This window comes from Rhodobacteraceae bacterium LMO-JJ12, assembly GCA_021555075.1.
Taxonomy (GTDB): domain Bacteria; phylum Pseudomonadota; class Alphaproteobacteria; order Rhodobacterales; family Rhodobacteraceae; genus JAKGBX01.
On record JAKGBX010000002.1, the window covers coordinates 224,987 to 281,030 of the forward strand.

The 56,044-nt window shown below is 59.8% G+C and carries 54 protein-coding genes (2 of these 54 cut by a window edge); 29 read left to right on the forward strand and 25 right to left on the reverse strand.

What is annotated here, in order from left to right:
* A protein-coding gene (locus LZG00_13110) for an ABC transporter ATP-binding protein (GenBank protein MCF3594939.1) crosses the window boundary here: on the forward strand, positions 1 to 1,024 show its 3' portion. The gene continues 569 nt to the left of window position 1, outside the view; the window shows 1,024 of its 1,593 coding nt (coding positions 570-1,593); its start codon lies off the left edge, out of view; the stop codon is at positions 1,022 to 1,024.
* A 40-nt stretch (positions 1,025 to 1,064) separates the two neighbouring features.
* Here LZG00_13110 and hemN read toward each other — a convergent pair whose 3' ends face one another.
* Positions 1,065 to 2,420, reverse strand: coding sequence for an oxygen-independent coproporphyrinogen III oxidase (gene hemN / locus LZG00_13115; protein MCF3594940.1), 1,356 nt, complete (start codon positions 2,418 to 2,420; stop codon positions 1,065 to 1,067).
* Between the two features lie 65 nt (positions 2,421 to 2,485).
* Here hemN and LZG00_13120 point away from each other — a divergent pair, with 65 nt between their 5' ends.
* On the forward strand, positions 2,486 to 3,232 hold the full coding sequence (locus LZG00_13120; protein MCF3594941.1) for a Crp/Fnr family transcriptional regulator: 747 nt from the start codon (positions 2,486 to 2,488) through the stop codon (positions 3,230 to 3,232).
* Positions 3,233 to 3,291: 59 nt separating this feature from the next.
* Here LZG00_13120 and LZG00_13125 read toward each other — a convergent pair whose 3' ends face one another.
* On the reverse strand, positions 3,292 to 4,131 hold the full coding sequence (locus LZG00_13125; protein ID MCF3594942.1) for a universal stress protein: 840 nt from the start codon (positions 4,129 to 4,131) through the stop codon (positions 3,292 to 3,294).
* Positions 4,132 to 4,332: 201 nt separating this feature from the next.
* Between LZG00_13125 and ccoN the strand changes: the two genes are divergently transcribed.
* The 9 genes from ccoN to ccoS all read left to right on the forward strand — a co-directional run bounded on the left by ccoN (position 4,333) and on the right by ccoS (position 13,514).
* Entirely contained in the window at positions 4,333 to 5,937 is a 1,605-nt protein-coding gene (gene ccoN, locus LZG00_13130) for a cytochrome-c oxidase, cbb3-type subunit I (GenBank protein ID MCF3594943.1), read from the forward strand.
* Between the two features lie 14 nt (positions 5,938 to 5,951).
* Positions 5,952 to 6,680 carry a cytochrome-c oxidase, cbb3-type subunit II gene (gene ccoO, locus LZG00_13135; protein ID MCF3594944.1) on the forward strand — a complete coding sequence of 243 codons (729 nt, stop codon included), beginning with the start codon at positions 5,952 to 5,954 and terminating at the stop codon, positions 6,678 to 6,680.
* Between the two features lie 13 nt (positions 6,681 to 6,693).
* On the forward strand, positions 6,694 to 6,912 hold the full coding sequence (locus LZG00_13140; GenBank protein ID MCF3594945.1) for a cbb3-type cytochrome c oxidase subunit 3: 219 nt from the start codon (positions 6,694 to 6,696) through the stop codon (positions 6,910 to 6,912).
* 3 nt (positions 6,913 to 6,915) lie between these two features.
* Positions 6,916 to 7,785: a cytochrome-c oxidase, cbb3-type subunit III gene (gene ccoP, locus LZG00_13145; protein MCF3594946.1), complete on the forward strand. Its 870-nt coding sequence runs from the start codon at positions 6,916 to 6,918 to the stop codon at positions 7,783 to 7,785.
* 460 nt (positions 7,786 to 8,245) lie between these two features.
* On the forward strand, positions 8,246 to 9,130 hold the full coding sequence (locus tag LZG00_13150; GenBank protein ID MCF3594947.1) for a LysR substrate-binding domain-containing protein: 885 nt from the start codon (positions 8,246 to 8,248) through the stop codon (positions 9,128 to 9,130).
* A gap of 52 nt (positions 9,131 to 9,182) precedes the next feature.
* Positions 9,183 to 10,688: a cytochrome c oxidase accessory protein CcoG gene (ccoG, locus tag LZG00_13155; GenBank protein MCF3594948.1), complete on the forward strand. Its 1,506-nt coding sequence runs from the start codon at positions 9,183 to 9,185 to the stop codon at positions 10,686 to 10,688.
* Positions 10,688 to 11,158: a FixH family protein gene (locus tag LZG00_13160; protein ID MCF3594949.1), complete on the forward strand. Its 471-nt coding sequence runs from the start codon at positions 10,688 to 10,690 to the stop codon at positions 11,156 to 11,158. The genes ccoG and LZG00_13160 overlap by 1 nt, the downstream gene beginning before the upstream one ends.
* 3 nt (positions 11,159 to 11,161) lie before the next feature.
* Positions 11,162 to 13,351: a cadmium-translocating P-type ATPase gene (gene cadA, locus LZG00_13165; GenBank protein ID MCF3594950.1), complete on the forward strand. Its 2,190-nt coding sequence runs from the start codon at positions 11,162 to 11,164 to the stop codon at positions 13,349 to 13,351.
* Positions 13,352 to 13,355: 4 nt separating this feature from the next.
* The gene (ccoS, locus tag LZG00_13170; GenBank protein ID MCF3594951.1) at positions 13,356 to 13,514 is read left to right on the forward strand and encodes a cbb3-type cytochrome oxidase assembly protein CcoS; all 159 of its coding nucleotides are present in this window, start codon (positions 13,356 to 13,358) and stop codon (positions 13,512 to 13,514) included.
* Between the two features lie 27 nt (positions 13,515 to 13,541).
* Here the strand turns inward: ccoS and LZG00_13175 are convergent, their stop codons facing one another.
* The 5 genes from LZG00_13175 to LZG00_13195 all read right to left on the reverse strand — a co-directional run bounded on the left by LZG00_13175 (position 13,542) and on the right by LZG00_13195 (position 18,118).
* Positions 13,542 to 13,724: a hypothetical protein gene (locus LZG00_13175; GenBank protein ID MCF3594952.1), complete on the reverse strand. Its 183-nt coding sequence runs from the start codon at positions 13,722 to 13,724 to the stop codon at positions 13,542 to 13,544.
* Positions 13,725 to 13,813: 89 nt separating this feature from the next.
* The gene (locus tag LZG00_13180) at positions 13,814 to 14,851 is read right to left on the reverse strand and encodes an ACP S-malonyltransferase (GenBank protein MCF3594953.1); all 1,038 of its coding nucleotides are present in this window, start codon (positions 14,849 to 14,851) and stop codon (positions 13,814 to 13,816) included.
* The gene (locus LZG00_13185) at positions 14,848 to 17,031 is read right to left on the reverse strand and encodes a thiamine pyrophosphate-dependent enzyme (protein MCF3594954.1); all 2,184 of its coding nucleotides are present in this window, start codon (positions 17,029 to 17,031) and stop codon (positions 14,848 to 14,850) included. The genes LZG00_13180 and LZG00_13185 overlap by 4 nt, the downstream gene beginning before the upstream one ends.
* A 246-nt stretch (positions 17,032 to 17,277) precedes the next feature.
* A complete protein-coding gene (locus tag LZG00_13190; protein ID MCF3594955.1) occupies positions 17,278 to 17,619 on the reverse strand; it encodes a DUF2794 domain-containing protein in 342 nt (113 codons plus the stop codon).
* 223 nt (positions 17,620 to 17,842) lie between these two features.
* Positions 17,843 to 18,118, reverse strand: coding sequence for a hypothetical protein (locus LZG00_13195; GenBank protein ID MCF3594956.1), 276 nt, complete (start codon positions 18,116 to 18,118; stop codon positions 17,843 to 17,845).
* A 233-nt stretch (positions 18,119 to 18,351) separates the two neighbouring features.
* On the opposite strand from LZG00_13195, the gene LZG00_13200 reads away from it, so the two are divergent.
* The 4 genes from LZG00_13200 (at position 18,352) to LZG00_13215 (ending at position 22,797) form a co-directional block, all read left to right on the forward strand.
* Complete coding sequence (locus LZG00_13200; GenBank protein MCF3594957.1) at positions 18,352 to 19,464, forward strand: S-(hydroxymethyl)glutathione dehydrogenase/class III alcohol dehydrogenase; 1,113 nt, start codon at positions 18,352 to 18,354, stop codon at positions 19,462 to 19,464.
* A 281-nt stretch (positions 19,465 to 19,745) separates the two neighbouring features.
* Positions 19,746 to 20,240 (forward strand): GNAT family N-acetyltransferase, encoded by a 495-nt coding sequence (locus tag LZG00_13205; GenBank protein MCF3594958.1) that lies wholly within the window; start codon positions 19,746 to 19,748, stop codon positions 20,238 to 20,240.
* Positions 20,241 to 20,363: 123 nt separating this feature from the next.
* Positions 20,364 to 22,010, forward strand: a complete 1,647-nt coding sequence (locus LZG00_13210) for a tetratricopeptide repeat protein (protein MCF3594959.1) — start codon at positions 20,364 to 20,366, stop codon at positions 22,008 to 22,010.
* Positions 22,011 to 22,080: 70 nt separating this feature from the next.
* Positions 22,081 to 22,797, forward strand: a complete 717-nt coding sequence (locus tag LZG00_13215) for an NYN domain-containing protein (protein ID MCF3594960.1) — start codon at positions 22,081 to 22,083, stop codon at positions 22,795 to 22,797.
* 9 nt (positions 22,798 to 22,806) lie between these two features.
* On the opposite strand, the gene LZG00_13220 is transcribed toward LZG00_13215, so the two are convergent.
* The gene (locus tag LZG00_13220; GenBank protein ID MCF3594961.1) at positions 22,807 to 23,427 is read right to left on the reverse strand and encodes a TetR/AcrR family transcriptional regulator; all 621 of its coding nucleotides are present in this window, start codon (positions 23,425 to 23,427) and stop codon (positions 22,807 to 22,809) included.
* A 146-nt stretch (positions 23,428 to 23,573) separates the two neighbouring features.
* On the opposite strand from LZG00_13220, the gene LZG00_13225 reads away from it, so the two are divergent.
* On the forward strand, positions 23,574 to 24,548 hold the full coding sequence (locus LZG00_13225; GenBank protein MCF3594962.1) for a VIT1/CCC1 transporter family protein: 975 nt from the start codon (positions 23,574 to 23,576) through the stop codon (positions 24,546 to 24,548).
* A gap of 301 nt (positions 24,549 to 24,849) precedes the next feature.
* On the opposite strand, the gene LZG00_13230 is transcribed toward LZG00_13225, so the two are convergent.
* The 13 genes from LZG00_13230 to LZG00_13290 all read right to left on the reverse strand — a co-directional run bounded on the left by LZG00_13230 (position 24,850) and on the right by LZG00_13290 (position 38,548).
* Positions 24,850 to 26,277, reverse strand: coding sequence for a D-alanyl-D-alanine carboxypeptidase (locus LZG00_13230; GenBank protein ID MCF3594963.1), 1,428 nt, complete (start codon positions 26,275 to 26,277; stop codon positions 24,850 to 24,852).
* 257 nt (positions 26,278 to 26,534) lie between these two features.
* On the reverse strand, positions 26,535 to 27,560 hold the full coding sequence (locus LZG00_13235) for an NADP-dependent oxidoreductase (GenBank protein MCF3594964.1): 1,026 nt from the start codon (positions 27,558 to 27,560) through the stop codon (positions 26,535 to 26,537).
* Positions 27,557 to 27,967: a PaaI family thioesterase gene (locus tag LZG00_13240; protein MCF3594965.1), complete on the reverse strand. Its 411-nt coding sequence runs from the start codon at positions 27,965 to 27,967 to the stop codon at positions 27,557 to 27,559. The genes LZG00_13235 and LZG00_13240 overlap by 4 nt, the downstream gene beginning before the upstream one ends.
* Before the next feature lie 21 nt (positions 27,968 to 27,988).
* A complete protein-coding gene (locus LZG00_13245; GenBank protein MCF3594966.1) occupies positions 27,989 to 29,023 on the reverse strand; it encodes a phosphotransferase in 1,035 nt (344 codons plus the stop codon).
* A gap of 122 nt (positions 29,024 to 29,145) precedes the next feature.
* Entirely contained in the window at positions 29,146 to 29,811 is a 666-nt protein-coding gene (locus tag LZG00_13250) for a histidine phosphatase family protein (GenBank protein MCF3594967.1), read from the reverse strand.
* Positions 29,804 to 30,775, reverse strand: a complete 972-nt coding sequence (locus LZG00_13255) for a nitronate monooxygenase family protein (GenBank protein MCF3594968.1) — start codon at positions 30,773 to 30,775, stop codon at positions 29,804 to 29,806. The genes LZG00_13250 and LZG00_13255 overlap by 8 nt, the downstream gene beginning before the upstream one ends.
* 91 nt (positions 30,776 to 30,866) lie before the next feature.
* Positions 30,867 to 32,069, reverse strand: coding sequence for an acetyl-CoA C-acyltransferase (locus LZG00_13260; GenBank protein MCF3594969.1), 1,203 nt, complete (start codon positions 32,067 to 32,069; stop codon positions 30,867 to 30,869).
* Positions 32,070 to 32,074: 5 nt separating this feature from the next.
* The gene (locus LZG00_13265; GenBank protein ID MCF3594970.1) at positions 32,075 to 33,004 is read right to left on the reverse strand and encodes an SDR family NAD(P)-dependent oxidoreductase; all 930 of its coding nucleotides are present in this window, start codon (positions 33,002 to 33,004) and stop codon (positions 32,075 to 32,077) included.
* Positions 33,001 to 33,468 (reverse strand): MaoC family dehydratase, encoded by a 468-nt coding sequence (locus LZG00_13270; protein ID MCF3594971.1) that lies wholly within the window; start codon positions 33,466 to 33,468, stop codon positions 33,001 to 33,003. The genes LZG00_13265 and LZG00_13270 overlap by 4 nt, the downstream gene beginning before the upstream one ends.
* Position 33,469: 1 nt before the next feature.
* Complete coding sequence (locus LZG00_13275; protein ID MCF3594972.1) at positions 33,470 to 34,288, reverse strand: SDR family NAD(P)-dependent oxidoreductase; 819 nt, start codon at positions 34,286 to 34,288, stop codon at positions 33,470 to 33,472.
* A gap of 133 nt (positions 34,289 to 34,421) precedes the next feature.
* The gene (locus tag LZG00_13280) at positions 34,422 to 35,543 is read right to left on the reverse strand and encodes an acyl-CoA/acyl-ACP dehydrogenase (protein MCF3594973.1); all 1,122 of its coding nucleotides are present in this window, start codon (positions 35,541 to 35,543) and stop codon (positions 34,422 to 34,424) included.
* A 12-nt stretch (positions 35,544 to 35,555) separates the two neighbouring features.
* Complete coding sequence (locus LZG00_13285; GenBank protein ID MCF3594974.1) at positions 35,556 to 36,719, reverse strand: acyl-CoA dehydrogenase family protein; 1,164 nt, start codon at positions 36,717 to 36,719, stop codon at positions 35,556 to 35,558.
* 197 nt (positions 36,720 to 36,916) lie between these two features.
* Positions 36,917 to 38,548 (reverse strand): long-chain fatty acid--CoA ligase, encoded by a 1,632-nt coding sequence (locus LZG00_13290; GenBank protein MCF3594975.1) that lies wholly within the window; start codon positions 38,546 to 38,548, stop codon positions 36,917 to 36,919.
* A gap of 183 nt (positions 38,549 to 38,731) precedes the next feature.
* On the opposite strand from LZG00_13290, the gene LZG00_13295 reads away from it, so the two are divergent.
* The 5 genes from LZG00_13295 (at position 38,732) to gph (ending at position 43,779) form a co-directional block, all read left to right on the forward strand.
* Positions 38,732 to 39,700, forward strand: a complete 969-nt coding sequence (locus tag LZG00_13295; GenBank protein ID MCF3594976.1) for an NADPH:quinone oxidoreductase family protein — start codon at positions 38,732 to 38,734, stop codon at positions 39,698 to 39,700.
* Between the two features lie 368 nt (positions 39,701 to 40,068).
* The gene (locus tag LZG00_13300; GenBank protein ID MCF3594977.1) at positions 40,069 to 41,070 is read left to right on the forward strand and encodes a class 1 fructose-bisphosphatase; all 1,002 of its coding nucleotides are present in this window, start codon (positions 40,069 to 40,071) and stop codon (positions 41,068 to 41,070) included.
* A 194-nt stretch (positions 41,071 to 41,264) separates the two neighbouring features.
* On the forward strand, positions 41,265 to 42,320 hold the full coding sequence (fba, locus tag LZG00_13305) for a fructose-bisphosphate aldolase class II (protein MCF3594978.1): 1,056 nt from the start codon (positions 41,265 to 41,267) through the stop codon (positions 42,318 to 42,320).
* Positions 42,321 to 42,365: 45 nt separating this feature from the next.
* Positions 42,366 to 43,061 (forward strand): ribulose-phosphate 3-epimerase, encoded by a 696-nt coding sequence (rpe, locus tag LZG00_13310; protein MCF3594979.1) that lies wholly within the window; start codon positions 42,366 to 42,368, stop codon positions 43,059 to 43,061.
* 61 nt (positions 43,062 to 43,122) lie between these two features.
* The gene (gene gph / locus LZG00_13315) at positions 43,123 to 43,779 is read left to right on the forward strand and encodes a phosphoglycolate phosphatase (GenBank protein MCF3594980.1); all 657 of its coding nucleotides are present in this window, start codon (positions 43,123 to 43,125) and stop codon (positions 43,777 to 43,779) included.
* A gap of 8 nt (positions 43,780 to 43,787) precedes the next feature.
* Here the strand turns inward: gph and LZG00_13320 are convergent, their stop codons facing one another.
* A complete protein-coding gene (locus LZG00_13320; GenBank protein ID MCF3594981.1) occupies positions 43,788 to 44,333 on the reverse strand; it encodes a PAS and helix-turn-helix domain-containing protein in 546 nt (181 codons plus the stop codon).
* An 86-nt stretch (positions 44,334 to 44,419) separates the two neighbouring features.
* Here LZG00_13320 and LZG00_13325 point away from each other — a divergent pair, with 86 nt between their 5' ends.
* The 5 genes from LZG00_13325 to LZG00_13345 all read left to right on the forward strand — a co-directional run bounded on the left by LZG00_13325 (position 44,420) and on the right by LZG00_13345 (position 50,997).
* On the forward strand, positions 44,420 to 45,703 hold the full coding sequence (locus LZG00_13325; protein ID MCF3594982.1) for an acetylornithine deacetylase/succinyl-diaminopimelate desuccinylase family protein: 1,284 nt from the start codon (positions 44,420 to 44,422) through the stop codon (positions 45,701 to 45,703).
* Between the two features lie 320 nt (positions 45,704 to 46,023).
* Positions 46,024 to 47,499 (forward strand): ABC transporter substrate-binding protein, encoded by a 1,476-nt coding sequence (locus tag LZG00_13330; protein MCF3594983.1) that lies wholly within the window; start codon positions 46,024 to 46,026, stop codon positions 47,497 to 47,499.
* A 116-nt stretch (positions 47,500 to 47,615) separates the two neighbouring features.
* A complete protein-coding gene (locus tag LZG00_13335; GenBank protein ID MCF3594984.1) occupies positions 47,616 to 48,563 on the forward strand; it encodes an ABC transporter permease in 948 nt (315 codons plus the stop codon).
* 17 nt (positions 48,564 to 48,580) lie between these two features.
* Positions 48,581 to 49,414: an ABC transporter permease gene (locus LZG00_13340; GenBank protein MCF3594985.1), complete on the forward strand. Its 834-nt coding sequence runs from the start codon at positions 48,581 to 48,583 to the stop codon at positions 49,412 to 49,414.
* Positions 49,411 to 50,997: a dipeptide ABC transporter ATP-binding protein gene (locus tag LZG00_13345; GenBank protein ID MCF3594986.1), complete on the forward strand. Its 1,587-nt coding sequence runs from the start codon at positions 49,411 to 49,413 to the stop codon at positions 50,995 to 50,997. Before LZG00_13340 ends, LZG00_13345 begins: the two co-directional genes overlap by 4 nt.
* 176 nt (positions 50,998 to 51,173) lie before the next feature.
* Here LZG00_13345 and LZG00_13350 read toward each other — a convergent pair whose 3' ends face one another.
* Entirely contained in the window at positions 51,174 to 51,845 is a 672-nt protein-coding gene (locus tag LZG00_13350; protein ID MCF3594987.1) for a hypothetical protein, read from the reverse strand.
* 413 nt (positions 51,846 to 52,258) lie between these two features.
* Between LZG00_13350 and LZG00_13355 the strand changes: the two genes are divergently transcribed.
* The 3 genes from LZG00_13355 to LZG00_13365 are packed head-to-tail and all read left to right on the forward strand — an operon-like array spanning position 52,259 to position 54,989.
* Positions 52,259 to 53,710 (forward strand): aldehyde dehydrogenase family protein, encoded by a 1,452-nt coding sequence (locus LZG00_13355; protein ID MCF3594988.1) that lies wholly within the window; start codon positions 52,259 to 52,261, stop codon positions 53,708 to 53,710.
* Entirely contained in the window at positions 53,707 to 54,246 is a 540-nt protein-coding gene (locus LZG00_13360; GenBank protein MCF3594989.1) for a hypothetical protein, read from the forward strand. Before LZG00_13355 ends, LZG00_13360 begins: the two co-directional genes overlap by 4 nt.
* The gene (locus LZG00_13365; GenBank protein ID MCF3594990.1) at positions 54,243 to 54,989 is read left to right on the forward strand and encodes an SDR family oxidoreductase; all 747 of its coding nucleotides are present in this window, start codon (positions 54,243 to 54,245) and stop codon (positions 54,987 to 54,989) included. The genes LZG00_13360 and LZG00_13365 overlap by 4 nt, the downstream gene beginning before the upstream one ends.
* 10 nt (positions 54,990 to 54,999) lie before the next feature.
* Here LZG00_13365 and LZG00_13370 read toward each other — a convergent pair whose 3' ends face one another.
* Together LZG00_13370 and LZG00_13375 are read right to left on the reverse strand one after the other, a co-directional pair.
* Positions 55,000 to 55,344, reverse strand: coding sequence for a hypothetical protein (locus LZG00_13370; protein ID MCF3594991.1), 345 nt, complete (start codon positions 55,342 to 55,344; stop codon positions 55,000 to 55,002).
* On the reverse strand, positions 55,341 to 56,044 hold the 3' portion of the coding sequence (locus tag LZG00_13375; GenBank protein ID MCF3594992.1) for a DnaJ domain-containing protein. Its footprint extends 253 nt past the window's final position; 704 of the gene's 957 nt are visible here — the last part of the coding sequence; its start codon lies off the right edge, out of view — the gene reads right to left on this strand; it ends in the stop codon at positions 55,341 to 55,343. The genes LZG00_13370 and LZG00_13375 overlap by 4 nt, the downstream gene beginning before the upstream one ends.

The following is a 56,044-nucleotide window of genomic DNA, read 5'->3' on the forward strand; positions in this document are numbered from 1 at the left end:
GATTCTTGAGCTTTTGGCGGAGTTGAAGCGGTCTGAGAATATGGGGCTGTTGTTTATCACCCATGATCTGGGGGTGGTGAAACGCTTTGCCGACCGCGTTTGCGTGATGAAGGACGGTGAGATTGTTGAGAGCGGCGAGACGGCAGCGCTGTTTGCCGACCCGCAGCATCCCTATACCCAGAAGCTGTTGGGTGCGCATGCGGTGGGGCAGCCGGGGCCGGTGCCGGACGATGCCAAGGTGTTGGTGCAAACCGATCGTCTGAAGGTTTGGTTTCCGATCCAGACGGGTTTTTTCAAGCGCACAACCGGGCATGTGAAAGCAGTAAACGATGCCAGCATTTCGGTGCGGGCGGGAGAAACCCTTGGCATTGTGGGCGAGAGCGGGTCGGGTAAGACCACGCTGGCGCTGGCGATCATGCGGCTGATTTCCTCGGAAGGGGGGATCACCTATCAGGGCGAGGATGTGCGCAAATGGAGCACGCGCAAGCTGCGCGATTTGCGGCGCGAAATGCAGATTGTGTTTCAAGACCCTTATGGATCGCTTTCGCCGCGCATGAGTTGCGAACAGATCATCGCCGAGGGGTTGGGTGTGCATGGCAAACCCGATGGGCGCGTAGAGCGCGAGTTGGTGGCCGAAGTGATGGCGGAAGTCGGGCTGGATCCGGCGATGATGGATCGCTATCCACACGAATTTTCCGGCGGCCAACGGCAGCGGATCGCGATTGCACGCGCGATGATTTTGCGGCCCAAGCTGGTGGTTCTGGATGAGCCGACAAGCGCGCTGGACATGACCGTGCAGGTGCAGATTGTCGACCTGCTGCGCGATTTGCAGCAGAAATACGGGCTGGCATATCTGTTCATTTCACACGATCTGAACGTGGTGCGGGCGATGAGCCACAAGATGGTGGTGATGAAACAGGGCGATATCGTTGAGGCGGGATCGGCGCGGGATCTGTTCGAGAATCCACAAACAGAATATGCGCGCACCCTGCTGGCAGCGGCACTGGATTTGAAGACAGGCTAGAGCGCGGGAAGGTGGGCAGAATGCCCACCCAGCGCACGTTTCAGATCGCTGAGCTGTGGCCTGCTTTGGACAGGTCGTAGGCATCAAAGGCGCGCGCAACCATCCGGGTCAGCGGGCGGGCGGCAAGCGGGATGACCAGCCCGTCATCGGTTACTTCGAGCAGACCGTCGAACTGAGAAACAACCCGGGCGAGCATCGAGGACAGCTCGGTGCGGGAGATTTCGTGATCGCGCAGGATCTCGGCCGAATCGATGCGGAAATCACACATCAGCATTTCGATCATCCGCGAGCGCATTTTGTCGTCCGCCGTGAAGACGTGGCCGCGCGAGGTCGAGAAACGGCCATCGCGGATTTTGCCGGTATGGGCTGATGTAGCCGGGGCGTTTTGCGCGAACCCTTGGGGGAAGCGCGAGATTGACGAGGCGCCGAGGCCGATCAACGCTTCGGCAGGATCATCGGTATAGCCCTGGAAATTGCGCCGTAATGTGCCGTTGTTCTGGGCCACAGCCAATCCATCGCTCTTGAGCGCGAAGTGGTCGATGCCGATCTCAGCATAGTCGTCCCACAGGAAGAGCTTGCGCGCGGTCTCAAACAGGTCGAGCCGTTGTTGTGGTGTCGGTAGCTTGTCGGAGGGGATCAGCTGCTGTCGTTTGGCCATCCAAGGAACGTGAGCGTAGCCGTAAAGCGCCACGCGATCAGGGGCGAGCGCGAGCAGCTTTTGCACACTTTCGGTGATTCGTTCGTTCGATTGATCCGGCAGGCCGAAAAGGATGTCGGCGTTGAGTGAATGTACGCCACGTGCCCGAATTTCAGTCACGGCGTCGCGCGTTAGCTCAAAACTCTGCATTCGTCCGATTGTTTTCTGAATTTCTTCATCGAAGTCCTGCACCCCGATCGAGGCACGATTCATGCCCGCAGCAGCCAGCGCATCGAGACGCGGACCGTCGATCTCATTGGGGTCGATTTCGACCGAGAATTCATAATTCTCGGCGAATGGTGCGACATCCGCGATGGCGCCTGCGAGTTCGGTCATCATCGGTGGAGTCAGAAGCGTCGGCGTGCCACCACCCCAATGCAGACGGGATAATCTTACGCCAGCGGGCAGTTTTGCCTTGAGCAATTCGATCTCGGCCAGCAGGGTTTTGAGGTAGGCGAGTACTGGTGCGTCGCTCTGTGTGCCCTGGGTGCGGCAGGCGCAAAACCAGCAGAGACGCCGACAAAACGGCACATGCACATAGAGCGAAACCTCACCGCCGGGCGCGATTGCGCTGATCCAGGAGGTGAATTCTTCGGGGCCGACCGAAGGGGTGAACTGCGGTGCCGTTGGATAGCTGGTATAACGCGGTACTTTCGCGTCAAATAGACCAAGATCGGCGAGTTGTGTTTTCGTTATCATGCGTCTACCTTAATGGTTCATGACAAGCATCCTCCTTGATGCATATCAAGCGCGCGAACCGTAAAATGCTTAAAGATAAAACTGCAACCACTCAACACGCTTGCGTGGACTGTCCGATCCGGTATCGGGCGGTTTGTTCACGTTGTGATGCGGATGAGATCGAAGAGCTGGAAACGTTCAAATATTACCGCTCGTTCGAGGCGGGACAGACTGTTGTCTGGTCGGGTGACCGGATGGACTTTGTCGGCTCGGTAGTGTCGGGGATCGGGACGTTGACCCAGACGATGGAGGATGGGCGCACGCAAATGGTTGGCCTGCTTCTGCCCAGCGATTTTGTTGGCAGACCGGGGCGCGACGGGGCGGCCTATGACGTGGTGGCGACCACTGATCTTGTGATGTGCTGTTTTCGCAAGAAACCATTTGAGAAAATGATGGAGAGAACCCCGCACGTGGCGCAGCGCTTGCTGGAAATGACGCTTGATGAGCTGGATGCTGCGCGCGAGTGGATGCTTGTTCTGGGCCGCAAGACGGCGCGTGAGAAGATTGCCAGCCTGTTGTCGATCGTGGCGCGGCGGGGCGCGGTGTTGAAGCCAGAGGACCGGATCGGACCGATGGTGTTCGATCTGCCCCTTACCCGTGAGGCAATGGCCGATTATCTGGGGCTGACGCTGGAAACCGTGAGTCGCCAGATCAGTGCTCTGAAACGTGACGGTGTGATCCAACTGCAAGGCAAACGGAACGTGACCGTGCCGGATTTTGCGCGTCTAATGGAAGAAGCTGGCGATGACGCTGATGGCGGGATGTTGGCCTGAAGTCTGGTCTGATCGCGAGGGGAAGGTGGGCAGACTGCCCACCCTTCCAAGTTTAGAGATCAATGTGCCATGAACACCGGCAGATCGGCCTGTTCGAGCATATAGCGGGTCGCACCGCCCAGGATGGCTTCGCGGAAGCGTGAATGGCCATAGGCACCCATCACGATCAGATCAGCATTGATATCAGCGGCATGACGTTTGAGAACATCCGATACGCGCGGAAGTGTCTTGGAAAGCACGTCGACCTCTGCACGCACCCCATGACGCGACAGGAATTGTGACAGCATGCCACCGGGATCTGAGCGATAGGGGCCATGCACTGGCGGGTCGATGACTACGACATGCACGTTTTCGGCGGCTTTCAGCACTGGCAGCGCAGCACGCACGGCATTCAGCGCCTCACCGCTTTCGTTCCAGCCGATCATCACGCATTTCGGGCTGGGGCGCGGGGCGCCGCTATCCGGGACCACGAGAACCGAGGCCTGTCCCTCAAACAGCGCTGCCTCGATCACCGGTTCAAGTTCGGCACCGTGGGTCTTGCCATAGGGTTTGGGCAGAATCACCAGATCCGAGAAGCGCGCGCGTGCGGCGACGTGGCGCCCGAGATCGGCCAATTGTGCAACACCGCTATCGGTGCTCCAACGGATATTTGATCCGGCAAGCAGGGACTTGCATTTCTCTTCGATGGCTTCGGCCTCTTCCTGGGCGCGATTGATGGTTTCCTGAAGTACCATTGCGTTGGCTCCGGCATAGTAATAGCCGGTCTGACTGCGATCGACGCCAAGACAAAGAACTTCAAGATGGGCGTCCGCCACATCGGCGATGGCAATGCCGTGCGTCAGCACGTTTTCGGCGAATGCCGGGTCTGTCAGTACTGAAAACAGGGTTTTGTAGGCCATGGTCCTCTCCAGTGGGTTGTTCTATTCTCACGCTCGGCTTAATCCGCCGAAGCAGTGCACAACTGTGATGCCTAACAGGAAACCGGACGGGCAATTTTGATGCAGATCAAGGTGAGCGGGCAGTGTCTGCTTCATTAACATGGTAGCCAAATCCTCCAGTGCGGTAAAACGAGTCGCGCGGGTAAGACGAAGGGACTAAAAATGGGTAATTATATCAAGCTGATCTTGTTTGGCTTGGTCACGCTTTTTGCGCTGATCGCAGCTTCCTATGCGCGTGATTTGGCCTACATGGTCAATGCTTTGGAAGTGGCGCTGGTTGCATTCGTGGCTTTCATCTGGACGTTGCGCCACACCGATGAACCGCGCGTCATAGCCGATCTGTCGGGTGAATACATGGACGGGCCGGTGCGCGCCGGTGTCATACTGACCGCCTTCTGGGGTGTTGTCGGTTTTCTGGTGGGCGTAACGATCGCGTTTCAGCTGGCCTTTCCGGCGCTGAACTTCGAATGGGCGCAGGGTTATATCAACTTTGGACGGATGCGCCCGCTGCACACCAGCGCGGTGATTTTCGCCTTTGGCGGGACCGGGCTGATCACCACCTCATTTTACGTTGTCCAGCGCACCAGCGCCTCGCGGCTCTGGGGCGGAAACCTGGCTTGGTTCGTATTCTGGGGTTATCAGCTTTTCATCCTTCTCGCCGCGACCGGCTATCTTCTGGGGGCAACCCAGTCGAAGGAATACGCCGAACCAGAATGGTATGTTGATTGGTGGCTGACGATTGTCTGGCTGGCCTATCTCGCAGTCTTTGTCGGCACGTTGATGAAGCGCAGGGAGCCGCACATCTATGTGGCCAACTGGTTCTTCCTGTCATTCATCATCACCGTGGCGATGCTACATGTCGTCAACAACCTCAGCATCCCTGTTTCGTTCTTTGGGTCGAAATCGGTTCAGGTTTTCTCGGGCGTGCAGGATGCCATGACGCAGTGGTGGTATGGCCACAACGCCGTGGGCTTCTTCCTGACAGCGGGCTTCCTGGGGATGATGTACTATTTCGTGCCCAAGCAGGCCGAGCGTCCGGTGTTCTCGTATAAGCTGTCGATCATTCACTTCTGGGCGCTGATCTTTCTATATATCTGGGCCGGTCCGCACCACCTGCACTATACCGCGCTGCCCGATTGGGCCGGCACGTTGGGCATGGTGTTCTCGATCGTGCTGTGGATGCCGTCATGGGGTGGTATGATCAACGGGTTGATGACGCTGTCAGGTGCCTGGGACAAGCTGCGCACTGATCCGGTCATCCGGATGATGGTGATCTCGATCGGGTTCTATGGCATGTCGACCTTTGAAGGGCCGATGATGTCGATCCGTGCGGTCAACTCGCTCAGCCACTATACCGACTGGACCATTGGTCACGTCCATTCCGGCGCGTTGGGCTGGAATGGCATGATCACCTTTGGCGCGCTCTACTTCCTTGTGCCGAAACTGTGGAACCGTGAGCGGCTCTATTCGCTTTCGCTGGTGAGCTGGCACTTCTGGCTCGCTACGATCGGTATCATTCTCTACGCCGCCTCGATGTGGGTGACGGGGATCATGGAAGGTCTGATGTGGCGTGAAGTAGATGCCAATGGCTTCCTCGTGAACTCGTTCGCCGAAACTGTGGCTGCGAAATTCCCGATGTATGTCGTGCGCGGTCTTGGTGGGGTTCTGTTCCTCGCTGGTGCAATCGTCATGTGTTACAACCTCTGGATGACTGTGAAACGTTCGCCGGCTGTTCAAGCCGACAACAGCGCAGTCCCGGCTGAATAAGGAGGGCCGGAGACATGGCAATTCTCGACAAACACGCGATCCTTGAGAAAAACGTAACGCTTCTGGCCATCTTTGCCTTCTTGGTGGTGACTGTCGGTGGCATCGTGCAGATCGCGCCGCTGTTCTGGCTGGAAAACACCATCGAGGATGTAGAGGGCATGCGCCCCTACACCCCGCTCGAGTTGGCCGGGCGCGACATCTATGTGCGGGAAGGCTGCTATGTGTGCCATAGCCAGATGATCCGTCCGATGCGCGACGAGGTCGAACGCTATGGCCATTATAGTCTGGCGGCAGAGAGCCAGTATGACCATCCGTTCCAGTGGGGCTCAAAGCGGACGGGGCCAGACCTTGCCCGTGTTGGTGGGCGCTATTCGGATGAATGGCATGTGGACCATTTGCGCGATCCGCAATCGGTGGTGCCGGAATCGGTGATGCCGAAATACGGTTTCCTTGAAGATACGCTGATTGACGGGCGATACATCGGTGATCTGTTGAAGACACATGCCTTTGTGGGTGTGCCCTATACCGAAGAGATGATCGAAAACGCCAAGGCCGACTTTGCTGTGCAGTCAGATCCTGACAGTGATTATGACGGCCTGATGGAGCGTTATGGCGAAAAGGTTCAGGTGCGCAATTTTGACGGGCGCCCGGGCATTTCGGAAATGGATGCGCTGGTGGCTTATCTGCAAATGCTCGGCACGTTGGTTGATTTCTCGACCTTCACGCCAGATGCGAGCCGGTAAGGGGGGGATAGAAATGGAAACCTATTCTCTTTTACGTGAGATCGCAGACAGCTGGGTTCTGCTCGCTCTTTTCGTCTTCTTTGTCGGCATGGTTATTTGGGTCATGTTCCGGCCGGGGAGCACGAAGACTTATAAAGACGTGGCAGATATCCCGTTTCGGCATGAAGACAAGCCCGCGCCCGCGCGGTCAAACCATAAGCCCGCGCCCCGCCGGGGCGAAAAGGAGGCGTAAGACATGGCAAAGAAACCTCAACAACAGCAGAATGATCCGGAAACCACAGGCCACAGCTGGGACGGGATCGAGGAATTTAACAACCCGTTGCCGCGGTGGTGGGTCTGGGTCTTTTATCTGACGATTATCTGGGGCCTGGCCTATACCATCGCCTATCCGGCATGGCCGGGGATCAAGGGTGCGACGACAGGTCTTCTGGGCTGGTCAACGCGCGGTGATGTGGCCGCCGAGATCCAATCGGTGGAAGCCAAGCTTGCTCCGATGAACGACAAGCTTGCCTCGGTCGAATTGGCCTCTATTGCGGATGATGACGCTTTGCGCACTTACGCCACCTCTGCCGGGGCGGCTGTTTTCAAGACCTGGTGTGCGCAGTGCCATGGATCGGGCGCAGCGGGCGCAAAAGGCTATCCCAACCTTCAGGACGATGATTGGCTTTGGGGCGGTGACATGGAAGCGATTCATCAGACGCTGACCGTAGGTATCCGCAGCCCGGATCACGAAGACACGCGGATCAACGACATGGCCGCCTATGGCCGCGACGAGTTCCTTGAACCCGAACAGATCGAAGAGGTGGTCAACTATGTGATGTCGCTTTCGGGCGAGGCGCAGGATCCGTCGAAGGTTGAAGCGGGGCAAGTCGTTTTCGAAGACAACTGTACATCCTGCCACGGCGAAGACGGGCAGGGCGATCGCGATATGGGAGCGCCCAATCTGACAGATGCTATCTGGCTCTATGGTGACGGTTACAAAACCATATACGAGACTGTGTTTAACGGCCGGGGTGGCGTGATGCCAAACTGGAATACGCGGCTCTCCGAAGCGCAGATCCGCGCTGTCGCCACCTATGTCCATCAGCTTGGCGGTGGCGAATAAGAAGAATTCCGGGGGGCGCAACCCCCCGGATATGGCACCGGTCATTCCGTCCTGTTCGCGCGTTTCCTGGAAGGCCGGTGCCAACTTTCTCCTGAAACATGATCGCCAGGTCAAGCCCGTCCGGTCAAGCCTGCCGCTTGCGCAGGCGTTTTTCGTTTTGGACGGTTGGCTGCCAAAGCCCAAACCCGAGACGCCAGAGGCGTGGTTGATAGACGATGGGATCAATCATCGCGCTGCTTGAGTTCAGGCCGTGGTGTGGGTTCAGGACGGCGCCAATACGCGGGGGCGTCCCAACGGACTTCGCGCTGTGGCACCTGACGGCTGGCGATATTGAAAGCGTTGGCCCATACTGTAAACATGTCTTACCCTTTCGATTTGTGTTTCTGCCCTGGATATTGCACGGAAGACTATATGGGCGTGACTCAAAGCGATTGCCTTGGTGTAAGGTGAAGTTACAATGATTGACTGGCTCCGACTGCCCCCCTTGGCTGCGTTGCGCGCCTTCTCTGCCTATGCGGAGACCGGTAGCCTTACGGAGGCAGGAGTGCGGCTGAATGTGACCCACGCGGCAATCAGTCAGCAAATCAGGGGGCTGGAGGAGCGCTTGGGGGTCAAATTGATCGAGCGCAACGGCCCGCAGACCGCGTTATCAAGCCAGGGTCAGAGGCTGGCCTTGGCGCTTGAGCAAGGTTTTGAGACAATCTCGGGGGCGGTTGAGGAATTGACCGGGGCAGATGCCGCGCGGCCCGTGCAGGTTTCTGTGACGCCGACATTTGCGTCGTTCTGGCTGATGCCGCGGCTGGCCGATCTGCGGGCGCGTCATCCTGAGATCAGCCTGATGATCGACGCGTCACCGGCGCTACGTCAACTGCGGTCTGGTGAATTGGATGTGGCGATCCGTCATGGTCTCGGAGATTGGCCGGGGATTGATGCGGAATACCTGTTGTCATCGCCCATCGCGGTGGTTGCAGCACCATCGCTGGTGGGGGACGGAGAGATTTCAGGGCCGGAGGAATTAACCCGGTATCATTGGCTTCACGAGACCGGGGTGAACGAAGCCAGCCAATGGTTGGCGCAACATGGGGTGACGCAGGAATTGGCCGCCGGGGCAACGGCGCTTCCGGGCAATATGGTGGTGGAAGCGGCGCGATTGGGGCAAGGTGTGGCGATTCTTTCGCTGCCTTTTATTGCAGATGATGTTGCAGCCGGGCGTTTGCGTCTGCTGTTCGAGGACGAGCTCGACAAGGGATATTACATCGTCAGCCGCCCCGGAATTCAGCGTAAGGCCGTGCGCGATTTCCTGCGCTGGCTGAGGCGTCAAAAGGTCGCTTCAAAGAAGGGGTGACACGGCATGCCGAAAGCCACATCTAATAGGTGCGTCAAAAATGTAGAATTTGATGCAGGTCAAAGCCGAAAAAGTGTCGGCCTGTGAAAACATCGCTGAAGGCGACCACAAAGAGCAGGATGTGCCAGTGTCCCAAGCCGAACCCCAAAAGCTCTATGCCGCGCGCGAGCCGGTATTTCCGAAGAAAGTCTATGGCCCGTTTCGCAATCTGAAATGGATCATCATGATCGTGACGTTGGGCATTTATTACCTGACGCCGCTGATCCGTTGGGACCGAGGCCCGAGCCTGCCGGATCAGGCGGTTCTGATCGACATTGCAAACCGCCGGTTCTATTTCTTCTGGATCGAAATTTGGCCCCATGAATTCTATTTCATTGCCGGTCTTCTGGTGATGGCCGGATTGGGGCTGTTTCTGTTTACTTCGGCACTTGGTCGGGTGTGGTGTGGTTATGCCTGTCCGCAAACGGTATGGACCGATCTGTTCATCCTTGTCGAACGTTGGATCGAGGGTGACCGCAATGCGCGCCTGCGGCTGCATCGGCAGAATAAATGGGATTTTCGCAAGTTTCGTCTGCGCATGTCCAAATGGATAGCCTGGTTGATAATCGCGGTGGCGACGGGCGGGGCGTGGGTGTTCTATTTCGCTGATGCGCCGACGCTCGCCTATGATCTGGTGACGCTGAACGCCCACCCGATCGCCTATACCACGATTGCCGTGATGACCGGCACCACCTTCTTCTTCGGGGGCATCGCACGCGAACAAATCTGCATCTATGCCTGCCCATGGCCGCGCATTCAGGCGGCGATGATGGATGAGGATACGCTTGTCGTGGCGTATCGCCATTGGCGTGGCGAACCGCGTGGCAAGCTCAAGAAGGGCCAGGAGGTGGATGCGTCACAGGGCGATTGCATCGACTGTATGGCCTGTGTGAATGTTTGCCCTGTGGGGATCGATATTCGCGATGGTCAGCAGCTCGAATGCATCACCTGCGCTTTGTGCATCGACGCCTGTGATGACGTGATGGCCAAGATCGGCAAGCCGCGCGGGTTGATCGACTATATGGCCTTTACCGATGAGACTGCCGAGATTTCGGGCGGCAAGGCCAAGAACATCTGGAAGCATGTGTTCCGGCCGCGCACCATGGTGTATACTGCGCTGTGGTCATTTGTCGGGATTGGTTTGATTGTCGCGCTGTTTATCCGTTCGGATATCGATATGACGGTGGCACCGGTGCGTAATCCGACTTATGTCACACTGTCTGACGGTTCGATCCGCAACGTTTACGAGATCAAGTTGCGTAACAAACATGGCGAAGAGCGCCCCTTCCAGCTTTCGGTTGCTGGCGATCCGGGTTTGAGCCTTCAGATCGAGGGCAGCACGTCTGACACGATCATGGCGCCGGCGGATACGGCCTTTCCGGTGCGGGCCTATGTTGTGGCACCCAAGGGATCGGCACCGGCGGAAAGTCAACGTGTTGAATTCCGCTTCTGGGTGGAAGATGAAATTAACGGTGAGCGCGCGTATAAAGATACCGTGTTCAACGGAAAGGCAAACTGATGTCGCAGAATGGGCAGAAGGCCAGAGAAATTACCGGGCGACACGTCTTTATCGGATTTGTAGCGGCTTTTGCTCTGATCATTGGAGTGAATCTGTTTCTGGCCTATAGCGCGGTGCAGACTTTTCCGGGGCTTGAGGTGAAGAATTCCTATGTCGCAAGCCAGGAGTTTGACAAGCGCAAGACGGCGCAGGAGGCGTTGGGCTGGACCGTGAGCGCCGAGTTGCAGGGCGAACAGTTGGTGTTGTCGATCATGGACGCCGATGGCCCGGTCGAGGTGCGTGCGCTGCATGCGGTGTTGGGCCGCCCGACCCAGGTCAAAGATGATGTCGAACCTGTCTTTGTGTTCAATGGGATGGCCTATGTCGCGCCGATGGAGCTGGCTGATGGCAATTGGGATATCCGAATGGAGGCGATTGCCAAGGACGGCACCGAATTTAGCCAACGCGTGAAAATGTTGGTGCAAAGGTAAGACATGACGGCCACGATCCGCCCTGGTATTTCCGCCTGCCCGGCCTGCTCTGCGGCGCCGGCGGCCGAGGCTCTGGCGGCTGGAGCGGTAGCGCAAAAGGATGTGCGTATCGCCTTGAGCGTGCCGACAATCCATTGTTCTGCCTGTATAATTGCGGTCGAAAAAGCGCTGGCCGATTACCCGGGAGTGCAGTCGGCGCGGGTGAACCTGACGCTGAAACGTGCGACGGTTGAGGCCGACCCGGAGGTCATGCCGCAGGATCTGGTCAGGCTGCTTGAGAGCAACGGGTATGAGGCGCATGAGCTTGATGTCGGCACGCTGAGCGCGACGCAGACCGACAAGGCGGGGCGTGAATTGCTGATGCGTCTGGCGGTGGCCGGGTTTGCCTCGATGAACGTGATGCTGCTCAGCGTTTCTGTGTGGTCGGGGGCGGCGGACGCGACGCGCGACATGTTCCATTGGATCAGCGCGGCGATTACCTTGCCGACGATCGCGTTTTCAGGCCAGCCGTTTTTTCGCAGCGCATGGGGGGCCTTGTCGTCTAGGCGGCTCAATATGGATGTGCCGATTGTGTTGGCGATCCTTCTGGCGTTGGTCACATCGCTTTGGGAGACGTCGCTTTCGGGCGAACATGCCTATTTCGATGCCGCGCTAACGCTGACTTTCTTCCTGTTGGCGGGGCGCTATCTGGACCATCGCACGCGGGCGATTGCGCGTTCAGCGGCCGAGGAGCTTGCCGCGCTGGAAGTGCCGCGAGCGATATTGGTGGTGGATGGCGAGGAACGGCAGGTGCCGATTTCCGAGGTCAGCGTGGGTGATCTGATCCTGGTGCGTCCGGGTGGTCGGATGCCGGTGGATGGCGAGATTGTCGAAGGGCATTCCGAGATTGACCGCTCGTTGCTGACCGGCGAGACGTTGCCGGTTTATGGTGGTCCGGGTCGCGCGGTTTCGGCGGGGGAAGTGAACCTGACCGGGCCGCTGATCGTGAAGGCGACCGCGGTGGGTGAGGAGAGTTCGCTTCACCGGATGGCCGATCTTGTCGCGATCGCGGAATCGGGGCGTTCGCGTTACACCTCGCTGGCGGATCGTGCGGCCAAGCTCTATGCGCCGGGGGTTCATATCCTGTCTGGCTTAAGCTTTGTTGGCTGGTATCTTTATACTTGGGACGTGCGCACAGCCCTGAATATTGCCGCTGCTGTATTGATCATTACCTGTCCTTGCGCGCTTGGGCTGGCGGTGCCTGCGGTGACGACGGCGGCTTCGGGGCGGTTGTTCCGGCGTGGCCTGCTGATCAAGGATGCCACCGCGCTGGAGCGGCTGGCGCAGGTCGATACGGTGGTTTTTGACAAGACCGGCACGCTCACTTCGGGAATGCCGGAACTTATCAACCTTGATCAGATTTCTTCGCGCGATGTCTCGCTTGCGCTTGCCTTGGCGCAAGGGTCATCACATCCGCTCTCTGTTTCTTTGACTAATGCGGCGCGTGCGGCCGGATTTGAGGCGGCAGAGGTGGGCGAGATCACCGAGGTTCCGGGTTATGGCACCAAGGGCGTGTGGCAGGGGCAGGAGGTGGCACTTGGCCGGGCAAGCTGGCTAGGGGCGGAAGCCTTGTCGCGCACAGCGGCGTGGCTCAGGGTTGGGGATTCACCGGCCACTGCGTTTGAGTTTTCCGACCGGCTGCGCGAAGGCGCGCAAGAGGCGGTGGCGGAGCTTTTGAAAGCGGGCAAGGAGGTTTACCTGATGTCGGGTGATACGACGCCTGCGGTCGAAGAGATGGCCCATCGTTTGAACATTCCACATTGGTTGGCCGAGGCGCTTCCGGCGGACAAGGCCGCGCGGGTGCAGGCGATGACCGATGAAGGCAAGCGGGTGCTGATGGTTGGTGACGGGCTGAACGATACTGCGGCTCTGGCCGCGGCCCATGTTTCGATTTCGCCCGCGAGCGCGCTGGATGCGGCGCGCGTGGCCAGTGATATCGTGTTGCTGGGGAGCGATCTGCGCCCGATTGCCGATGCGCTGGACACCGCAGGATCGGCTATTCGCCGTATCCGCGAAAATTTCCGTATTGCCACGCTTTATAACATCATCGCTGTGCCGCTGGCGGTTGCGGGTTTTGCCACGCCGCTGATTGCTGCCTTGGCCATGTCGACCAGTTCGATTACCGTGTCATTGAACGCGCTGAGGCTGAGGTGATCTTATGAATATTCTGGTCTATCTGATCCCGATTTCTCTGATTCTGGGTGGCGTCGGACTTGCGTTCTTCGTCTATACCCTGCGCAGTGATCAGTATGACGATCCTGAAGGAAATTCGCGGCGCATTCTGTCGGATGAGTATGACGACAAACCGAAGCAGTAAGAACGATCGCGACCCGGGAAGCATTTCCTACAGGGAAAGCACCTCTTCAAGATCGGTCGCTTCGCCGCTGGTTGAATCGAGAAGCGTGCCCCCCAAGAGCCAGTATGCGGCGAGCGCAAAAAGGACGGCTATGATCGCTACGAGCAACCAGCGAAAGCTGGCGCTGTCGCGATATCGCGTTTGTGGGGTGTCATCTGTGTTATCGCTCATGGCGGGTTCTCTTGCGTTGGTTCATGGGGCCAACGCCGCACATGGCAGAGGGTTCCAATTTCGCACAAGGGCAGGATCGCCCGATCAGTTTAACCGATAACAAGCGCGCGCTGGTCTTCCATTCCCATGGAAAGGAGGAGGGGCGCGTTGTCTTGCGCTTGTTTGAAGTCTGTCTTGTTGGTCATGCCGCGCCAGTGCGACGCGAGCAGGCATTGCGCCACCGCGCCACCCAGCGTGGTGCCGGGGCCGAGCACGATAAAGACATCCGGCATGAATTCGCGTGCGGCAACGCGAATGGACGCGGCGAAATCATAGGGTTTGGTCACTTGATGATCGAGCGTGTATTGGTGCAAGGCAGCAGGTTCTGTAGATCTGGGGCGCCAGGTCGCACCGCGACCATCGATCAAGGCGAGCTGTGGGTCGCCAAAGAGGCTTTCGTGCAGACGCGTCTGACCTTCTTTTGCGACGGGTTGTTGAAGGGCGGTGTGAAAACCGCCATGGCCGGGCAAACGCATCGGATAGCGCTCTTGAGCCACCGGCATATCGCTCTGAAAGGCATTCAGACCGGCTTCGTTTCCGGCCAGAACCAGCATGCCTCCGAGATCAATCGAAAGCGCCAGAACATGATCGTTGCGGGAGTCAATCTCGGCGATTTTCGCCTCGATTTTTGCACGTGCGCCGGGGATTGGCTGCCAATTGTCATCGGTGAAGGGATAGATCAGTTGGCCACCGATCATGTGGTCATGCATCAGTCTGCCCATGGTGTTGACTACCGTAAGGCCGCCGATTTCGTCGAGTGCCCCGGAGCAGGCCAGCGCGATATACCAGCCCATCGAATTGCCGGTAACGCCAAGGATATCGAATTTCTCGCGGTCAATGGCAAGGAAGTCGGCGTAAGCACAGGCGTGGATCAGTGCGCTGGCATTGTCGCCGCGCGTGTGGGTGGCGCCGGAGAATTGCGATAAGCTGTCAAGCTCGCTCAGCGTGGGCTGACCCTGCTTTGTGCGGTAGGTATCGAAGCGTTGGATGAGGGCGCTCTGATTTGAATGGTGGCGGGAGAGATAGCCCAGTTCAGCGCGATTATAGGTGCCACGACCGGGGGCGACGACTATGGCCGTCTGTTTCATTTGGCGCTCCAGAGCTTGCGGGCGGCCTCGGTGATGGAGGCGCGTGAGGGCATGGTGGCGGCGTAAGCCGGGCCGGTGGCGATGAAGCTGTCATGGGCGGCGAGGCGCGCGTGAGGCAGGGCGGTTTCCTCGTGCAACAGGGCCATGAGGGCTTCGGAGATGTTGCCCGAGCGGCGGCATTCATCGACGATCAGCACTTTTTTGGCACCTTTCAGAGCGGCGACGATGCCTTGGACTGGCAGGGGGGCCAGCCAGCGCAGGTCAATGATGCGGGTGTCGATACCGAGCGCAGCGAGGTCGGCGGCGGCCTGAGTCGAGAGATAGCGGCCATTGCCATAGGTGAGGATAGCGAGCGGGCCGGAGCCGTGCACGCCGACTTCGCCCAATGCGATGCGGCGATCGGGCGAAGGATAAGGCGCCATCCAGCCGCCGTCTTTTTCGTCGAGAAGATCGCGCATCGGATAGAGCGCGATAGGCTCGACCATGACCACGACGCGCTGTTCCTCGCGCGCAAGGCGGACGCATTCGCGCAGCATCATTGCCGCGTCGTCACCACGCGACGGGCAGGCGAGGATCAGGCCGGGAATATCGCGCAGCACGGCGAGCGAATTGTCGTTATGAAAATGCCCGCCGAATCCCTTCTGATAGCCCAGCCCGGCGATGCGCAGAACCATCGGATTGGTGAACTGACCATTGGAAAAAAACGGCAGGGTCGCGGCCTCGCCACGCAGTTGATCTTCGGCGTTGTGCAGGTAGGCGAGAAATTGAATTTCCGGCATCGGGATGAAGCCGTTATGGGCCATACCGATGGCCAGACCTAGGATCGATTGTTCATCAAGAAGCGTGTCGATCATGCGGTCGGGACCGAAGCGGTCGATCAGCTTTTGGGTGACGCCGTAGACGCCGCCTTTGCGGCCAACATCTTCGCCCATCATGATGATTTCGCCGTGCTCTAGCATCAGATCCGTGAGCGCGAAGTTGAGCAGCTTGGCCATCGGCTGTGGTGTGTTCATTGCTTTGAAATCGTTACCAAAAGCGGCTTGTCGCGCTTGCGGGGAAGGGCCGTTTGACGGGGCGCATTCGCGTTTGGGCGGGATCAGCGCGGCCATGACCTGCTCGGCGGATTTAAGGCGGGGGCGTTTGATCGCCTGGGCCGCAACGCGGGTGCATTGGTCTTCGGTTTCGAGGTAAATCGCGAGGGCCTCGTCAGGGCTGAAAACGCCCTTGTCGATCAGCAGACGGGCGGAGTGCAGGAGGGGGTCGTCGGCCTCCCAGCCTTCGAAGATTTCCTTGCTCAGATAGGCCTGTTGCAGGTCAGAACCGGCGTGGCCGTAGAGGCGCACGGTGGAGAGGTGCAGGAAGACCGGTTTGCGCCGGGTTCGCGCGTAGTCGGCTGCCTCTTGTGCGGTGCGGTAGGTGTCATAGAGGTCGAGGCCGTTGGCGTGGAAATACTTGAGGCCGGGACGCGAGGCGAAATTGGCGGCGACCCAGCCATCGGGCGTGCGCACCGAGATGCCTATACCGTTGTCTTCGCAGACAAATAGCAGGGGCAGGGGGATGGATTGAAATGCCGTCCAACAGGCGGTGTTGATGGCGCCCTGAGCGGTGGAATGGTTCGACGATGCATCGCCGAAGGAGCACATGACGAGGCCGTCTTTTTGCAATGTGCGATGCTCGGGCGGGTGGCGGTTTGCGAGGCCAACAGAATAGGCGGCGCCGATGGCTTTGGGGAGGTGAGAGGCGATGGTTGAGGTCTGCGGTGGAATGGTTAATGCCTTGGAACCAAGGACTTTATGGCGTCCGCCGCTGATTGGATCGTCGGTCGACGTGGCGAAACTGAGCAGCATGTCCCAGGCGGGGGTTGTGCCCGGAACCTGCGCGCTGCGCATGGTTTGAAAGGCGCCGTCGCGGTAGTGCAGGAAGGCCATGTCTGTCGGGCGCAGGGCCGCTGCGACGGCGGCCATGCCTTCGTGACCCGAGGAGCCGATCGTGTAAAAGCCTTCGCCCGCCGCCTGCATCTTGCGCGAGCGGCGGTCGAGGTTGCGCGAGAGGCATTGTGCGCGAAAGATCGCAACGGCCTGCGGGTCGGTGAGCGGGCCGGAGGCGGGCGCGCCGGTGGGTAACGTGCCTTGAGCGAGCCTGTCGCGAAAGGCTTTGTCGACGATATCTGCGCGGTCCATTTCAGTCTCCCGAATTACCGCTCAGAATAGGCGAGTGCGGCCCGGCGGCAAGGGTAAGCCGCCAGGTTTTGGAAGATGTGGCTGTGCGCCGGGGGAACGGGCGCGGGAAGGACATGAAAAAGGATAGAGGGCGCGGGTTATCGAGGTGTTGCCGGGGCGTGCGGTGGCGCGATGTAGAGCGCCGCCAAACGGTTTCTGGGAGGTGCGCAGTTTCAGGCACGTGGGCCGGACGGTTGGGCGCGAGATTCAATTGACTGAGCGGATCATCTTGCGTTCGAGCACCCGCAGAACGGTGCGCAGATCATGGCCACGGCGCAGGATCTGACCATCCATGCCGACAACCGAATACTGCCCCTGTTTGTTGCGTAATTTTGGTTGCTTTTCAATGCGATAGAGGGGGAATTCAGCAGTGCGCCGGAAAATCGAGAAGACCGCGGAATCGCGCAAGCAGGAGATACCGTAATCGCGCCATTCACCGGCGGCGACCATGCGACCATAGAGCGAGAGAATGACGCTGAGTTCGGTGCGGTGAAAGGCCACCTGAGCGGGTTGAGCGCCGGGAAAGGGCGTGGGAGTTTGAACCGTCATGAGGCTCAGTCTCATGCCGATTCGAGGGGAAATCAAGCCCAATGGTAAAGCCAGCGACCCGATGGGTTAACGCCGGGGGCACGGCGCGAATCAGGGGGGTGACCGGCGGCTGCGCTCTGGCTGTCAGCCGTATGACATACGCAGACGTATGGTTGGGCGTCTGTAGGGGTTAACCGACCGTACGCTGGGGAGCGTTGCTCGATGGCGGAATGTTTGGCGGGTGTCAGCCGCAAGTGAACTTTTGAATGATGCCGTTCGCGTCGGTCAGGACGTTGAGCCTGTCAGGGCGGTGATCCATTGTAACGGCTGTGTTCGGAGCGACGATGCGTACGGTCTTGGCGGCTGAGAAGTCTGCTTCTGCCGCCGGGGTGCCCACAAGCGGCAGATAGCGCGCGGCGTTGCAGTTATCATCGCTGGGCGTTGTGTCGGGGTTTGGCTGGCAGGCGGCAAGTGTGCCGACGGTGGCCAGTGCGACCGTGAGTGGGAGGAAGCGGGGCATTCTTGCGGTCTCCAGATTGCGTAACCTGCTGGCGGGTGGTTGCTTATCTGTGGGGGCGGGTGTGATTATTCAAGTCGGTTGTGCGCTTTCAATTGAGCGCGGGATCGCCGCCGACATCAAGAGCGTCGGAGTCGGGCCGTTGGATGGGGGAACGCGCGAATGGTGACAGACGCGTATTGTATCCGCGAATGGATTGACGCAGTCTTGGGCGAAATATTGATCAGGAGAGCATCATGCGGACGAGAGCGGCTGTGGCATTGGAAGCGGGCAAGCCTTTGGAGATTATGGAGGTCAATCTCGATGGTCCCAAGGCGGGTGAGGTTCTGGTGGAAATCAAGGCGACGGGGATTTGTCATACCGATGAATTCACCCTGTCAGGGGCCGATCCCGAGGGGCTTTTCCCCGCCATTCTGGGGCATGAGGGCGCGGGGGTTGTTCTGGAGGTGGGGCCGGGTGTGACCAGCCTTGAACCGGGTGATCATGTGATCCCTTTATATACCGCTGAGTGTCGCGAATGTGACTATTGCCTGCACCCCAAGACCAACCTTTGCCAATCGGTGCGCGAGACCCAGGGGCGCGGCGTGATGCCGGACGGAACAAGCCGATTTTCGATGCTCGATGGAACGCCGATCCTGCATTACATGGGCTGTTCGACGTTTGCCAACCACACGGTTTTGCCCGAGGTGTCATTGGCCAAGATCCGCAAGGATGCGCCGTTTGACAAGGTTTGCTATATCGGCTGTGGCGTGACCACGGGGATTGGCGCGGTGATCTATACCGCCAAGGTCGAGATTGGCAGCCGGGCGATTGTGTTTGGGCTGGGCGGCATTGGGCTGAACGTGATTCAGGGGCTCAGGCTGGCCGGGGCGGATCAGATTGTGGGGGTCGATTTGAACCCTGACAAGATCAAGATGGCGACGCATTTCGGGATGACCGATTTCGTCAATCCAAGCGAGGTGAAAGGTGATCTGGTTGGTCATCTGGTTGAACTGACCGGGGGGGGCGCGGATTATACGTTTGATGCCACGGGCAACGTTGACGTGATGCGCACGGCGCTGGAGGCCTGCCACAAGGGGTGGGGTGAATCGATCATCATCGGGGTGGCACCGGCGGGGGCCGAGATTTCGACGCGGCCGTTCCAACTGGTCACTGGCCGTAGCTGGCGCGGGACGGCGTTTGGCGGGGCGCGAGGGCGCACCGATGTGCCCAAGATTGTTGATTGGTATATGGACGGCAAGATCGAGATTGACCCGATGATCACGCACCAGTTGAAGTTGGAGGATATCAACAAGGGGTTTGATCTGATGCATGCGGGCGAGAGTATTCGCAGCGTTGTGGTTTATTGATCGCGCGGAGATCTCGGCCATAAGCTTTGAGTGGAAATGAGAGACAAGCCTCGCGGGCGATGACACGCGGGGTGGCGAACCCGGCTTTCAGTATCGCAGTTTATCCCGGCCAAATCGCAGAACCCCGGAGTTGCGCGCGACCTCAACCAATCGCCGCCCCGGGGGGGGGGCGTGTCGGCGATCGCGCGGCGGCCTGCGGCCTTGACACGGCGCGGGGCGGTGCGTGATTTGTCCTGCAAAGCGGTGGTTGCCCAGTGTTTCGTGAAAGAAGGACGATTGAGATGGTGGTGATGCGCGAGGCAATGCGCGGCGTGGATGATGCGGCGGTCTGGGCGGTTTTGCGCCCGAGCGTTGAGGCGGGGGATACGTTTTGCGCCGATCCCGAAGGGGGCATGGCGGGTGGGTTGGCCTATTTCTGGCCCGAGAGTGCGCGTGTATGGCTTGCCGAGGTGGACGGCGAGATTTTGGGTTGTTGTTATTTGCGCCCCAACCAGACGGGGAATGGCGCGCATGTGTGCAATGCGGGGTATTGCACCTTGCCCGAAGCGCGGGGGCGTGGCGTAGCGCGCGCGATGCTGGCGCATTCGCTGGACGTGGCGCGAAGCGAAGGCTATCGCGCGATGCAGTATAATTTCGTGGTCGAGACCAACCACCGGGCGATTGAGACGTGGGAGCGCGCCGGATTCGCAATCGTCGGGCGGCTGCCGGGGGCGTTCTTGCACCCCGCTGAGGGCTATGTCGATGCGTTGGTGATGTATCGCGATCTGACGACGTGAGTGCCTTTGATTGGGGCGGCGATTGGGGGGGCGGCGAAACGCGGCGTCGGGACTGCTCTGAGACCTTTTCATGCGGGCGCGTCGTGGCCTAAGCTGTTCGTGAACAGATGAAGGATTCTTGCGATGGCGTATTACGACCTCGGTTCATATTCGCGAACAGTTTCAACCAACTCGAAGAAGGCACAGAAATGGTTCGACCGGGGGTTGGTGTGGACCTATGCCTATCACCACGAAGAAGCCATCGTGTGTTTTCAAAAGGCGCTGAAGGCAGATCCGGGGTGCGCGATGGCGCATTGGGGGATCGGGTATTGCATCGGGCCGAATTATAACAAGCCGTGGGAAACCTTTGAGGACGAAGAAAAGCCCGAGTGCATTTCGCTGGCGCGGTCATCGATTGATGCGGCGAACGCGTTGCTGGATCAGGTCACGCCGGTGGAACGTGCGCTGATCACGGCGCTGCGCGCGCGCTATCCCGAAACGTCAGAGGTTGAGGATTATAACCCGTGGAATGATGCCTTTGCCGATGCCATGCGCAAGGTTCATGCAGAGTTCAGCGACGATCTGGATGTTTGCGCGGTGTTTGCCGAGGCGATCATGAACCGCACGCCGTGGGAATTGTGGGATTTACCAAGCGGTCAGCCCGCCGAGGGTGCCGATACGCTTGAGGCTATTGCCCTTTTGGACAATGCGTTTCAGACCCTGCCGGGGGCGTGGGAACATGCGGGATTGCTGCATATGTATATCCACCTGATGGAGATGTCGCCGCACCCGGAAAAGGCGCTGTGCCATGGTGATGCGCTTTCTACGCTGGTGCCGGATGCAGGGCATTTGCTGCATATGCCGACCCATGTGGATGTGCTCTGTGGCGATTACATGAATGTCGTTTTGCGCAACGAGGCGGCGATTGTGGCAGATCGGAAGTTTTTGAAGGCCGAGGGGGCGGATAATTTCTATTCGGTCTATCGGTGCCATAATTATCACTTCAAGATTTATGGCGCGATGTTCATGGGGCAGCCGAGTGTGGCGTTGGAAGCAGCGGAGGAATTGATGGCAACCTTGCCCGCCGACACGCTGCGCCCGATGGCCGATTGGTTTGAGGGGTTCATCCCGATGAAGCAGCATGTTCTCATCCGGTTTGGGCGTTGGCAGGACATTATGGATCAGGAATTGCCAGACGACGAAGAGCTCTATTCTGTGACCATCGCCATGATGCGGTATGCCCGCACGGTTGCCTTGGCCAATCTGCACAGGATTGACGACGCAGAAGCGGAAAAAGCCAGGTTCTATGAGGCGGTTGAGCGCGTGCCGGAAAGCCGGATGCTCTTTAACAACACCTGCCGGGACATTCTGAAAGTCGCCGAGCAGATGATGCTGGGCGAGTTGGCCTATCACAAGGGCGACCACGAGGCGGCGTTTGCGCATCTGCGTCGGTCGGTCGAGATTGACGATAACATGCCTTATGACGAGCCTTGGGGTTGGATGCAGCCGACGCGCCATGCGCTGGGCGCGCTGTTATTGGAGCAGGGGCAGGTTGAGGAAGCCGAGGCGGTCTATCGCGCCGATCTGGGGCTTGATACGACGTTGAGCCGGGCCTGTCAGCATCCCGGCAATGTCTGGAGCCTGCATGGCTTGCACGAGTGTCTGACCCGGCGGGGCGAGAGCGTTGAGGCGCCCCATATCAAGCTGCAACTTGACAAGGCAGTGGCGCGCGCCGAGGTGGTGATCAAGGCGTCGTGCTATTGCCGCCAACAGAGATTGTCGGCGGCGTAAATCGCGCCAGCAAGGGCTTTTCGGTGCGGCGCGTGGGGCGTAGGATCAGAGCAACACGAGAGGGTTTGATATGACCGACGCGACGCCGCTTTTGGCGGTTTTGATTGATGCCGACAATACGTCGCCAAAATGGACCAAGGCGATTTTTGAGGAGATTGCGGGGATCGGCGAGGCCAGTGTGCGCCGGGTTTACGGCGATTTTTCCAGCCGCCAGATGACCGGCTGGAACAAGGTGCAGGCCGAGTTCGGCCTTGTGCCACATCACCAGCCTGCCAACACCGTGGGCAAGAATGCCAGCGATATTGCGTTGGTGATTGATGCGATGGACCTGATGCATTCGGGCCGGTTTGACGGGTTTGTTCTGGTCTCGTCTGACAGCGATTTTACCCGCCTGTCGAGCCGCATTCGCGAGCAGGGGCTGGATGTCTTCGGCATCGGCGCGCAAAAGACGCCCGAGGCGTTTCGCAAGGCCTGCAAGCGGTTCATTTTTCTTGAAAACCTGGAAGGGGCGTCGAGCGACGACAAGCCAGCCGCCGAGGCCAAGCCAAAGGCGAGCCCGCAGTTGGCCGAGGCGCGTGCCTTGATTCTCAAGGCGATGGACAGCATGGATCAGGATGAAGAATGGTATAATCTCGGCCGGTTGGGGCAGATGATCTTGGCGGCGCATTCTGATTTCGATACGCGGACCTATGGGCGCAAGAAGCTGAGTGAGTTGGTCGGTGATCTGAAGGTTTTCGAGACACGGCGCGGCACGGGCAATCAGCTTGAAATCCGGCGGATTGACTGAGGCATCGTCTTAGACAGCATAGCGTGCCAGAAACGTCTCGACTGCAGCTTCGACGACGGTTTCAATCTCGGCGTCGGAAAACTCTGATTGCACGCCCAGCACGGCGCGCAGCCAGAGATTGGTTTTCGCCAGATCCGAGAATTGTTCGGCGGCAAGCGAGAGGTTGTCGATCTTCAACTCGCCCCGATCTACGGCCAGCGAGAGCACTTGTTCGAGCCGCTTGCGCCCCATTTCCGGGCCGGATTCATAGAAGGCGCGGGCGATATCGGGGAAGCGGTCACGCTCGGCCAAGCAGATGCGAAACATGGATTGTGCAAATTCCGAAAGCAGGAAGCGCATCACCCGGTTTGCCGCCACCCGAAGCACATCGCGAATCGGGCCTGAGAGATTGACGCTTTGCACCGCTTCGTCGGCCATGCGGTGGCATTCCGAGCGCGCCACTTCGGAAAACAGCAGCGCCTTGTCGGGGAAATAGGAATAGAGCGTCGCCTTGGAAACCCCGGCGGTGCGCGCGATTTCATCAACGCTTGCGCCTTCAAAGCCATCGGCCATGAACACTTGCCGCGCACCTTCGACCACCTGATCGAATTTACGGCCTGTTCGGTTGATTCTGGCGAGTGCTGCGGGCATGAAACGCTCCGTTTTGGATGCTGGACAAGACTAAGCCGACAAGACTGAACTGGCAAGTTCAGTTTCGATAATCGAGATATGTTCTGGCTTGTCTGTCAGAGCCTGCGGGCCTAAGTTGGAGCGCAATTCCAAACCGCGAGGCAGGCATGCGATTTCTCACCCAACGGCGACGGTTTTCCGATCTGAACGAGCAGGAAATTCTGGCTCTGGCGATTTCATCGGAAGAGGACGATGCACAGATCTATCGGATGTATGCCGAGCGGTTGCGCGAAGATTTTGCCGATACCGCCAAGGTGTTTGACGGCATGGCAGCGGAAGAAGACGGCCACCGCCAGCGGTTGATCGAGCTGCACCGGAGGCGCTTTGGCGAGGTGATCCCGCTCATTCGGCGCGAGCATGTGGCGGGATATTATGCGCGTCGCCCCGTCTGGCTGATCGAGAACCTCGGGCTTGAGCGGATGCGCGACGAGGCGGCCGCGATGGAACATGACGCCGAACGCTTCTACCTGGCGGCGGCAGCGCGCAGCAAAGACGCGGCGACACGCAAGCTTCTGGGCGATCTGGCGGTGGCAGAGGCAGGCCACCAGCACACGGCGCAACATCTGGAAGACAAGTTTCTCGGCGAAGATGCGCGCGCAGAAGAGAATCGCACCGCACACCGGCAATTTGTTCTGACGTGGGTGCAACCGGGACTGGCCGGATTGATGGATGGCTCTGTTTCGACCCTAGCGCCGATCTTCGCTGTGGCCTTTGCCACACATGACACTTGGACCACCTTCCTGGTCGGTCTCGCGGCCTCGGTGGGGGCGGGTATCTCGATGGGGTTCACCGAAGCCGCCAGCGATGATGGCCAACTCAGCGGTCGAGGCAGCCCGCTCAAACGTGGCTTTGCCTCTGGCATCATGACAACGGTGGGAGGGCTTGGCCATGCGCTGCCCTATCTGATCACGGATTTCTGGACCGCAACGGTGATTGCCTTCATCGTGGTTTTCGTCGAGCTTTGGGCGATTGCCTGGATCCAGAACAAGTTCATGGAAACCCCGTTTTTCCGGGCGGCGTTTCAGGTGGTGCTGGGCGGCGCGCTGGTCTTTGCAGCAGGGGTGCTGATCGGCAGCGGGTGAAGCCTCTTGCGGCTATCCTGAATCCGGGATCATGGAAAAACCCGCGAGCGTTCAACATTCTGTGCGCCCTGCATCAGTTTCGGAATCGGGATTGGATGCAAAACGCTTTACAGCGCACCCCGCCCTTCATCTTGCCAAAAATATCCAAATCCAAAACGGCGCAACCGGCGTGACGCCAATAGACCGGACCCGGTCGGTCAGTCTGGTAGGGCCGAGCATGGCGAGGCCCCCCCGCGACGCCGTAAGGCGGCGCAAATCCTGACTGAGACGCCGTAAGGCGGCGCAAGTCCTTGTTTGGATATCAGCCCGGCCCGATCATGAAACATGCGACATTGCGGGCCTGCAAGCGGAGACAGGCCAACTCGGCGGTATCGCGGTCGAGGCCCATGAAATTCGCATCATACCCGCTCTTGCGCTGGATCACGCGGCGCAGGGTGCCGTCGAGCGTTTCCATCTCGTTGAGGGCGGTTTTCAACAGCACACGTTCAGCCTGATAGCGGCTGTTGTAGCGCCCGACATTGATGCCCCAATGGCGCCCGCCGGATGTGCTGACGCGGGTGATGATCTCGGGTTCCGGCGTGGTGTTGGCGGCGGGGGTCGCCGCCGACGCCATGACCAGATCCTTGGGTCGTGCCTTGGGTGTGACGGTGGGCGTTCGGGCGGGTTTGGCCACCGGTTGGGACGCCACAGTTGCCTGCACTTCGGCCAGCGCCGATTGGACGCCGTCTTGCAAACCGGCAACCAGTACCGGTGCGGCGGGCTCCTGACCCGGGCGCGCCTTGGGGCGCAGGCTCTTGGTGACCGCCGTGATCAGGCGGATTGTTTTGCCTGCGCTGCGCGGTGCGGATTTTTCCGGCTCGATATCGGCATAGACCGGTGCCGAAGGCTTGCGTAGCGGCGTTTTGGATGGGGCGCGGCGGAACCCGAGATCGAGCAGTTCAGCCACTTTGGCGTTGCGCGACGCCGAGGAGCGGCCACCAAACACGGTGGCAATCACGCGTTCGTTGCCCCGTTCAGCCGAGGCCACGAGGTTGAACCCGGCGGCGCGGGTATAGCCGGTCTTGATCCCGTCGGCACCCTTGTAGGCGGCCAGAAGGCGGCGGTTGGTGTTGGAGACTGTCCGTATCCCCGCATCAGTCGATTGGCGGGAGAACAGGTTGTAATATTGCGGATAATCATAAAGCAGGTGACGGCCCAGCATGGTCATGTCGCGCGCCGTCGAAAGGTGGCCGCTCTCGGTCAGGCCGTGGGCGTTCTTGAAGGTTGTGCGGGTCATGCCCAGCGCCTTGGCGGTGCGGTTCATCCGGCGAGCGAATTTCGCTTCCGAACCCGAGATCGCTTCGCCAATCGCGGTGGCGCAGTCATTGGCCGATTTGACCGCGGAGGCGCGGATACAATAGCGCAGAGAAATGGTTTGCCCGGCTTTCAACCCCAGTTTCGATGGCGGTTCAGCGGCGGCGTTCTTGGATATGTGGAGTTTGGTGTCGAGTGTGATTTCACCGCGCTTGATCGCTTCGAAGGTGATGTAGAGCGTCATCATCTTGGTCAGCGAGGCCGGATGTAACCGGGTGTCGGCATTGCGGGCATGCAGCACCTCGCCGGTGCGCGCATCTATGACCATCGCGGCATAGGGCGCTGCCTTGGCCGAAAGCGGCACGACGACCAGCATCCAGATGGCTGCAATAATGAAAATACCGTTACGTACGGGGTGCCTGCCACGCATGCGCATGGTGTCTAACCTTCTACTGCCTCAATCGCCGCCGGTTTTCCGACTGGCATTTTATCTGCTGGAACAAACCTAGCACGGGGGGCGTTAGAATTAAAGATTAGATTTCAATTGGATAGGCAGAACATTTTTCCACATCTTGGGGCGCGCACACACGCACCCCCTAGATGGGTGATTGTGGCGGGAATGTGGCGGCGGTATTTCGCGGGAAAATCGCGGCGCAGGAAAAACCCGCGCCGCTAATGCTACGTGGGTGCGTATCAGATCACTTTGACGCACAATTTGCCGACATTCTTGCCCTCTAAGAGGCCCATGAAAGCGCGCGGGGCGTTTTCAAGGCCATCGACGATGTCTTCGAGATATGTGAGTTCGCCGGAGGCCAGCATCGGCACCACTTCTTTCGCAAAATCGGGGAAGCGATCAAAATGGTTCGAGATGATGAAACCCGTGGCGGTGAGATGCTTGACCAACAGCGTGCTCCAGAAGACGGGGAACCTGTCGGGGCCTTCGGGCAGGTTGGTCGCGTTATAGCCCGCGATCATGCCGCAGACCGGTATGCGCGCGAAGCGGTTCAGCAGTGGCAGGACAGCTTCGAACACCTTGCCACCGACATTCTCGAAATAGATGTCGATACCATCGGGGCATTCAGCCGCGAGGGCCTTGCGCAGGGACGAGGCATCGTCATAGGCACGGTGATCAACTGCGGCGTCAAAACCGAACTTTTCGGTCGCGAGTTTGCATTTGTCGGCGCCGCCGGCGATGGCGACGGTGCGCAAACCGCGCGCCTTGGCGATCTGACCGACCATCTGACCGACGGGGCCGGTGGCAGCGGCGACGACGAGGGTTTCACCCTTTTTCGGTTTGCCGATTTCTGTCAGGCCATACCAACCGGTGAAGCCGGGCATGCCCAGAACGCCGAGTGAGGTTGTGATCGGCACGGAGGTGTCGAGTTTGCGCAGCATGTTGCCGGGCTGAACACCGTGGGTGGTCCAGCCGAACATGCCGAATACCATATCGCCGGGCGAGAATTGCGGGTGGTTGGACACCAGAACCTCGCCCGCGCCGCCGCCTTCCATCATGCCGCCCAAAGGCACCGGATCGGCATAGGATTTGGCGTCGTTCATGCGCCCGCGCATGTAAGGGTCAAGCGACATGTAATGGACGCGCACCAGCACTTCGCCGTCGCCGGGTGTGGGAACAGGGCGGGTTTCAAGTTTGAAATCCTCATCCTTGGGAGCGCCAACCGGGCGCTGGGCGAGGGTGATGCATTGCATTTGATCAGTCATGGTTTTCCCTTTCCGGAACGGTATTTGAAATTTGCGGTTGCTGTGGCAATGAGGGTGCCATGTTCGTCTTTGATCTGACCTTCGGCGAAGGCGACCGTGCGGCCACCACCGATCTTGCGCCCCTCGGCGATGAGGGTTTGACCACGTGCAACCGAGAGATATTGGACGTTGAGGGCGAGTGTCATCACCAGCTGCTTGTTATCCGGGTCGCCAGTATAGCAGACGGAATAGCCAAGCGCGGTATCAAGCAGCGTGGCCATGACCCCGCCATGAGGAATGCCGTAGCGATTGCCCAGGTGATCCAACATCGGCTGGGACAGGCGGCAATAATCCTGGGCCCATTCGTCGATGCTAAACCCCAGGTGGGCTTGGAACGGGTAGGGCGGTTCGCGCAATTTGTCGTCCATTTCAATCCTTCGGGTCGTGGGTCAGACGGTTTTGGCAGCATCAAGCCCGGCGCGGGCGAAGATGGGGACGAAACCGCCAAGTTTCTTGGCGCGTTCAGGGTTGGAGGCGTTGCCATCGAGCGCACGTTTCAGCACGCCTTGGAGAATGCCGCCCATGCGGAAAAAATTGAACGCGAGGTAGAAGCCGAACTTGTCTATGCCCGGAAGGCCGCGTTGGGCGCAATAGGCGGCGACGAATTCTTCGTCGGTCATGAGACCTTCGGCGGCGCGGTCGACACCTGCCAGCCCACGCCCTTCGTTGCCCGGTGGCATGGCCCATTGCATGATCACCGCACCAACATCGGCAAAGGGATGGCCGATTGTCGAAAGTTCCCAATCGAGCACTGAGAGAACGCGTGGCTCTTCGGCATGCCAGAGCATGTTGTCGATACGATAGTCGCCATGCACCAGAGTGCGTTGCCCATCATCGGGGGGGATGTTGGATTGCAGCCATTCCGACAGTGCCTCCATCTCGGGGATGTCGTCGGTCTTGGAGGCATCGTATTGCTTTGACCAGCGCCCGACCTGTCGTTCGAAATAGTTGCCCGGCGGGCCGTAGTCGGAAAGCCCGACCGCGTCGATATCGACCGAATGGATCGCGGCCAGAACCCGGCACATTTCATCCATGATCGGGCGGCGCGCTTTGAGCGGCACGTCGGGTAGGCGGGGGTCGTCAAAGTGGCGACCTTCGATATTTTCCATGACGTAGAAGGCCGAACCGATAACCGAGTCGTCTTCGCAGAGCAGGTGCATTTTGGCGACCGGCACGTCGGTATCATAGAGCGCCTTTTGCACGCGGTATTCGCGATCAACCGCGTGGGCGGATTTGAGCAGCACCCCGGGTGGTTTGCGGCGCAACACATAGGCTCCCGAAGGCGTGGTGAGCCGGAAAGTGGGGTTGGATTGCCCGACCGAGAACTTGTGCAGCTCTATCGGGCCTTTGAAGCCCGGAAGATGGGCAGTGAGGTATTTTTCCACCGCGTCGAGATCGAGTTGGGCGGCTGTGTTCGCGCTCATGTGCGCCTCCCTAAAGTGTTTCGGGATGAAGCTGCGTTCGAGCTTGATCTCGAAACGCGCGCAACATCAATGGGTTCGGAATGTTTTGCCACATTGATTGGTTGGGTAAAGGGCAAAACATTTTAGCTATATGTCATGAGCCGCTCTTGGTTGGCGGCGTTGATATGGGGTGTTTCGTTGAAGCCGTGCAGGTAGCAGGCCTTGGCGGAGTAGATGAAACGGGTGACAGAGCAATTCTTGGTCTGGAGTTGCAGCTTGACCTGTTGGCCGGGACCGCAATCAAGCACCTGTGAGATGATCCGCCCCATGGCACCGCCCGAAGAGATGGCAATGGTTTGGGCATGGGTCGGGTTCATCGCGCTCTTGAGCGCATCAGAGGTGCGGGTGGTGAAGTCTGCCCATGTCTCGGGCGGATTGGGAATCGCGTCCTGCTCCCACTCCAGAACGGTTTCGCGCAGGGTGCGGAAATGGCTTTTGCGTTCGGTGTGCATGTTTTCGGGGGCGGGTTGGCCTGCGTATTTGGCATTGAGAAGCGCGGTGAAGTCGAATTCATCGAACCCTGCGTGGATTTGCGGCGTGGCCTCGATCTCCATGCCTTCAAGGATGCCTTCCAGCGTCTCGCGGTGGCGGGTGAGCGTGCCGACCCAGAAAGCCGAGGGTGCCACGCCCTGGGCCTTGAGCGCGCGGCCAAGTTCACGCGACTGTTCATGGCCAAGCGGTGAGAGCTTGTCATAATTCGCGGCCCCGAAGGATGCCTGGGCATGGCGTATGAGGAAAAGCTCAGCCACGGCAGAGCCTTTCGCGGGCGGCGGCATATTCGGTGGCCAGACGGTCGACCAGCGTTGCGGCGGGCACCACTTCCTTGACCGCGCCGATGCCCTGGCCCGAGCCCCAGATTTCTTTCCAGCTTTTGGGCTTTTCGCGGTCTCCGCCGAAGTTCATTTTGGTCGGGTCGGAGGTTTCGAGATTGTCCGGGTCCATCCCGGCGCGCGCGATGGAGGGTTTCAGGTAGTTGCCATGCACGCCGGTAAAGAGGTTGGAATAGACGATGTCTTCGGCACCGGAAGACACGATCATGTCTTTGTATTCGGGCACCGCGTTGGCCTCATCCGTGGCGATGAAGGGTGAGCCGATATAGGCGAGATCAGCGCCCATCGCACGGGCGGCGAGGATCGAGGGGCCATTGGCGATGGCGCCGGAAAGAGCCAAGGGGCCGTCGAACCATTCGCGAATTTCTGAGATCAGGGCGAGGGGGGATTGCGCGCCGGCATGGCCGCCCGCACCGGCAGCGACAGCGATCAGGCCGTCTGCGCCTTTTTCAATCGCCTTTTTGGCAAAGCGGTTGTTGATGATGTCGTGCAGGGTGATGCCGCCACAGGAATGCGCCGCGTCGTTGACCTCGACCCGCGCGCCCAGTGAGGTGATCCAGATCGGGACGTGCCATTTGGCGCAAATCTCAAGGTCACGATCAAGGCGTTCGTTTGAGCGATGCACGATCTGATTGACCGCGTAGGGTGCGGCGGGGGTATCCGGGTTGGCCTGATTATGGGCGTCGAGTTCTTCGGTGATGCGCTTGAGCCATGCTTCCAGTTGGATCGGATCGCCAGCGGCTTCGCGGGCGTTGAGGGCCGGGAAGGAGCCGACGATGCCGGCCTTGCATTGGGCGATGACCAGATCGGGGTTGGAAATGATGAACAGCGGTGAGCCGATCACCGGTATGCGGAGGTTTTGAAGCAGGGTGGGCAGGGTCATTTTACAAAGCCTTGGAAAGTGAAGGTGCGTGCAAGCACGCACCCTCATTAGATTGGTGTAAGTTGCGTGAGTTCACGCAGCTTTCATGGGATCACAGAACCTCGAACAGGCCCGCCGCGCCCATGCCGCCGCCGACGCACATGGTGCAGACAACGTATTTCACGCCACGACGTTTGCCTTCGATCAGCGCGTGGCCGACCATGCGCGCGCCCGACATGCCATAGGGATGGCCGATGGAAATCGCGCCGCCGTTGACGTTGAGGATTTCTTCGGGGATGCCCAGCACGCGGGCCGAGTGCAGCACCTGAACCGCGAAGGCTTCGTTGAGTTCCCAGAGGCCGATATCGTCCATCTTTAGGCCATGCGCAGCGAGCAATTTCGGCACAGCATAGATCGGACCGATGCCCATTTCATCGGGCTCAAGCCCGGCAGCCATGACGCCGACATAACGGCCCAGCGGGGTGAGGCCGCGTTTTTCGGCTTCCTTGGCTTCCATCACCACGGCGGCAGAGGCCCCATCGGAGAGTTGCGAAGCGTTGCCTGCGGTGATGAATTTCCCCTCTTTGATCTCCTGGCCGTTTTTGAACACCGGCTGGAGGCTTTCGAGGTTCTCCATCTTGGTGCCGGGGCGGTTACATTCGTCTTTTTCGATGGTGATGTTCTTGAACGAGATTTCTTTTGTCTCTTTGTCCATCACGCCCATGCTGGTGGTCATTGGTACGATTTCGTCGTCGAATGCGCCAGCTTCCTGCGCGGCGGCGGTGCGCTGTTGGCTTTGCAGCGCATAGGCGTCCTGATCTTCACGGCTGACGTTGTAACGCTTGGCTACGACTTCGGCTGTTTCCAGCATCGACATGTAGAGCGCGGGTTTGTGCTGCATGATCCATTTGTCGGCCATGTGATCGGTGCGCATTTTTTCGTTTTGAACGAGCGAGATCGATTCAACGCCGCCGCCGATTGCGATGTCCATGCCATCCATCACGACTTGTTTGGCGGCGGTGGCGATGGCCATCATGCCGGAGGCGCATTGCCGGTCCATCGACATGCCCGCAACGGTCACGGGAAGGCCAGCGCGGATCACGGCTTGGCGGCCGATATTGCCGCCGGTCGAGCCTTGTTGAAGGGCGGCGCCGACGATGCAATCGGAGATTTCCGAGCCATCAAGCCCGGCGCGCGACACGGCGTTGGAGACGGCATGGCCGATCAGGGTTTGGGCCGAGGTGGCGTTGAACGCGCCGCGATAGGCTTTGCCGATCGGGGTGCGGGCGGTGGAGACGATGAGTGCTTCGCGCATTTGGTTTAGTCCTTTTTGTCGAGAGAAATGCCGCGCAACTTTGCGGCCATCGAGATGTATTTGTTGGTTTGATCGAAAGCGCCGGGCATTTCTGTCTGGCCTTTGGGATCGCGGATGCGCGCCATGTTGGCGAGCACGGCTTCGGGGGTCAGTTCGTCGTCCCCAAGTGCGACACCCGCGGTTTCGTAGATTTTGGTTTCGGCAAAACAGCCGCCGCCCGCGCCGAGGATCATTTTTGACGGTGCGTTTTCGCTGACCAAGGCAAGCAGGCCCGGCGTAATGGTTTCGGGTTTCAGAAGCGGGAGAACTTCGGGAGGGAGCAATTCTTCGGTCATCCGCGTGGCAGCCGTGGGGGCGAGCATGTTGATATGCACGTTCTTGCGGATACCCTCTTGGTAAAGCACGTTCATCAGGCCGAGCATTGCCGCCTTGGCCGCGCCATAGTTGGACTGACCGAAATTGCCATAGAGGCCGGAGGCCGAGGTGGTCAGAACGATGCGGCCATACTCACGCTCAAGCATGTGGCGCCAGAGGGCGTGGGTGCAATTGACCGAGCCCATGAGATGCACATCAAGCACAACGCGGAAATCATCGAGGGTCATCTTGGCGAAGGTTTTGTCACGCAGGACACCGGCGTTGTTCACCAGGATATCTACATGGCCGAATTCGGCGATTGCGCTGTCGACCATCGCTTGCACTTGTTCGGCATCGGCAACATTCGCGCCGTTGGAAATGGCATGGCCGCCCGCGTCGCGGATTTCCTGAACCACGGCCTTGGCGGCGTCGGAAGAGCCGGTGCCGTCGGCGGCTACGCCGAGATCGTTGACCACAACCTTGGCGCCACGCGCGGCGAGACCGAGCGCATGGCTGCGGCCCAGGCCGATGCCCGCACCGGTGACAATGGCAACGCGGCCATCAAAACGCAATTCACTCATTTCTTTTCTCCGAAATAGCGACGACCGATCCATTCCGCGACCAGCGCCGGTTTTTCCTGACCTTCGATTTCCATGCTGACCTCGGTGATGGTGGTGACTTCGCCGGGGCGGCTGTCATCCAGGCTTTTGATCGCGAAGTGGGCGCGGATACGCGAGCCGGCCGGCACGGGCGAGAGGAAGCGAACCTTGTCAAAGCCATAGTTGACGCCCATCACCAAGCCTTCAATGGCGGGCATTTCATAGATCATCGCCGAGAGCATCGAAAGCGTGAGAAAGCCGTGCGCGATGGTGGTGCCGAAGGCAGTATTCGCGGCGCTGACGGGGTCGACATGAATATACTGCCAGTCTTCCGTGACATCGGCAAAAGCGTCGATACGCTTTTGATCCATGGTGTACCAGCCGGAAGTGCCAAGGGGCTTGCCGACAAGGGCTTTGAGTTCGTCGAGTGTGAGGGTGCCGGGCATGTCAGAGATCCTCGTTGAAGAGATTGCCGGGGGCGTTGGACTGCATCCCGCCGGAAAGCGGCAGGATGGCACCAGAGAGATAGGCGCCGCCACGGCCACAGAGATATTGCAGCGCGCCCGCGATATCTTCGGGGGTGCCAACACGGCCCAGGGGAACGCCGGTTGCGGCCTGGGCCTGACCTTCTTCTGAGGCAAGCGCGAAGGCAGTCATTTTTGACACGAACGGCCCCGGTGCGATGGCGTTGACGGTGATGCCCTGGGAGGCGAGATCGTTGGAAAGAACGCGCGTCATGTGATGCACGGCGCCTTTCGAGACGGCGTAGGAATAGGTGGCCGTGCCTTTGGGGATGTCGCCCATGACAGAGCCGACATTGACCACGCGCGCCGGATCGTCGGCAGCAGAGGCGGCCTTCAAGAGCGGCAGGAGCGCTTGGGTCAGATGGAACATGCCGGTGACGTTGAGCGTGAGAAGCTTGGTCCAGGCGTCGTAGGGATGTTCGCCCAGCGGCGCGCCCCAGGTGCGCCCGGCGTTGTTCATCAGGATATGCAGGCGTTCGGTGCGCAGTTTGACCTCTTCGACGATGGCGTTGATGCCCTCTTCGGTGCCGACATCACCGCCAAAACCTTCGACCGAGCCGGGCAGGCCGAGTGCGTTGATCTCTTTCGCTACGGCTTCGCAGGCGTCGGCCTTGCGCGAGCAGATCAGGACGCGCGCGCCGGCGGCGGCGAGACCTTCGGTGGCCATGCGGCCGATGCCGGTCGCGCCGCCGGTGACGAGGGCCGTCTTGCCGGTGAGATCAAACAGGGCGGATGGTGTCATAGTGCTCATTGCGGGTTCCATTTCATTGTGGTGTCGGCGACGCGGAGTGGGGTCCGGGACGGTGTCTTGTGGTGTGGCGACGGGCTTAACATTCTTCAATGCTCAATTACACAGGTGGCTTTCAGTTGGGTTCTCAAAGGCCGCGCGACTCGGCCACGATTGCGGCGTGGTGGCCGTAATCGCCGAGCCATTCTGCACCAACGCGGGCGCGTTTCATGAAAAACCCTGCGTCATAGTCATCGGTCATGCCGATGCCACCATGCATCTGGACGCCTTCCATCACAGCGAGCTTGGCGGTTTGGGTGGCGCGGGCCTTGGCGAGGCTGACGAGGGTTTGGGCATTTGCCGGGTCGCTATCAAGCGCGCGGCCAGCGGCGGCGATGGCCGACGCCGTCACTTCGATCTCGGCAAAGAGATGTGCGGCGCGGTGTTGCAATGCCTGAAAAGAGCCGATGGTGCGGCCGAACTGTTTGCGCTCTTTCAGATAGCCGATGGTCATCGCCGAGATGCCGGCGGAAAGACCCGAGAGCTCAGCGGCCAGCGCGGCCTGCCCGGCACGCAGACCGGGGGCGAGGGCGGCAAGGCCATTGTCGACATCGCCCACCACGTCTTCGCCAGTGGCGTTGACGCTATCAAAGTCGATACGGGCGAAATCGCGGGAATCAATGCTCTGGATCGGGTCGGTATCGAGCCCGGCACGCGCAGCGTCGATATCAAACAGGGTGAGGCCGAGGGGATCGCCCGGTTTGCCCGAGGTGCGGGCCAGCACGAGGAGGCGCGACGCGGAAGCGCCATCGGCGACGAAGGTCTTGTGGCCCGTGAGGCGGAAGCCATTGCCATCGGCTGTGGCGGGCAATGCTGTGGCGGCCGGGTTGTGTTTGGCGCCCTCATCAATGGCCAGCGCGTAGGTAGTTTCACCCGAGGCGATAGCCGCGAGGTGATCCGAGGCGGAAGCGCGCAGGGCGTTTGCGGCGATCACGGCGCTGGACAGGAACGGTGAAGCGGCCAGCGTACGGCCCATTTCCTCAGAAAGGATGCCCGCCGCGCGGTGGCCCATATCGGCACCACCGTGGCTTTCGGGAACCATCACGCCAGCCCAGCCCATTTGCGCCATTTCGGCCCAGAGTTCGGGCGCATAGTCGCGTCCCGCATCGCGGTTTTTGCGCAATACGGAAAGCGGGGCGAATTGATCAAGAAACCCACGGGCAGCGTCGCGCAGGAGGGTTTCGTCTTCGCTGTCGGAAAGCTTGTCCATTTTGCTCTCTCCTTATTTCGCGGGCAATTCGAGGACACGTTTGGCGATGATGTCGAGCATCACCTCGGACGTGCCGCCTTCGATCGAGTTGGCCTTGGAACGCAGCCAATCGGCGGCCGATCCGGCCTCCCAGTCGAGCGCGTTCGACCCCTGGGCCGACATGAGAACCTCCTGGCGGCGCTTGTTCAACTCGGTGCCGTAGTATTTCAGCATCGCGCTGGCGTGGCCGACGCCCTGACCGGCCTCACTCATGTCCTTGTACCGCTCCATGGTGAGGGCGAAGGCCATGGCATCGACCTCAAGTTCCATCGCTTCGGCGCGCAGCACCGGATCATTGAGCGTGCCGGGATCAAGCGTGCCCATCATCTGGGCCAGTGTGTCACCCGAGGTGAGGCCGCCACCGCCGCCGCCGATCATCTCGCGCTCATGCGTCAGCAAGTATTTGGCAACGTCCCAGCCGCGGTTCTGTTCGCCGACGATAGCGCCTTCCTTGGGCACCTTGACGTTGTCAAAGAAGGTTTCGCAGAACGGCGATGCGCCAGAGATCAGGCGGATCGGGCGGGTTGTGACGCCTGGGGTCTGCATGTCGATCAGCATGAAGGAAATGCCGAGATGTTTCGGCGCGTCACGGTCGGTGCGCACCAGGGCGAAAATCTTGTCGGCCTTATCGGCGTAGGAGGTCCAGATCTTCTGGCCGTTGATCAGCCAGTGATCGCCCATATCCTCGGCCCGTGTCTGGACACTGGCGAGGTCGGAGCCTGCGCCGGGTTCGGAGTAGCCCTGACACCAGCGGATCTTGCCTGCGGTGATGTCGGGGAGATGCGCGGCTTTCTGCTCGGGGGTGCCGAATTTCAAGAGCGCCGGGCCAAGCATCCAGATGCCGAAGCTTTGCAACGGTGAAGGCGCGCCCGCCTTGGTCATTTCCTCGCGCAGGGCTTTTTCCTCGCCGCGCGTGAGGCCGCCGCCGCCATATTCGCTCGGCCAGCGCGGGCAGGTCAGGCCCCGTTCGGCGCAGCGTTCAAGCCAGAGGCGTTGCGCGTCAGAGGTGAACACCCAATTGCGCCCGCCCCAACAGATGGTGTCTTCGGTGGTGGGCACGCCACGCAGCTCATCTGGCAGATTGGCGGCTATCCAATCGGCGATCTCGGACCGGAAATTTTCCAATGGGTCTGACATGGTGGCTCCTCCCCTGCGGTTTCGTTCAGCTAGGGCACACTGGAATCAGGGTCTGACGCAAGGGGGCAGGCGGTTTGACGACACGTCATGAATTTATGCCGTGGCGTCGGAAACTGCGGCGATCAGGCCATTGGGTGGGTTTGCCCCCCGCGATTTGGCCATAGGGCAAGAAAGCCGCCCGAAGGCGGCTTTCGAGTTTAGCGTTGATCCGGCAGCTTGTAGTCGCCGAGGTTCTTGCGAAGCGTCAGCTTGGACACCTTGCCGGTGGCGGTCATCGGCAATGCCTCGACCCAGACCAGATCATCGGGCAATTGCCATTTGGCGAAATGCTCGGCCATGTGGGCGTGGATATCGGCCAGCGAGGGGCGCTCTTCGCCTGCGGGCACGGCCATCAGCACGGGGCGCTCGTCCCATTTCGGGTGCGGCACGGCGATAACCGCGCAATTGGCGATGGCAGGATGTGACATGGCGGCATTTTCCAGATCAATCGAGGAAATCCATTCGCCGCCTGATTTGACCAAGTCCTTGGCGCGGTCCTGAAGAGATAGGAACCCGTCGGGTGTGATGATAGCCACGTCGCCCGTGCCGAACCAACCATCTGCGTCCATCGCCGCTTTGGTGGCGTCCTCATTCTTGAAATAGCCTGAAACGACGGCATTACCGCGCACGTAAAGTTCGCCTGCGGCCTTGCCATCATGGGGAAGGGGGTTGCCCGCATCATCGACGATCTTGAGTTCAACACCAAACACGCGGCGACCTTGCAGCGCCTTGTAGTCGATCATTTCGTTGAAGGGTTTTTCCTGAACCCAACGCGGCATGGTGCCATGGGTGCCGATGGGCGACGTTTCGGTCATGCCCCAGGCATGGACAACATCCACATCCTGTTTTTCAAACCCCTCGATCATCGAGCGTGGCGCGGCAGAGCCGCCGACGACGACATGGTTGAAGTTCTCCGGCTTGACGCCCTGTGCCTTGATTTCGGCCATCAGACCGAGCCAGACAGTTGGCACGCCCCAAGCGGAATAAACCTTCTCATCGTTCATCAGCTTCCACAGCGACGGCCCATCAAGCGCGCCGCCCGGCATGATCAGCGAATGACCCATGAGCGGGCCGAAATAGGGCAGGCTCCACGCGTTGACGTGAAACAGCGGAACCACCGGCAGGATTTTCGATTCCGGCGGAATGGACGGCCCGAGCGTCATCGCGACATAGAGCGCGTGCAGAACCGTCGAGCGGTTGGAATAAAGCGCGCCTTTGGGGTGACCGGTGGTGCCGGAGGTATAGCAAAGACCGGCGGCGGTGTTTTCGTCGAACTCGGGCCAGGTGATGGTGTCGGGTTGCTCGGCCAGAAGCTCTTCATAGCAGAGCGCGTCGAGCGAATTTTCCGGCATATGGGCGCGGTCGGTCAGGATCACATAGGTGATGCCGTCACGCAGGTGGCTTTTCACCGCTTCGAGGATCGGCACGAAGGTGGTATCGACGAAGATCATCTCGTCTTCGGCATGGTTGACGATATAGATCATCTGTTCGGCCGAGAGGCGCGGGTTGATCGTATGACAGACGGCACCAATGCCCGAGATACTATAGTAGAGCTCAAAATGGCGATAGCCGTTCCAAGCCAATGTGGCGACACGATCACCGTTCTTGATGCCGCGGGCTTTGAGCGCATTGCCAAGCTGGGCCACGCGTTTGCCGGTTTCGGCGTAGGTCTGACGGTGGATGTCACCTTCGGTGCGCACCGACACAATTTCCGAATTGGGGTACATTTCGGCAGCGTAGGTAATGATATCGCTGATCAGCAGCGGGCGCTGCATCATCATGCCAAGCATGTCTGGTCCTCTCAGTTGGTGATTTCTCCCTGGAAGGGAAAGACTAAGCCGAAGGGCAAGGGGATGGGAAGAGGAATTGCTGGCCTCTCGGGAAAAGTGACGTTCCGGCATTCGCGGCGGGCAGGTCTTGCGGGGCGGGCGGGCGCGGGCCTAGGCTGTGGCTCACGCCGACAGGAGAACGATATGAAAGCCATAATCTGCAAGGAATTCGGTCCGCTCGAGGATCTGGTGCTGGAAGAGACCGCCGATCCAAGCCCCGGTAAGGGCCAGATCCTGATCCGGGTCGAAGCTGCGGGGGTAAACTTTCCCGATGGGCTTCTGGTGCAGGGGCTCTACCAATTGAAACCGCCAACGCCGTTCATTCCGGGCATGGAGGTGGCCGGGGTTGTCGAGGCGCTGGGCGAAGGGGTCACGCGGTTTGCCGTCGGGGACCGCGTGGCGTCGCGCTCGGCGCTGGGCGGGTTTGCCGAGAAGGTGGCCGTGTCCGAGGCGCAGGCCTTTGCCATGCCCGATAACATGGACGGTGCCGATGCCTGCGCGATGATGGTGGCGTTTGGCACCTCGCATCACGCCCTGAAACAACGCGCCAACATGCAGCCCGGCGAAGTACTGGTTGTGTTCGGAGCGGCGGGCGCGACCGGAATCGCGGCGGTGCAGATCGGCAAGATCATGGGCGCGCGGGTGATCGCCGTGGCCTCGTCAGAGGACAAGCGCAAGCTGGCGTTGGAAAGCGGTGCGGATGAAGCCATTGGCTATGACAACCTGAAGGACGAGATCAAGAAGCTGACTGGCGGCAAGGGCGCTGATGTGGTCTATGACGTGGTTGGCGGCGAAGCGTTTGATGCGGCCACGCGATTCATGGCGCGCAACGGGCGGCTTCTGGTCATTGGCTTTGCGGGCGGCGATATCCCGAAATTCCCGGTCAACCTTGCGCTGGTCAAGGAATACGCCGTCGTTGGCGTGTTCTGGGGCAATTTCACGATGTATCAGCCCGAGGATTACGCGGAGAATATGAAAGAGCTGTTCGGCTGGTATGCGGATGGCAAGATCACACCGCTGATCGAAGGGCGCTATCCGCTGGCCGAGGCATCGAATGTGCTCAAACGCATTCTCGACCGGGGTGCCACAGGCAAGATCGTATTGGTGCCCTGAAACGGGGCGTCGCCCTTGATCAGGCTCGGGTTTTGAGTGTTTCAGAAAGGAAAATGCCGGGTGTGAGCGATGTCTCCTCTCGTGCTTCATCTTTCCAAAAATACTCAAAACCCAAACCTCGCGCTCTTCGCAACAGCAATGGAGGGGCGCGCGGGGCATCTCTTGGGTGGCCGAGCGAAGCGAGGCCCCCCGGCGACGCCGTCAGGCGGCGCAATACCTCGGGCTCAGAGCCGCGGTGCAAAGCTATCGCTTTCGGGCGCGCCAAGGGTTGGAATTTTCGCCTAGCTTGATTTCTCTAATTTCGCTAGACCACCGCAGTCTGGATTAATGACCGCGACACCACCTTTTTGGCCAGAACCGGAGACCTCATGACCGCCACGCATAAAATCATTGATACGAAAGAGATGCCCGATGCGCTGGCCCCGGTGATCGAAGCGCTTTGTGAAGTTGGGCGTGATGTGGCGATGATTATTGCAAAGGGTGCTCTGGCGGGTGCGCTGGGCAAGGGCGTGGGCGAAAACACTGATGGCGATCAGCAAAAGGCGCTGGATGTCATGGCGGACGAGATGTTTGAGGCAAGGCTGCGCAGCACTGACGTGCGCTGGTATGCAAGCGAGGAGCAGGAACATGTGCTCACGCTGAACCCAAAAGGCAACTATGCTCTGGCGATTGATCCGCTGGATGGGTCGTCGAATATCGACGTGAATGTTTCCATCGGCACGATCTTTTCGATTTTCAAAGCCGTGGATGACCCGGAGAAGAGCTTCTTGCGCAATGCACGTGAACAGGTGGCGGGCGGGTATATCGTCTATGGTCCGGCGACAGCACTTGTGGTTACCTTTGGCGATGGCACGCTGATGTTCACGATGGACCCCGAAAGCCGCAGATTCGTGTTGACCGAACGGCGCATGCAGGTGGCGCAAAGCACCAAGGAATTCGCCATCAATGCGTCGAACTATCGTCAATGGCGCAAGCCTGTGCGGGCCTATATTGATGATTGCCTGGCGGGAGAGACCGGCCCGCGTGACAAGAACTTCAACATGCGCTGGGTGGGAAGCCTTGTGGCGGAAGCGCATCGCATCCTGACGCGGGGTGGGGTGTTTCTTTATCCCGGCGACGCACGCTCTGGCTATGAGAGCGGGCGGCTGCGCATGATCTATGAATGTGCGCCGATTGCCTTTCTTGTCGAACAGGCCGGAGGACGGGCAAGCGATGGGCATGGTGCGTTGCTTGATGGGCAGGCGAGCACGCTGCACGCGCGCACGCCGCTTGTCTTCGGCTCGGTTGAGGAGGTTGACCGTGTGTCGGCCTATCACGAAATGTCGGATGACGAACTCGCGGCATTGTTTGCTGAGCGCGGCGCGCTCTGAAGCCGTTTGCATGAAATGGTGGCGCTTGGTGTAAAAAAGCGCACAAGAAATGGTGACGAATTGTCGGTTGGCTGTGGCTAACGGGCGGTTTCGGGGTTAATTCATGCCGGGAGGGCAGGTGCTGCGCCGTTGCGCCGCTTGCCGGGTATTTTGCGCGAAGGCGCACAGACATTGCTGAGGATGAAGGAAAGACGATGGCTCTGATTACGCTTCGACAATTGCTCGATCATGCTGCTGAGAACGACTATGGCGTTCCGGCATTCAACATCAACAATATGGAGCAGGGGCTTGCCATCATGCGGGCCGCTCAAAAGACCAATTCGCCGGTGATCATGCAAGCCAGTCGCGGCGCGCGGGGGTATGCGGGTGACATCATGCTCAAGCATATGATTCAGGCTCTGAGCGAGATGTATCCCGATATTCCGCTCTGTATGCATCAGGACCACGGCAACAACGAGGCGACCTGTCTTTCCGCGATCAAGCACGGCTTTACATCGGTGATGATGGATGGATCGCTGGAAGCGGATATGAAGACGCCAGCGGATTGGGATTATAACGTCGCAATCACCCAGAGGGTCAGTGAAATGGCGCATTGGGTCGGAGCGAGCGTTGAGGGTGAGTTGGGCGTTCTTGGTTCGCTGGAGACGGGTCAGGCGGCGGAAGAAGACGGCTCGGGGGCTGTTGGCAAGTTGAGCGAAGATCAATTGCTGACTGACCCGGACGAAGCCAAGGATTTTGTCGCGCTGACCAAGGTTGATGCGCTGGCGATTGCCTGTGGCACCAGCCACGGCGCTTACAAGTTCAGCTCAAAACCGACGGGCGAGACATTGGCGATCAAGCGGATCGAAGAGATCCACGCCAAGATCCCCAATGTGCATCTGGTGATGCATGGGTCGTCCAGCGTGCCGCAATATTTGCAAGACCTGATCAACGAAAACGGCGGCGAAATGCCCCAGACCTACGGCGTGCCGGTGGAAGAGATTGAGCGCGGCATCAAGTCGGGTGTGCGCAAGGTCAATATCGACACGGATAACCGCATGGCGATCACAGGGACCTGGCGCAAGATTGCCAAGGAAAAACCGACCGAATTTGACCCGCGCAAATTCATGATCCCGGCGATGGACGAGATGCAGAAGCTTTGCGAGGACCGGTTTGAGCGGTTTGGCACGGCGGGCAATGCGGGCAAGCTCAAGCCGATTGATCTGGACGAAATGGCGAAACGCTATGCCGCCGGGTCGCTTGATCCATAAGGACACGGTGGGTGGTTTGCCCGCCTGACGACAACGAGGTTCGACATGACATTTGACCGGTCCATCAAGATCGCCCCTTCTATCCTGAGCGCGGATTTTGCCAACTTCGGGCAAGAGATTCAGGCGATTGAAGCGCAGGGTGCCGATTGGGTGCATGTGGATGTGATGGACGGGCATTTCGTGCCGAACCTGACCTTTGGGCCGCAGGCGGTAAAGGCGTTTCGCCCGCATGTGAAGACCTTCATGGACGTGCATCTGATGATCGCGCCGGTGGACCCCTATATCGACGCCTATGCAGACGCGGGGGCCGATATGATCACCGCGCATCTTGAGGCCGGGCCGCATATTCACCGCACTTTGCAGGCGATCAAGGCGACCGGAAAGATGGCGGGGGTGAGCCTTAACCCCGGCACGCCAGCCGAGGCGATTGCGGATGTATTGGACCTCTGTGACATGGTTCTGGTGATGACGGTGAACCCCGGTTTTGGCGGGCAGAAGTTCATCCATTCGGGCGTTGAGAAGACCCGCAAGATTCGCCAGATGATCGGTGATCGTCCGATTCACATACAGATTGATGGCGGAGTGACGACCGAAACGGCGCCTTTGGTGGCGGCGGCGGGGGCCGATGTTCTGGTGGCCGGATCGGCGGTATTCAAGGGCGGATCGGTTGAGAATCCGGCCGCATATGGCGAGAATATCCGCGCCATTCGCGCAGCGGCCGAAGGGGCCGTGCAGGGCTGAGCGTTAAGCTGCGCTATGCCGAGACGTCGGTAAGCGAATTGGACAGTTGGAAGGTTTTGTCATGCGCGCGATAGTCTTTGATCTTGACGGCACGCTGATCGACAGCGCGCCGGATATTCACGCCGCGGTCAATGCGATGCTGGTCGGTGAAGGGTTGGCGCCGCTCGACCTGCCGACGGTGATTTCCTTTGTCGGCAACGGGCTGCCCAAGCTGGTCGAGCGTGTCATGGCGGTGCGTGGGATTGATAGCACGCGTCATGGTGATCTGACGCAGGTGACGCTGAGCCATTACAACGCGGCGAGTTCTGATCTGACACGGCCCTATCCGGGTATGGTGGCGGCGCTGGAACGGTTGCAGGGGGAGGGGTTTGTTCTGGGGCTTTGCACCAACAAGCCTGAGGCTCCGGCGCGCAAGATTCTTGAAGAGATGGATTTGGCGCAGTTTTTCGGCGCGGTGCTGGGCGGCGATAGCTTGCCTGTGAAAAAGCCCGACCCTGAGCCGCTTAGGGCGGTGTTTCGCGCCTTGGGCGTGGAGAGCGGGCTTTATGTCGGGGACAGCGAGGTTGACGCCGAGACGGCCAAGGCGGCGGGCGTGCCGTTTGCGTTGTTCACGCTGGGCTATCGCAAGACTCCGATTGAGGATGTGCCACATACCCATGCGTTTGACGATTTTGCGGCGCTGCCGGGAATCGCGGCGCGGGTGATGGCAGAGGTCTGAGCGGGCTGTCAGAGACCGATATCGCCGAGTTTCGAGAGCAGGTCGGCGGCGTTGCGGGCGGAAAATTTACGCAACAAACGGGCGCGCACGTCTTCGATGGTGCGCGGGGACAGGCCGAGAGTGCGGCCGATTTCCTTGGAGGTGAGGCCGCGTGAGAGCCACGTCACCACTTCGCGTTCGCGCGGGGTGAGTGAAGGGCCGTCTGCATGGGGCGCGATGCGTGCAAAGCTCATCACCACCTGCGCCAGTGGATCGTCTGGCGTGAGTGTCTGGGCGCGAAAGCGGCACCAGAAAGGCGTGCCGTCGGCGTGATGCATCATGCGTTCATCCGAGTATTCAGCGCCGCTGGACAAGGGGCCAAGCCCGACATCACGGATCGAGCGAAACTCGTGATCCGAGCTATAGAGCATGCGGAAGCTCTGGCCGAGGAGGGCTTCGCGCTCGTATCCGAACAGACGCGCAAAAGTGGCGTTGCAGGCGCGGATCACGCGAACTTCGGTGAGCACGAGACCGATGGGCGCGGCGTCAAATGTGAGTTGGCTGAAATGATCCAAGAGGTTCAGGCTCCCGTGAAACTACGGTATTGATACCGTAGGGGTGAGAAGGGCATGGTTTATCATCCGATTGCAAGGAGTGGATCATGGATATTGCCGATAAGTTGATGCGCGAGATTGAGGCGCGGCGCGACGATCTGGTGGAGTTGACGCAGGAATTGATCCGTATTCCGACGTTGAATCCGCCGGGGGATTTTTATCGCGACATCTGCGATTTTCTTGATCGCCGGCTTGTGCGGCATGGGTTTGCGACCGAATTGATCCGCGCCAAGGGGGCGATTGGGGACAGCGACAAGCATCCACGCTGGAACTTAATTGCGCGTAAAGAGGGAGCGCGCGCTGGCGAGTGTGTGCACTTCAACAGCCATATTGATGTGGTCGAAGTGGGTAAGGGTTGGACGACGGACCCGTTTGGCGGCGAGGTGAAAGACGGCAACATTTACGGGCGCGGGGCCTGTGACATGAAGGGCGGCTTGGCGGCGAGCATTATCGCGGCGGAGGCGTTTATCGCGGTATGTCCGGATTTCAGCGGCGCAATCGAGATCAGCGGCACGGCGGACGAGGAATCGGGCGGGTTCGGTGGCGTCGCCTACCTCGCGGAAAAAGGCTATTTCAACCCCGAGCGGGTGCAGCATGTGATCATTCCGGAACCGCTGAACAAGGACCGGATTTGTCTGGGGCATCGCGGTGTGTGGTGGGCCGAGATTGAGACCCATGGCGAGATCGCGCATGGCTCGATGCCGTTTCTTGGGGATTGTGCCGTGCGCCATATGGGGGCGGTGATGCATGAGATGGAGAGCAGCCTTTTCCCTGCGCTGGCGATGAAACGGACCGATATGCCGGTGGTGCCGGAAGGGGCCAAGCAATCGACGCTGAACATCAATTCGATCCATGGTGGCGAGAACGAACAGGCGGACGATTATACAGGTTTGCCAAGCCCTTGTGTGCCCGATAGCTGTCGTATGGTGATTGATAGGCGGTTCCTGATCGAGGAGGATATCGACGAGGTTCAGGAAGAGATTCACGGGTTGTTGCGGCGGGTGCAGGAGGGGCGTGACAACTTCCGCTATGACGTGCGCGAGTTGCAGCGGGTGTTGCCAACGATGACCGAAAAAAGCGCGCCTGTGGTGCAATCGGTGGCGCGAGCGGTGGCGGCGGTGATGGGCAAAGAGGCGGAATATGTGGTCAGCCCCGGCACCTATGACCAGAAGCATATCGACCGGATCGGGCGGCTGAAGAACTGTATCGCTTATGGGCCGGGAATCCTCGATCTGGCGCACAAACCTGATGAATATGTGGGTATTGATGACATGGTGGAGAGCGCGCAGGTGATGGCGCGGTCGCTGTTGGATTTGCTGGGCGGTAAATGAATCACCAAGCCACCGCCCCAAAGGGTTAATGCGATTTTTCTGCAAGAAACCGGGGGGTGATCGGCGGGCACCGGCTGGCTGAAAGGCGTATGACATACGGTTACGTATGGTGAGGCGGGGAAAAGGTAAACGTAGCGTGCGGGGAAAAACAGGCAACGCGACTATCACGGTGTTGCCGGGGCGCGCTATCAGGACGCGTGGTATTTAGGCGTTATCGCGGGCAGAGAGGTCTGACGCTTGAACTGTCCGGGGTTTGGGTGGAAACTGAAATCAGAATCTGCTGGCTGCTTGAAATGGCCGGGGAACAAGGGAGACGACAAATGACTTTTCTGAAAATGGGCGCTGTCAGTGCGCTTGCGATGATGGTGGCGGGGGCGGCTTTTGCCAAGAGTGATATCTCGGTGGCAATGCAGCTTGAACCGCCGCATCTTGACCCGACAAGTGCTGCGGCCGGGGCGATTGACAGCGTGCTTTATTCCAATGTTTTTGAGGGGCTGACACGGTTTGGCCCGGATGGCAGCGTGAACCCGGGATTGGCGCAGAGCTGGGAGATTTCCGAGGATGGGCTGGTCTATACCTTCCATCTGGCCGAGGGGGTGAAGTTTCATGACGGATCGGCGATGGACGCGGAAGATGTGAAATTCAGCCTTGATCGTGCCCGTGCCGAGGACAGCGCGAATGCACAAAAGGCGCTGTTCGGGTCGATTGCCGAGGTTGAGGCGGTGGATGCCACGACCGTGAAAGTCACATTGAGCGAGCCGAATGGCAGTTTCCTGTTCAACATGGCCTGGGGCGATGCCGTGATCGTGGCACCCGAGAGCATCGAGAATATCAAGCAGGCGCCGATTGGCACCGGGGCGTTCAAATTCACCAATTGGGTGCAGGGCGACAACATCACGCTTGAAAAGAACGGTGATTACTGGGGCACGCCTGCCAAGCTCGACAAGGTGACGTTCAAGTTCATCAGCGACCCGACGGCGGCTTTTGCCGCGGTGATGGCCGAGGATGTGGACGCATTTGTCGGCTTCCCGGCACCCGAGAACCTGCCGCAATTTGAGGCGGATCCGCGTTTTCAGGTGATCCTTGGTAATACCGAGGGTGAGACCATCCTGGCGATGAACAACAAGCTGGCACCGTTCGACAATGTGAAAGTGCGCGAGGCGGTGGCCCATGCGATCGACCGTCAGGCGATCATTGACGGGGCGATGTTTGGCCTTGGCACGCCGATCGGGACGCATTTTGCGCCGCACAATCCCGACTATGTCGATCTGACCGGGATGACGCAGTATGACCCGGAATTGTCGAAGAAACTGCTGGCTGAGGCCGGGTTTGCCGACGGGTTCAAGACCACGTTGAAGCTGCCGCCGCCGAGCTATGCCCGCCGTGGTGGCGAGATCATTGCGTCGCAACTGCGCGCTGTGGGGATCGAGACCGAAATCAGCAACCTGGAATGGGCGCAATGGCTGGAACAGGTGTTCAAGGGCAAGGATTTCGGGCTGACCATCGTGAGCCACACCGAGCCGATGGATATCGGTATCTATGCGCGCCCGGATTATTACTTCCAGTATGACAGCAAGGCGTTTCAGGATCTGAACAGCGAATTGAGCGTGGAAGCGGACCCGGCCAAGCGCTCGGAGCTTCTGAAGAAAATGGAGCAGATGATTTCCGAAGATTACGTGAATGGCTATCTGTTCCAGCTGGCCTTTCCGACAGTGGCCAAGAAAGACGTGGTCGGGCTTTGGAAAGATCAGCCGACACAGGCGACCGATCTGACGGCGGTTCATTGGGCCGAGTGACGGCTGGTTGTTAAAAATTGGAGGCTTCCGCCGGATCAAACGGTGGGAGCCTCCGGCGGGGATATTTCGGGCAAGATGAAAGCAGGGGCGGTGTTTATGGGGCGAGTTAGCAGGCGATGCTGAGATATGTGGCGAAGCGCCTGGTCTCGCTTGTACTCTCGCTGATCGTGGCGAGTTTGGTGATATTCCTGATGGTCGAGGTGGTGCCCGGCGATCCGGCGTCGTTCATGCTGGGGCTGAATGCGACCGACGAGACGCTGAATGCGCTGCGCGAGCAACTGGGGCTGAATGGCACGTTGGTTGAGCGGTATTTGTCGTGGGTCGGAGGCATGGTTCGGGGAGATTTCGGCACCTCTTATACCTATCGCACGCCGGTGGCCGAGATGATCGGCGAGCGGATGTGGATTTCGCTGCCGCTGGCGCTTTTTGCGCTGACGCTTTCGACCCTGATCGCGTTTCCGGCGGGAATCTGGGCGGCGAGCAAGCGCGGGTCACTGGTGGATACGGTCGTGATGGGGATCACCCAGTTGGGTGTGGCGATTCCTAATTTCTGGTTTGCAATGCTGATGGTTCTGGTCTTTGCCATCAACCTGCGATGGTTCAACGCGGGCGGGTTTGCCGGGTGGGACGCGGGGTTTTTCGTGGCGATGAAGAGCCTGACCCTGCCCGCCATCGCGCTGGCCTTGCCGCAGGCGAGTATTTTGGCGCGGGTGATGCGGTCGTCCTTGCTCGATACGCTGAGCGAGGATTTCGTGCGCACGGCGCGGGCCAAGGGATTGAACAAGCGTCAGGCGTTGTGGCGGCACGCGCTGCGCAATGCGTTGATCCCGGTGTTGACGATCATCGGGTTGCAATTCTCGTTCCTGTTGGCGGGGGCGATCATCATCGAGAATGTGTTCTTCCTGCCGGGATTGGGGCGGCTGGTGTTTCAATCCATCAGCGCGCGCGATCTGATCGTGGTGGAATCGGTGGTGATGCTGTTGGTCTTTGCCGTCGTGATGGTGAATTTCGCGGTTGATATCGCCTATGCGATTGTTGACCCAAGGTTGAGGACACGGGTTTGATCGGGACCGAACAAAATATGGCGCGCGCAGCACTTGGGAACCGGACGCTGATGCTGGGATTCGGGCTGACCATGGTGTTTGTGCTGGCGGCTGCGTTGTCGTTTCTCTGGGTGCCTTATGATATCGAGGTGTTCGATATTCCCAACAAGATCAAAGGGCCGAGCGGGGCGCATCCGCTGGGCACCGACCATTTCGGGCGCGATATTCTGACCATGATCATGGTGGGCGCGCGCACCTCGATTGCCGTGGCCCTGGTGGCGGTGGGGATCGGCATGGGGCTGGGCGTGCCATTGGGGCTGGCAGCGGCGGCGCGCAGGGGGTCGCTTCTGGATGAGGTGATCATGCGGGGCAACGATCTGGTTTTTGCGTTTCCCAGCCTGTTGATCGCGATCATGATTACGGCAGTTTTCGGGGCGAGCGCGGTGAATGCGATTATCGCCATCGGAATTTTCAACATCCCGGTTTTTGCGCGTCTGGTGCGCGGTGCGGCGCTGTCCCTCTGGACGCGCGATTATGTGCTGGCGGCGCGGGTGTCGGGCAAGGGGGCGGCACGGATCAGTTTCGAGCACATCCTGCCGAATGTGACGAATTTGCTGATCGTGCAGGGGACGATCCAGTTTTCGTTGGGCATTCTGGCCGAGGCGGGGTTGTCGTATGTGGGGTTGGGGGCGCAGCCGCCGACGCCGAGTTGGGGGCGGATGCTGGCCGATAGTCAGACGATGATTTCATTCGCGCCGCATATGGCGTTGTTTCCGGGGATGGCGATATTGCTGACCGTTCTGGGGTTGAACCTGATGGGGGATGGGTTGCGCGATCTGCTTGATCCCAAGCTCAGGAGGGCGAAGCGATGAGCCTTTTGGAGATTGCGGGGCTGGATCTGTCGATTCATGGCACGCCGATTTTGAAGGGTGTGTCGTTTGATGTCGCGCCGGGGCAGATTGTCGGTGTGATCGGCGAGAGCGGGTCAGGCAAGTCGATGACGGCCTTTGCGGTGACGCAATTGCTGCCCGAGGGGGCCGTGTGCCGCGGGCGTGTGACGTTGAATGGGCACGATATGTTGTTGCTGGAGGAACCTGCGCTCTGTCGGCTGAGGGGGAGCGAGGTGGGCATGGTGTTTCAGGAGCCGATGACGGCGCTGAACCCGATCCAGCCGATTGGTGCGCAGGTGGCCGAGACGATCCTGATCCATGAAGATGTGAGCAGGCACGAGGCGATGGCGCGGGCGCGCGAGGCGCTGAACCGGTGCGAATTGCCGGAAGAGAAGTTCCCGATGAGCCGCTATCCACATGAATTGAGCGGCGGGCAGCGGCAACGGGTGGTGATCGCGATGGCGATTGCGCTGCGCCCTAAACTGTTGATCGCGGATGAGCCGACGACGGCGTTGGATGTGACCACGCAGGCCGAGGTTCTGGTGCTGCTCAAGCGGTTGGTGCGCGAAGATGGCATGGGGTGCATGTTGATCACCCATGATCTGGCGGTGGTGGCCGATATGGCCGATGAGATCGTTATCATGCGCCAGGGCGAGGTGGTTGAGGCGGGGGCGACGGCAAAGGTGTTTGCCGAGATGAAGCATCCCTATACCCGCGCGCTGTTCGAGGCGTCGGGGCATCAGCCGGAGCGCCCCAAGGCCGAGACGAGTGCGCCGCTTTTGCAGGTGCGAAACGTGGTGCGCGATTATGCGTTGCCGCGCACCAAACTGTTTGGTGCGCAAGAGTATTTCCGGGCCGTAAAGGGCGTGAGCCTGACCATCGAGAAGGGCGAGAGCCTTGGGCTGGTCGGTGAGTCGGGGTGCGGGAAATCGACCCTGACGCGGGCGATATTGGGGTTGGAGCAGGTGCAGTCGGGGGAGATATTGCTGGGCGGTGAGCCAGTCTTTGCCGGGCATGCGCCCAACCGCGCGGTGCGGCGCAAGATGCAGGTGGTGTTTCAAGACCCCTATGGCAGTTTCAACCCGCGTTGGAAGGTGGCGCCGTTGGTGGCCGAGCCGTTCCATCTGCTTGATGCGCGGCCCGATGATTGGCGCGAGCAGGTGGCGCAGATGCTTGAGGCCGTGGGCATCGGGGCGGATGCGATGGAGCGCTATATCCACGAATTTTCAGGCGGGCAGCGGCAGCGGATTGCGATTGCGCGGGCGTTGATCTTGCGGCCTGAACTGGTGGTTTTGGACGAGGCGGTGAGCGCGTTGGATGTGAGCATACGGGCGCAGATATTGGACCTGTTGGCAAATTTGCAGCAGGAGTTCGGGCTGTCTTATCTGTTTATCAGCCACGATCTTAGCGTGGTGCGCAATGTGACCGACCGGGTGTTGGTGATGCAGGCCGGGGAGATTGTGGAAGAAGGGGTGACGGGCGATGTGTTCGACAACCCGCAGCATGACTATACCAAACAGTTGATCGCCGCCGCGCCGGTTTTGCCCGAGACAAGCGCGGCGTAGGCGGGTTTTGCGCGCGCTGACAAAAAGAGAAACCGCCCCGGCGGGGCGGCTCGTCGCTTTTTTGATGGCGTTGCCGGGTGGCCGTGTCAGGTCAGCAGGGCAAGCAGGATGATGATCCAAATCGGGACACCGATCAGCCAGAGTAATATCGCACCCATTGGTTTCTCCTTCCTTCTTTATGTCCAGCGACCAAAGCGGGCAAAGGCACGCCCTTCGTCGCGGTGTTGTCCGCCCATTCCGGCGGCCCAATAGGCACCAGCGCCCGCAATCATCAGCGATGCGGCCAGAACGAAGGCCGAAATTACCGAGTATTTGCGCGCGGTTTCCGCCATGGCTTGGGCCTCGGCTTCGCTGACGTCGGCCTCTGCGGTGGTTTGAGCGGTGTCGGTGGTGGCACCGTCGATGGTGGAGGCAACCGCGGTGGCGGTTTCGGTTGTGGCCTGAACGGCGGTATCGGCGCTGGCCCCCAGCAAGAACGCGCCGAGCAGGATCGCAACGCCCCAGACGGCGAGGCCGTGGATGCCATCGCGAACGCCCACTTCGTCGGCGTTGGCGGTTTCAATGCGGCGGCGCATCCGCCCGGCGATATAGCCACCGGCCATGAAGCTTGAGATCGTGGTCCAGAGCATCCACGACCCAACGGCAATCAGGGCGGCCATTGCAGAGCCTTCGCCAGCGTAGGGCGAGACCAGTGTGAGGCCGAGCGCTGCGCCAAACGTGGTAAAGACGAAGGCAATCGCCGAGGCGACGACGCCGCCGGCGAGGATCGAAGACCAGTCAACGTAGCTGCCCTCTTGGGCATAGGCCGGGGCGGTGGCCTGGGTCAGTATTTCTGTTCGTTCCGACATCATGTCATTCCTTTCGATTGAATGGTCATCGGAGCCTTATCCCAGGCCCAACAAGGACAAGATCGCCAATACGACGACCACAAGACCGACAAGATAAATTATTCCGTGCATTCCTGTTCTCCCGTTCAGTGTGACTTTGGTAGGCGTACGAGTTTGTGCGTGTGAGGCACGTTGGTTAACGCGTTGAACACGGGAATGTTCCGTCGCGTGAATTGCGGCTGGTGCGCTGGGAGGGGCCGCTTTCGGTTGAACAGTTCAGGAGCCTGTGCAAAACCCGGCGCAGGACAACACGGGTTGGCGCGCCGAAAAAGTGCGACCAACAGTGCGGATGATGCGCGGCAGGTCTGGTCATTGACGGGCGGTTGGTGAAAGCTCTTCTTGACTGCGGGTGCCGCAAGTTTTGGAGAGAATGAATGAGCTTGGATGACCTTTGGTTTGATCCGTCGAAATGTCTGATCAACGGTGAATGGGTGCCCGCCGAGGGGGGCGGCACGTTGCCGTTGATGAACCCGTCGACTGGCGAGCAGATCGGAGAGATCGCACGCGCGCAGGCGTCGGATGTGGATGCCGCCGTGGCGGCGGCGCAGGCGGCTTATGACAGCGTCTGGTCGCGCACACCCGCAGCGGAGCGGGGGCGGATTCTGACCCGGCTTGGGCGTTTGGTGGAAGAGAAGGTTGACGCGCTTGGACGGCTTGAGGCGTTGGATGTCGGCAAGCCCTTGAAACAGGCGCGTGCCGATGCGGTGGCGCTGGCGCGGTATATGGAGTTTTACGGCGGGGCGGCTGACAAGTTGATGGGGGATACGATCCCTTATCTTGATGGCTATACCGTTTATACGCTGCGCGAGCCGCATGGCGTGACGGCGCATATCGTGCCGTGGAACTATCCAATGCAGATCATTGGGCGCAGCGTTGGTGCGGCATTGGCGGCGGGCAATGCCTGTGTGTTGAAACCGGCGGAAGATGCGTGTCTGACGGCGTTGGCCTTTGCTGATCTGGCCAAGGCGGCGGGGCTTCCCGATGGGGTGCTGAACGTGGTGCCGGGTCTGGGGTCTGAGAGCGGTGCCGCGCTCAGCGGGCATTCGGGGATTCATCACGTGAGCTTTACCGGGTCGGTCGCGACGGGCGCGATGATTCAGGCGGCGGCGGCGAAGAATGTGGTGCCTGTGACGCTGGAGCTGGGCGGGAAAAGCCCGCAGTTGGTGTTTGAGGATGCCGATATCGAGGCGGCGCTGCCGTTTCTGGTGAATGCAGGAGTGCAGAATGCCGGGCAGACCTGTTCGGCCAGCTCGCGCATTCTGATTCAGCGCGGGATTTATGACGAGGTGGTCGGACGAATGGCCGAGCGTTATGGCGCGTTGCGCGTTGGGCCAGCGATGGATGATCTTGAACTGGGGCCGCTTATTTCGGCCAAGCAGAAGGGGATTGTTGGCGGCTTCATCGAAAAGGGCCATGATCTGGAACTGGCCGGGCAGGGGCAATTGGTGAATGCGCCGGACGGGGGCAATTATGTCTGTCCGACGTTGTTTGCCGGGGTCGGGTCAGACCATGCGTTGGCGCGCGACGAGATTTTCGGCCCCGTTCAGGTGGCGATTCCGTTTGATGACGAGGAAGAGGCTGTCGCGATTGCCAATGGCACCGATTACGGGCTGGTAGCGAGCGTGTGGAGTGCGAGCGGCGCGCGGCAGATGCGTTTGGCGCGCTCGATCCGGGCGGGGCAGATTTTCCTTAACAACTATGGCGCGGGTGGGGGTGTTGAGCTTCCGTTTGGTGGCATCGGCAAGTCGGGGCATGGGCGCGAAAAGGGGTTTGAGGCGCTTTATGGCTTTACCGTTCTGAAAACCGTGGCGGCGTTTCACGGGTGAGGGAGGGTAGCGATCCACGGCTGGCTGCGGTCACGCAGTTGGCTTACGACGTGCGCGCATTTCTTGAGCCGCATTGGGAGCGGTGGCATCAAAAATCGGGGTCGCCCGAGGGGCGGCGCACAATTTCGGAAGGCACCTGTGGGCGCTCATCCCGGTTCTTGTGCGAGGTTCTGCGCGCCGAGGGTTTTGATGCCGAAATGGCGTTTGGATCTCCGGTGGAATGCGATTGCGGGTTTAATGCCCCCGAGGGTTGGAAGGGGCATGTTTGGGTCGAAATACATGATCCGGCTTGTCTGATTGATCTGACGGCGGATCAGTTTGGCGCGGCGGCGGTGATCGTTTGTTCGCGCGATGATCCGCGATATGTGCGCGGTCAGGATGTGGCCGGGCCGGGGTGGCGTGCCGAACGGCAAAGGTTGGCGCGTGAGATGATGAAACAATGGGTGCGAGAGCGGCGGGGGGGCGGTTTGGATGTTGCCCCTGGCGCGCAGGGCGCATCGGATTTGCAGCATGAAAAGAGGAAAGGTGAGCAATGAGACTTGAAGGTAAGAGAGCGATCATCACGGGCGCGGCAAGCGGCTTTGGTGCGGGGATTGCACGTAAATTTGTGGCCGAGGGCGCACAGGTCTTGATTGTGGACATGAACCATGACGGCGCGATGGAGATGGCCGAGGAATTGGGCGAGGGATCGTTTGGGTCGGCGGCGAACGTGGCCGATGGGGCGGATGTGGCCCGCGTGGTGAGCGAAGCGCAGGAGGTGTTTGGCGGGGTCGACATTCTGGTCAACAACGCCGGCGTGACGCATTTGCCGACGCCGATGGAAGATATCAGCGAGGAAGATTTCGACCGGGTTTTTGCGGTCAACTGCAAGTCGATTTACCTTTTTGCGCGCGCCTTGGTGCCAGTGTTGAAAAAGCAGGGCAGCGGCGCGGTCTTGAACGTGTCGTCAACCGCAGGGCTGAGCCCACGCCCGAACCTGAGCTGGTATAATGCCTCGAAGGGTTGGGTGAACGTTGCGACCAAGTCGATGGCAGTTGAGCTGGCGCCATTTGGCACGCGGGTGAACGCGATCAACCCGGTGGCGGGCGAGACGCCTTTGTTGGCGAGTTTCATGGGGCAGGACACGCCGGAAGTGCGCGCCAAGTTCCTGTCGACCATCCCGCTGGGCCGGTTTTCGACGCCCGAAGATATGGGCAACGCGGCGGCCTTCTTGTGCAGCGAAGAAGCCAGCATGATCACCGGCGTGTGCATGGAAGTTGATGGCGGGCGCTGTATCTGAGCGCGCCCGCTTATCCGTCGCGTGAACGGGTGCGCCGGGCGGCAGTGCCGATCCTCTGGCGCACCTCCAGCGGCTCGTTGGCGATGGCATCGACCAGCGCGCGAAGTTCTGCCCGCACGCCGTGAAGCTGATCGACGAGAGAAATCAGCACGCCAAGCGCATCTTCGTCGAGGTCGAACTGTTCGGTGAGGTCGCACAAAAGCTCCATGCGGGCCAGATCAAGCCGACGATAGACCGGGCCCCGATCAGAATAAACCGGGGTCACGATCCGGGCCTCGACAAAGGTGACAAGCTGTGACCGGGTGAGGCGCGTGACGCTGGCGATGGCTTCGTCTTCGGAAAAGAGATCGGTCATATCTTCATCCCCTTGCGTGGGTCATAGTGGTTAGTCTTGCGCCAGTCCTGCATGAAGTCGGCGAGGGCATCATCAATTTTGGGCGGCGCAACGATACGCAATTCAACCAGTTGGTCGCCGCGTTTGTCCGAGCCGATGGCAGAGGCGCCACGGCCGCGCAGGCGCAGGGTCTGGCCGCTGTTGGCCCCTTTCGGGACGGTGAGATTAACTGTGCCGTCGATGGTGGGCGCCTCGACCTTGCCGCCAAGCACGGCTTCGTCAAAGGTGATTGGCAGGGTGATCAGAATATCGTTGCCGTCGCGGCGAAACAGCGGGTGGGGCCGCACGCTGAGCGTGATGAGGGCGTCGCCGGGCGGGCCTTTGCCAAAGCCGGGATCGCCTTTGCCGCGCAGGCGGATCGTCTGGCCATCGGTACTTCCCTTGGGGATCTTGACCTTGAGCGAGGAGCCGTCGGGCAGGGTGATGTGGGTGTCGCCTCCGTTAACCGCATCGAGAAACGCCACCTCAAGCGCATAGCGCCGGTTCTGGCCACGGATATCGAAGCTTTGATTGGCGGAGCCTTGACGCCTGCCGCCGCCTTGCTGGCGCAGAAATTCGGCAAAGATGTCGGAGGCGTCGTCAAATTCCGGGCCGCCGCGGGCAGAGCGGTAGGGGTTGCCGGGGTCTTCGGCGTATTCGCGGTAATATTGGCGTTGTTGCT

What these genes read in the sequence shown, in the direction of transcription:
- LZG00_13370 (MCF3594991.1), bottom strand. Translation starts at nt 55,344, where the DNA reads ATGACCGATCTCTTTTCCGAAGACGAAGCCATCGCCAGCGTCACGCGC.
- LZG00_13180 (MCF3594953.1), bottom strand. Translation starts at nt 14,851, where the DNA reads ATGAAACAGACGGCCATAGTCGTCGCCCCCGGTCGTGGCACCTATAAT.
- LZG00_13240 (MCF3594965.1), bottom strand. Translation starts at nt 27,967, where the DNA reads ATGGACGACAAATTGCGCGAACCGCCCTACCCGTTCCAAGCCCACCTG.
- ccoG (MCF3594948.1), top strand. Translation starts at nt 9,183, where the DNA reads ATGCAGGTCAAAGCCGAAAAAGTGTCGGCCTGTGAAAACATCGCTGAA.
- LZG00_13245 (MCF3594966.1), bottom strand. Translation starts at nt 29,023, where the DNA reads ATGAGCGCGAACACAGCCGCCCAACTCGATCTCGACGCGGTGGAAAAA.
- LZG00_13295 (MCF3594976.1), top strand. Translation starts at nt 38,732, where the DNA reads ATGAAAGCCATAATCTGCAAGGAATTCGGTCCGCTCGAGGATCTGGTG.
- ccoS (MCF3594951.1), top strand. Translation starts at nt 13,356, where the DNA reads ATGAATATTCTGGTCTATCTGATCCCGATTTCTCTGATTCTGGGTGGC.
- LZG00_13265 (MCF3594970.1), bottom strand. Translation starts at nt 33,004, where the DNA reads ATGAGTGAATTGCGTTTTGATGGCCGCGTTGCCATTGTCACCGGTGCG.
- LZG00_13220 (MCF3594961.1), bottom strand. Translation starts at nt 23,427, where the DNA reads ATGCCCGCAGCACTCGCCAGAATCAACCGAACAGGCCGTAAATTCGAT.
- fba (MCF3594978.1), top strand. Translation starts at nt 41,265, where the DNA reads ATGGCTCTGATTACGCTTCGACAATTGCTCGATCATGCTGCTGAGAAC.
- LZG00_13235 (MCF3594964.1), bottom strand. Translation starts at nt 27,560, where the DNA reads ATGACTGATCAAATGCAATGCATCACCCTCGCCCAGCGCCCGGTTGGC.
- LZG00_13260 (MCF3594969.1), bottom strand. Translation starts at nt 32,069, where the DNA reads ATGCGCGAAGCACTCATCGTCTCCACCGCCCGCACCCCGATCGGCAAA.
- LZG00_13175 (MCF3594952.1), bottom strand. Translation starts at nt 13,724, where the DNA reads ATGAGCGATAACACAGATGACACCCCACAAACGCGATATCGCGACAGC.
- LZG00_13140 (MCF3594945.1), top strand. Translation starts at nt 6,694, where the DNA reads ATGGAAACCTATTCTCTTTTACGTGAGATCGCAGACAGCTGGGTTCTG.
- rpe (MCF3594979.1), top strand. Translation starts at nt 42,366, where the DNA reads ATGACATTTGACCGGTCCATCAAGATCGCCCCTTCTATCCTGAGCGCG.
- ccoO (MCF3594944.1), top strand. Translation starts at nt 5,952, where the DNA reads ATGGCAATTCTCGACAAACACGCGATCCTTGAGAAAAACGTAACGCTT.
- LZG00_13210 (MCF3594959.1), top strand. Translation starts at nt 20,364, where the DNA reads ATGGCGTATTACGACCTCGGTTCATATTCGCGAACAGTTTCAACCAAC.
- LZG00_13345 (MCF3594986.1), top strand. Translation starts at nt 49,411, where the DNA reads ATGAGCCTTTTGGAGATTGCGGGGCTGGATCTGTCGATTCATGGCACG.
- LZG00_13195 (MCF3594956.1), bottom strand. Translation starts at nt 18,118, where the DNA reads ATGCCCCGCTTCCTCCCACTCACGGTCGCACTGGCCACCGTCGGCACA.
- gph (MCF3594980.1), top strand. Translation starts at nt 43,123, where the DNA reads ATGCGCGCGATAGTCTTTGATCTTGACGGCACGCTGATCGACAGCGCG.
- ccoP (MCF3594946.1), top strand. Translation starts at nt 6,916, where the DNA reads ATGGCAAAGAAACCTCAACAACAGCAGAATGATCCGGAAACCACAGGC.
- LZG00_13300 (MCF3594977.1), top strand. Translation starts at nt 40,069, where the DNA reads ATGACCGCCACGCATAAAATCATTGATACGAAAGAGATGCCCGATGCG.
- LZG00_13325 (MCF3594982.1), top strand. Translation starts at nt 44,420, where the DNA reads ATGGATATTGCCGATAAGTTGATGCGCGAGATTGAGGCGCGGCGCGAC.
- LZG00_13365 (MCF3594990.1), top strand. Translation starts at nt 54,243, where the DNA reads ATGAGACTTGAAGGTAAGAGAGCGATCATCACGGGCGCGGCAAGCGGC.
- LZG00_13160 (MCF3594949.1), top strand. Translation starts at nt 10,688, where the DNA reads ATGTCGCAGAATGGGCAGAAGGCCAGAGAAATTACCGGGCGACACGTC.
- LZG00_13185 (MCF3594954.1), bottom strand. Translation starts at nt 17,031, where the DNA reads ATGGACCGCGCAGATATCGTCGACAAAGCCTTTCGCGACAGGCTCGCT.
- LZG00_13120 (MCF3594941.1), top strand. Translation starts at nt 2,486, where the DNA reads ATGCTTAAAGATAAAACTGCAACCACTCAACACGCTTGCGTGGACTGT.
- LZG00_13230 (MCF3594963.1), bottom strand. Translation starts at nt 26,277, where the DNA reads ATGCGCATGCGTGGCAGGCACCCCGTACGTAACGGTATTTTCATTATT.
- LZG00_13355 (MCF3594988.1), top strand. Translation starts at nt 52,259, where the DNA reads ATGAGCTTGGATGACCTTTGGTTTGATCCGTCGAAATGTCTGATCAAC.
- LZG00_13215 (MCF3594960.1), top strand. Translation starts at nt 22,081, where the DNA reads ATGACCGACGCGACGCCGCTTTTGGCGGTTTTGATTGATGCCGACAAT.
- LZG00_13335 (MCF3594984.1), top strand. Translation starts at nt 47,616, where the DNA reads ATGCTGAGATATGTGGCGAAGCGCCTGGTCTCGCTTGTACTCTCGCTG.
- LZG00_13225 (MCF3594962.1), top strand. Translation starts at nt 23,574, where the DNA reads ATGCGATTTCTCACCCAACGGCGACGGTTTTCCGATCTGAACGAGCAG.
- ccoN (MCF3594943.1), top strand. Translation starts at nt 4,333, where the DNA reads ATGGGTAATTATATCAAGCTGATCTTGTTTGGCTTGGTCACGCTTTTT.
- LZG00_13255 (MCF3594968.1), bottom strand. Translation starts at nt 30,775, where the DNA reads ATGACCCTGCCCACCCTGCTTCAAAACCTCCGCATACCGGTGATCGGC.
- LZG00_13330 (MCF3594983.1), top strand. Translation starts at nt 46,024, where the DNA reads ATGACTTTTCTGAAAATGGGCGCTGTCAGTGCGCTTGCGATGATGGTG.
- LZG00_13125 (MCF3594942.1), bottom strand. Translation starts at nt 4,131, where the DNA reads ATGGCCTACAAAACCCTGTTTTCAGTACTGACAGACCCGGCATTCGCC.
- LZG00_13290 (MCF3594975.1), bottom strand. Translation starts at nt 38,548, where the DNA reads ATGCTTGGCATGATGATGCAGCGCCCGCTGCTGATCAGCGATATCATT.
- LZG00_13205 (MCF3594958.1), top strand. Translation starts at nt 19,746, where the DNA reads ATGGTGGTGATGCGCGAGGCAATGCGCGGCGTGGATGATGCGGCGGTC.
- LZG00_13190 (MCF3594955.1), bottom strand. Translation starts at nt 17,619, where the DNA reads ATGACGGTTCAAACTCCCACGCCCTTTCCCGGCGCTCAACCCGCTCAG.
- LZG00_13340 (MCF3594985.1), top strand. Translation starts at nt 48,581, where the DNA reads ATGGCGCGCGCAGCACTTGGGAACCGGACGCTGATGCTGGGATTCGGG.
- LZG00_13275 (MCF3594972.1), bottom strand. Translation starts at nt 34,288, where the DNA reads ATGACACCATCCGCCCTGTTTGATCTCACCGGCAAGACGGCCCTCGTC.
- cadA (MCF3594950.1), top strand. Translation starts at nt 11,162, where the DNA reads ATGACGGCCACGATCCGCCCTGGTATTTCCGCCTGCCCGGCCTGCTCT.
- LZG00_13200 (MCF3594957.1), top strand. Translation starts at nt 18,352, where the DNA reads ATGCGGACGAGAGCGGCTGTGGCATTGGAAGCGGGCAAGCCTTTGGAG.
- LZG00_13280 (MCF3594973.1), bottom strand. Translation starts at nt 35,543, where the DNA reads ATGGACAAGCTTTCCGACAGCGAAGACGAAACCCTCCTGCGCGACGCT.
- LZG00_13270 (MCF3594971.1), bottom strand. Translation starts at nt 33,468, where the DNA reads ATGCCCGGCACCCTCACACTCGACGAACTCAAAGCCCTTGTCGGCAAG.
- LZG00_13350 (MCF3594987.1), bottom strand. Translation starts at nt 51,845, where the DNA reads ATGTCGGAACGAACAGAAATACTGACCCAGGCCACCGCCCCGGCCTAT.
- LZG00_13285 (MCF3594974.1), bottom strand. Translation starts at nt 36,719, where the DNA reads ATGTCAGACCCATTGGAAAATTTCCGGTCCGAGATCGCCGATTGGATA.
- hemN (MCF3594940.1), bottom strand. Translation starts at nt 2,420, where the DNA reads ATGATAACGAAAACACAACTCGCCGATCTTGGTCTATTTGACGCGAAA.